Raw genomic sequence first — 57,671 nt, 5'->3', positions numbered from 1 at the left:
CAGGCCTGCTTGTCCTGCTCCTGATCTTCGGGTTCACACGCGACCGCGAGATCGTTCTCCAACCGGTCCTGCGCAGCCCGCTGACGGTATCGTCGAGCGGCGTCTCGAAGGAATATCTCGAGATGGTGACGCGCGACACCGCGCTCATTGCGCTCAACCGCAGCCCTGAGAATCTCAATTACTGGATGGAGACGATCCTCGAGATCGCCGCGCCCGAGGCCCACGGGGCACTGAAGCGCGACCTCATGAAGGTCGTAAAGGAGCAGGGCAATTCGAGCATCAGCCAGTACTTCACGATCGGTGCGATCCGCGTCGATCCCGATACCCTGACCTCCGAAGTATCCGGCACGCTCCATACAGTCGTCGGTTCGAAGGCTGTCACTGCCGAACACAAGCGCTTTCGCTTCACCTGGAAGTATTCCGGGTTGTCTCTGCAGTTGGTCGGTTTCGGCATGATCTCCAAGGCCGAAGGCCAAGAACAAGGGGAAGAGGCATGATCACGCCTTATGCAATCGGCCTCTTTGCAAGCGGGACGGCCCTTGCTGCCCGTCCGCTCTGCCTCAGCAGCCGAACGATTGGCGCAGGCCTTCTGGTCGCAGGGGCTCTCCTGATCGCTTCACCCGCTCTTGCAGACGAGACGCTGCTCGCGACCGACAACAGCGAGGTGGCCTGCACCGTATCGAAGTCTGGCCTGACGCGCGTCAGTCTCAAGGATGATCGCTTCGCGAGCGTGTCGAAGCTGACCACCGGCAATGAGACCGATGACTTCACCGTCGTGAACGAGCCGACCCGCGGCGACATCTACATCTCTGTGCCCGAGGGTTTCACGAAGGATGAAGTCTCGTTCTTCGGGACCACTGCTAAGGGTTTCGTCTACAAATTTGCCTGCCGTCTTGAGGGCGAGCGCGCTCATCAAGTGTTCGTCGAGAACCGCGATATCCTTGGCGAAGAGCCCGCCGAGCTCGCGCGTGCGATGTCGCCCGAGGAAACCTCGGCGTCGCTGATCCAGGCGATGTATCAGGGGCAGGGCATGGACGGGTTCGAGATCCGCCAGGGCTCGATGCGTCCGGTCATGGTGGGCCCGCTCAAGGTCCAGATGATCACTGAATATCGCGGCCTCACCCTCGTCGGCCGTGTCCTCAGGATCGAGAACACCGGCAAGGCGACTGCCGTTCTCAACGAGCAGACCATCGCGCCGAGCAGTGCCGTCGCGGTGAGCGTCGCCAGACACGAACTTGGCGCCGACGAGGTGACCACCGCTTACATCATCACGCCATCGGGCCAGATCGCGGCCAGCTCCGTGGGAGGACGTCCATGAACTTCACCAACCCCTTCAAGCGCAAGCCCAAGCAGCTCGATGCGGATGATACGGTCGACGTCGAGGAATTCGGCACGAATGACGCGGTCAGGAAGAAGCAGATGATGCTGATGACCGGCGCGGGTCTCGTCGCTTTGGTGGCTGGCTCAGCCTACATTTTTGGCGGCGATGCTGGCGAGGAAGCTGCGCAAGTCGCTAACGGTCAGGAGATCAAGGTTTCGACTGATGACATGGTCAACAGAAACCTCGGCCAGCAGGAATGGCAGGCGCAGTCCGAAGCGCAGATTCAAGGGATCGAGAACCAGCTGCGCGGCGTTGAGGGTCAGGACCAGCGGCTTGATGCACTGCAGGCCCAGATCGCGGCACTCCAAGCCGAGAACCAGGCAATGGCGACCGACGGTCAGCGGGTCGTCAGCGCCTATCAGACTGAGAATGACCAGCTGCGACAGCAACTCGCCCAGCGAGCGGCGGCGCCGATGCCGCCGCAAGGTATGTATGGTCCGAACGGCGCAGCAGCAGGGCGGGGCGCTCCACAGGGTGGAGCAGGTGCAGCAGCAGCTGCTGCCGTTGCCGGCTCACCTTACAGCCCACGTTCCATCAAGCTCGTCGCCTTCGAAGGCGGGCCATCGGGCACCGCGACACGGATCAGCGGCGGTTCCACGAGCTACACCGACAGCCCCAACTATCTTCCCCCCAACTCGATCGCCAAGGCGCGCGTCATCGTCGGGGTCGATGCTTCGGCGGGCGTCAATTCGCAGACCGATCCCTTGCCGGTCGTCCTTCGAATCACCGGGCCGGCACGGTCGGTCTACCGGGATGGCAAGCTGCTCACGACCAAGATCGAGGGCTGTCTGGTCAACGGCGCGGCGCGTGGTGATCTCTCGAGCGAAAAGGTTTATGTGAAGCTCCAGCGCATGACCTGCCCTCAGGCCAACGGTCGCTACGCTGTCTCTGACGTCAAGGGCTTCATCAGCTTTGGCGGCAAGACCGGCGTGCGGGGGAGGGTGGTCAGCCGCGAGGGTGGGCTGGCTACGCAAGCCTTTTTCGCGGGGCTCGTCAGTGGTGTTGGCAACGCCTTCCAGGGTGCCAATCAGATCCCGCGTATCGCACAGGATCCTGTGCTTCCGTCCGCTTCCGATGTCGGCATTCAGGCGATCGGCGGCGGCGCAGCGAACGCGGGTAACACCCTCTCGCAATATCTGATCGAGCGCGCTGAGCAATATCAGCCGGTCATCGAAATGCCGACCGGCATCGAGGTCGAGATCGTCTTCCTCGAAGGCGTCTTCATCCAGAACTGAGCACGCCCGCGCCGCGCGGAGAGAAGGAGTTTATTCATGTTCAATACCACCAATGTCGCGATCGCATCGATGTCGCTCCTGCTTGGCGCAAGCGCAGTGGGGAGCTCTCCTGATGTCGCATCGCTGCTCAAGACGCGGTTGCCCAAGACCGAGGTCACGGCCGTCGATTGCAGCCGAATTGCCGGGTTGTGCGAGGTGACCGCCAAGGACAATCTCTTCTACGTTGATGCCAGTGCCCGCTATCTTATCATTGGTCGGGTCTACGACATGGAGACCCGGCAGGATCTGACGGCCGCGCGCCTACTCGAACTCAATCCGGACATGCTGGTGGGCGGCGCGGCCAAGGCCAACGCGCTCGCCAATGCTGGCGACAGTGAAGCATCCGAAGGGCGGCGAGGATCACGCAGCGAGCGGACAATCTCGCAGACTGTCGCGCAAAAGGTGGATCTTTCATCGCTCTCTGACGCGGGTGCGATCGTATGGGGGAAGGGGGGCCAGAAGGTCACCGTCTTCTCGGATTTCCAGTGCGGCTACTGCCGCGCTCTGAGCGGCGAGCTCGAGCAGATGAACGTCACGGTGGTCGAGCGCCCAATCTCGGTGCTTGGCAGCCGCGACATCGCCGACCGCGTGCTGTGTGCGAGCGATCAACGCGAGGCGGTGCGCGCCGCCTATGCTCAGATGCCAGTCAAGGCGGCCACCTGCGACACCCGCGGACTCGACGAGAACGAGGCTTTCGCGCGCAAGCATGGCTTCACTGGCACGCCGGTGATCGTGCGGTCTGATGGGGCTGTTCTCGAAGGATATCGACCCAAGGCGGCCCTGATCGCCTGGCTGAAGGGAGCCTGACATGAAGCGCAAGTCTCTTCCCGACGTGATCTGCCTGCCCCATGGCTCTGCAGCAAACTGGCGGCCGCCACTGACGCGGCGGCGCATCGCAGCGATCGGTGGCGGGCTCCTATTCCTTGCCGGCTGCACGACGCTCGGAACGAACATCAACGGGAAGTTCAATTGCGGTCCGGCAGGGGAGGGGTCTTGCTCGCCGGCTACGGTTATCGACGACCGTGCTCTCGCAGAGATCACCGGCGATGCAAGCTATGTCCCTGCAGGGCCTTATCGTGCGCCCGTCCGCGAAATGCAGACCGGTACGGTGGCGCTCGCCGCCGGCCCGCAAACCGTGGTCGTGCCGGGACAGCAGAAGGTGTTGCGCATCGTGTTCCCGGCGCACGTCGACCGAGCAGGGCGCTATCATGAGACCAGCGTGGTCAACGCGGTGGTGGACAACGGTGCCTGGATGCAGGCCAGTGCTTCGCACGGTGCTGCGTTGGCGCAGACCGTCAACCTGACCGTCAACCCCGAAATCCTCTCCCAGCTCGACGATGAGGCTGCAGCCCGGGGCGAGGGCGGCAGGGGCACGGCGCCGCGTATTGGCATGAACGATACTGGCATGCCGTCTGCTGAGGCAGTCGCGGCTGCGCGCGCGCGCGGAGCTGCTAAGGCCCGGAGTGCGGCGGGCGGGGACTCAGCCCCGGTCGATGCTCCGGCGAACCGGCCGCAGTCTTTCAATCCGGTCGTGGAGGAATAGGCGATGCCCGCTGCGAATAAGAAAAGCTGGTTTGCGCGACTGTTCGGCGATGAGCATGCTCCCGACGAAGGGACACCCGGGCACGGCGCTCCGATGCTAGCGCAGTGGCTTCCCTATCGCAGCTTCGATCCGAAGACTGAGATTTTCCATCAGACCGATTCCATCGCCTTTGCAATCGAGGTCGCGCCGCTGGTAGGCGCTGATGAGCGCACCGGCGAGATCCTTGCACAGTTCCTGTCGGAGGCGATGCCATCGTCGTCGCGGCTGCAAATCCTGTCGTTCCAGAGCCCTCGGGTCGGTCAGACCATCGCTCGCTATGCGCTTCCGCGATACGCGGCAGGGGGCGTGCACAAGAAGATCGCTGAGCACCGTTCGCGCATGCTGGCGGGTGGTGCCTGGGTCTCTTTGGCGCAGGATGGTCCGTTTCATGTGCGTCAGCACCGCTGCATTCTTTCGGTATCCTTCAAGCTCGGCAAGGGCACTGTCGATGAGCTGATCATTGTACGCGACTCGATCACCGCGCTGCTTCAATCGATCAATGTCGACGTGGTCAGATTTTCTCCGGTCGCGCTGATTGCGCTGATCGATGACCTTACCGCGCCCGCCTTCGACGTATCCGATCATGTTGAGGACTATAGCGAGCTCGATCCGATCGCCGACCAATGCGTGCGGCGCGATGTCCAGACGGTTGTGCAGGCTGACCGAATTCTGGTGTCTTGCGAGCCGCTCCGCGCAGTGACGACACTAGGCGGGGACACCGAGTTCGAGGAGATCCGCCCCGACACCTTCGACTATCGCTTCTTCTCCGTGCGGAACCTCCCGACACGATGGGCGCCGTGGGATTGCCAGAAGGTCATCGGCGACATGTTCGCTGACAAGCTGCGCCCGGGATGCCCGACCATGACCAGCCTGTGTATCGTATACCAGGACGAGGAAGCGGCCAGCTCGAAGGCCGGCTACAAATTCATGCGGACCTCGAGCCTTGCCGATACGCCTTCAGCGAGGCTTCTTCCGCAGTTGAAGGACCAGAGCCGCGAGTGGGAGCATGTTCAGCAGGAGCTCCGTCTTGGGCGCAAGCTTGTGCAGGTCTACTACACGGTTGGCATCATGAGCCCGAAGGGGAAGGGCGATGCGAACGAGCGCACCATCAAGTCGATCTACAAGGCCGCCGGTTGGGACCTGCTCGACGAACGCTTCCTGCAGATCATGGCCTTCATGTCCTGCTTGCCGATGACGCTGGGCAACGGGCTGGATGTCGATTTGAAGCGCATGAAGCGGCTGCGCACCATGCTCACCACAACCGCTGCCAACCTCGCACCGCTGCAGGGTGAGTTCCTTGGCGGCGCCAAGCCTCACCTGATGTTCCTCGGACGCCGAGGGCAGCCCTTCTTCTGGTCACCCTTCGAGAACAGCGCTGGCAACCACAACGTGGCGGTGTTCGGCAAGTCGGGTTCCGGTAAGTCCGTTGCGCTCCAGGAGCTCTGTGCTGCCTTTGCAGGGATAGGAGCAAGGATCATCGTGATCGACGACGGTCGTTCGTTCGAACACATGGCCAAGATGCTGGGCGGGAAGTTCGTCGAGTTTCGCCTGCGTGACGGGTTCAGCCTCAACCCCTTCTCGATGATCGATGCCGCGCTCATCGAGAGCGATGAGGACTACCTTGTCGATGCTCTTGCCATGCTCAAGTCGATCATCGGGCAGATGGCACGGCATGTCGATCACCTCAGCGATACCGAGCGCGGCCTCATCGACAATGCGGTGGGGCATGCCTGGCATGCCAAGGGCAGGGAAGGCTCGATCGATGACGTGATCGAGGTTTTGGTGGCGCATGGAAGCCTTGCGGCTGAGGATCTGGCGACTGCCATGTTCCCGTTTTCCTCGAAGGGCACCTATGGCCGCTTCTTCATGGGGGAGGCGACGGTCGACATGTCGTCCGACTTCACCGTCTTCGAGCTCTCCGACCTGTCGAGCCGGGAAGAGCTGCGCTCGGTTGTTCTCACAGCGATCATGTTCCTGTCCTCGCAGAGCATGCGCAAGATCGATCGCGAGATCCCCAAGGCCCTGCTGATCGACGAGGCTTGGCAGATGTTGCGGGGCGGATCGATGGCTGACTTCGTCGAGACATACAGCCGCACCTGCCGCAAATATGGGGCTTCGCTTATCACCGCGACCCAGTCGCTCAACGACTACTACAAGTCGGAAGGCTCGCTGGCCGCGCTCGAGAATTCCGACTGGTCCGTGATCCTTCAGCAGAAGCCCGAGACTATCGCGGATTTCCAGAAGCATGGCCGTTTCGACATGGACCCCTACACGGAGGCGCTGCTCCGCTCATTGAAGCGCAGCGGCACCGATTACTCGGATGTGATGATCAAGGGGCCTGACACACTGGCGGTGGGCCGCCTTGTGCTCGATCCCTATTCGGCAACGCTCTACTCATCCTCGCCAGCAGTGTTCGGGCGCATCGAGCGCTTGATGGAGCAGGGCTACACTATGGAGGAGGCGATCGAGATGGTCGCGTTCCCCCATTCTGGGCGCGAGTTGATGCGGGAGGCGGCGGAATGAATGCGCTTCTTCCGGGTCGATTCCAGAAGGTCTCGCACGTCGGCGGCGCGGAGATTATTCCGCTGGCGGCCGAGCCCAAATCGCGGAAAGGTGGCGCAGCGGCTGCGTCGCTGTCACTTCGCGGGATCGCCGCAGACCTGTGCTATTTTGCGCTGCGCCTGTCGGGGTGGCTGGCGCTCACCCTGCTCGCGACTCTCGGCCTATATACGGTCTTCTTCATGGCGCTGGGGGCTTTCTCGGCCGAAGGCTTCTTCGCCCATCTGGCCAACCTCTCGGTGCGGTTCGGCGATGCCGATCCCGCCCGTCAGACGCTCTTTGTCCGCCAGCTCGCGGTCGCCACCCTCATCCTGTTCCTTGCTGTCAGCGCAGCCCGATACCGCTCGCTGGCAGCCGTATTCTCGGCCGCGTCGGCTGCGCGAAAGGATTGACCATGTCCGAACAGCTTACCCTTATTCCGCCCCCGGCCGATCCGGTGCATGCCCGAGCCGCAGCTTCTGCCCAGGAGCCAGATCTCGGTAGTCCGACCCGGCCCGGCAAGGCCGACGCGCCTTTGCCCTCATCTGTGCCGGTGCGTGCACCGCACCGCCGCAAGGGTCTGCCGCCGATCACATTCCTGTTTGGAGGCCTTGTGGTCGCAGCCCTTCTGTGGGGTGCCTGGGTCACCAAGAACATCCTCGATCCCGCCGTGGTCAAGGCGCCGATCGCCAGTGTCAGGCTCGAACAGATCATCGGGGAGTATGTCCAGGCACAGGCGCGAAGCAACACGCCGCCCGAGATCGTGACCCAGCAGACGCAGGCTTTCATGGCCGCGCTCGGCGAGGAGCTGAAGGCCAGGGGCGCCGATGGCACGACGGTGATGGTCGGAGAAGCGGTGCTCTCGCAGAACGTGCCCGATATCACGGCCGAGGTCCGCAACGCGATCTATGCGAAGGTGCCCCCGCCTGCGGCTCGGGCAGCTGCTGCGCCGCCGGCGTCCGCGCCGCCCCAACAAGCTCCCGCAGGCTCGGCTTTGTTGCCGGTGCCGGGCCAATAGAGCGGGAAGGGGAGGGCCGCCGTCATGCACAATTCGCCAACGTCACCCCTGTGTGGATCGGTGCTGGCGGCGGCCCTCTTCGGATACGCCTTTGGCGCTGCTCCGGCACCGAATGAAGGAGGCATACGATGAGCGCTTCGGTTTCATCGCGTCGGCCGTCGGTGATTGCCCGCTGGGTGATGGTCGGCGTTCTGGCGGCGGGCATCGTGTCGCATAATGCGATCGCGGCATGGCAGGAAAGCCATTCTTTCATGATCAATGCGAGCGACAGTCTGCCGAACTGGGCGTTCTTTGTGAGCGCGGGCAAACAGCCGGAGAAGGGCGACTATGTCTTCTTCGTTCCGCCGTCCGGCGAGCTCGTAAACCGGCACTTCGGGCCTGATCAGGGTCCATTCGGCAAGCAGGTCATCGGCATGCCCGGCGCGCTCATCGAACATCGGGATGGGATGGTCTATGTCGACGGCGTAAAGGTGGCGCGCATCAAGCCGCACACCCGTCTTGGCGAGCCGCTTCATCCCGGGCCGACCGGACGGGTGCCGCGCGACTGTTTCTACGTGGGCACGGACCATCCCGACGGCTTCGACAGCCGTTATGCCGAGATCGGCTTCGCCTGCCGCCGTGCCATTCTTGGCACCGGGACACCCATCCTGTGAGGGCGTGGCCGATGCTTGCGACGGGCTTCACGCTTCTGAGCCTGACGACGATCGCCCCGCTCGTCTCGATGGCGCTTGCGCGCGACCATGGCGTGATGGGTCAGACCTGGCCGATTTCCGAGCCCGACTTCCTGACCACGATCGATGCGAAGCTGAAGACGCTTGAAGGCAATGGTAGCATCGAGCGGATGCAGCGCGAGCTGGTCGCCAAGACCGAGCACCGCGTCCGCAATCCGCTGCCTGTCGCCGGCATTTCCGCTACGCAGAAGGACCGCAGCTGGATGTTCGATCCCTCGATCGTGGTCGAGAACGACATCCGCGATCAGAAGGGCAATGTGATTGCGGCGCGCGGCGCGCGGGTCAATCCGCTCGCTCTCATCGACATGACGACGGACCTCGTCTTCGTCGACGGACGTGATGCGGACCAGCTCGCTTGGGCCACGAAGAACTGGGCGAGCACCAAAGCCAAGATCATCTTTGTCTCGGGCTCCCCGTTCGACCGGATGGGTGAATACCAGCGCCGCTTTTTCTTCGACCAGCACGGCAAACTCACCTCGCATTTCGGGATCGCCCATGTGCCGGCTGTCGTCGCGCAAAAGGGCCAGCTGCTGGAAGTGCGCGAGATCGTCTTGCCAGCGAAGGGTGCCTCGTGATGCTGACCCTCCTCGATATCCTTCGCACGCCCATGGCCGCCCCTGAGACGCGTTCCCTCAAAGTAATGCGCATGACGATCCTTGCGATCTGTGGTGTGCTGGTTGTCTCGATTGCTGCCATCGACCCCCTGCGGGCAGTGATCGGGATCGGCGCGGGCGCGGTTGTGGCAGGGCTTCTCCTTGTCCTCGCCGCGCTCGTGCCCGTCTATCTCGTCATCAAGACCGGCGCCGACGACGCGCATCTGTCCGCCCTGATTGCGGAGACGGACAAATGATCCGCCGTCTGCTTATCACTCTGGTCGCTCTTTTCGCGCTTGGTCTTGCGCCTGTCAGTGCCTCAGCTCAGACCCCTCCGTCGAAATGCACGGGCAAGTTCGTCAATCCCGTGACCGATATTTGCTGGAGCTGCATCTTCCCGATCTCACTGGGTGGCGCAAAGCTCTGGAAAGGGCGCCCCGACACCAAGAATCCAGATCTGCCGATTTGCGCGTGCGGCACGCCGATCCCCCGGATCGGGCTCGCGGTCGGCTTCTGGGAGCCGGCTCGGATGGTCGATGTCACTACTAAGCCATGGTGCTTCCCCAACCTTGGCGGAATGAAGCTCGATCCCGGCTTCGACATCGGCCGCGGCCAGGTGACGCCGCCGCAGATGGGGGGAGGGCGCACCGCGAACACCGCCAACTACCAGGCGCACTACTACGTCTACCCGCTGCTCTACTGGATGGAGATCCTGACCGATTTTCTGTGCTTTGAATCGGCCAGTTTCGACATCGCCTACATGACGGAGATTGACCCGCTCTGGAACGACGACACGCTCACGACGCTCATCAACCCCGAGGTTGCGCTCTTCGCCAATCCTATCGCGGTTGCCGCCTGTGCCGGGGACTGCGCTGCTGCCACCTCGAATTTGCCGCTCGACGAGCTGTTCTGGTGCGATGGTTGCAACGGATCGATGTTCCCGATGAACGGCAACATCGCGGCGCATAATTCGCCGGTGCAGTCGTCGCGCCTCGCCGCCGAACGCATTCTCTTCAAAATGCATCGACAGGGGCTCGCTTGGGGCACTGCGGGTTCCAAGGCGCTGTGCGGCAAATACATCATGCCGATCCTCAAGAAGTCGCAATATCGCATCCAGATGACCAACCCGATCGCGACCGTGAGCGGCAAATATGCCTGCTCCCCGATCGGTGCCTCGACGATGCCGCCCGATGCCGGCCGCAGCTATCCGGTGGGTGGCGAGGACTTTGGCTATCTGCTGTGGCGCAAGCGCAATTGCTGCATGCTGTGAGGGAGACGAGATGACACGCAAATTCCTCATCACGCTCGCATTGATTGGTGGCTTTGCTGGCGTAGGGGCAGCGCTTGCCCAGACGGTCGATGGGCTCGACCTCGATGCGATCCGTGCCCGTGCCGCCGCCAAGAGCGAGGATGCTGCGGGGCTGTCCGCCGAGGTTGCACGGCGAATGGAAGAATACCGCCCCGATGCCCAGGCGCTCGATGCCGCCGCGCGCAAGAAGGTCGAAGCCCTCGATCCCGCAACGCTCCCCAAGGGACCTGTAGGCGCGTTCGATTTCGACGAGCTGATCGTCGCCGCATCCGGCAACCTCAAGGACAATCGCGGCACCGCGCCGCAGTTCATGGTTTTCGTCAGCCTCTCGATGCCCGAAGATGCGCTCAGGCAGATCATCGATCAGACCTCTGCTGCTGGCGGCTTCGTGGTGTTTCGGGGCTTTCCCAACAACTCGGCCAAGCAGTTCGTCGCCGGGATGAGCAAGGTCATCACCAATGACGATCAGTTTTCCTCGATCGGCGTCGATCCCCGGTTGTTCCGCGCGTTCAATGTTCAGGCGGTGCCGACCTATGTTGCGGTGGCGAGCGACTTCACGCCCTGTGATGGCCTCAGCTGCATCACCACCCCGCCGCCCTTCGACAGCATGAGCGGCAATGTCACCGTCCGCTACGCGCTCGAGACCTTCGCCGATGATAATGGGCCGGGCGCCCTCATCGCGCGTGCGGCGCTGGCCAACATGAGGGGAGGGGGATGAGCCGCTTCTTCGCCTCGATCGCGAGCATGATCGCTTGTCTCTGTTTGCTCCCGTCCCCGCCAGTTCTGGCGCAATCGGCGCAGCCTGCGCCGGGAGGCTTCTACGATTTCGACGATTACACCTACTTCCCGCGGCCGCAACCACAGCAGCGCCTCGAGCCGATCATCCCGACACTGCCCGACGATCCCATCACGCCGGTTGTCCCTGTCGTGCCACAACCTCCACAAACCCCGACGCCCACACCAAACCCTTCTCCCACACCCACTCCCGCGCCATCACCGGGTAATCCGCCGCCCGCTGGCGGCGGTGGCGGCGGGCAGGTGCCAGTGTCGCCTTATGTGCCAGGCGGCCCGCTTGTCTTTCCCAAGGGGGATGTCAACGCCGCCAAGGCCGATGGGAAGGATTTCGTCACAGGTGCGCGGTCGGCGAATCGCCAGATTACCACTTCGACCAACCTCACCGGCACCATCCCCGGTTATACGGGTCAGCGCCTGCCCGAGGAGGCGCTCGGAGATGATCCCGATCGCCTGACGTCGCAGGGAGCCTCCGGGGCGCTCAACAACGACGCATGGCGTCTGGTCACCAATCCCGACCGCACGGTCGTCACGCTCGATGCTGACGGCCTTTTGCGTGCGCAGGCGGTGGCTGAAGATCCCGATGCCTATTTGGCTGGTTCCAGTCTTGGCGCGGCGAACGGGCAGTGTGCGCCGCTGCCGCCGAGTGGGGCGGGAACCGAGTATTATGAGGCGATGTGCGAAGAGGGCGCGCAGCCGATCGAGGAGACTCGGACCTGCCGTGTGCCGCTCGTGATCCAGACGGAAGGATCGCAGCATTGGGAATACAGCTGCTATTCCGACGAGCCGCAGCCGGGGCATTCGGGTGTGTGCTGGAGCATTCAGAGCGCGCTGCAGGGTGGAAGTTGCACGCTGATCGATCGCGAAAGGGTAGGTTTCGCCTGTCTGCAATGGGTCTATCCCGAGCGGGGAGGGCGCCCGTGGTGTGCGGAACCTGGTGAGCCCCTCTATCGTGAGGTATGGTCCTGTCCCGCACAGCTTCCCGGAGTTCGGGGGGGATTCCTGCGGGATACTTCCCGCATCGTGAGCGAGACGCGCGATGAAGGGCAGTGCCAGGCCGCCACCGGAGAACTGACTTGCACCCAATCGGGTGAGGTGTGCACCGGTCAGCCAGAGACCCGCACCTTCAACGGTCTTGCTGTTACGCGGCCGTGCTGGGAGTGGGAGCGCACTTACCAGTGCTCGGGCACCACGCAGGCGACCGATTGCGGTGACATTGCAGGCAATCCTCAATGCACCTTTGTGCGCGACGAGTGTCTTGATGATCCGCAGGTCGGTGCCTGTCAGGTGACCACGAAGGTCTATCGCTGCCCGATCCCCGGCGGCGGGACCAATGATCCCGCGCAGTATATCTGCGGCGACGATGTCTATTGCATCGACGGCGAGTGCGAGCCGATCGAGCGCGAGGCTTCGACCGAGTTCAAGGATGCGCTTGTCGGTCTACATACGCTTGGTCAAGCGAACGCCGAGTTCAACGAGGCTGACCTCACGCTGTTCTCGGGAACACGCGAAACGTGCTCCAAGAAGGTGTTCGGGATCTCCAATTGCTGCTCCGGAAAGGGCGTCCCGCTGCTTACACCTTTCCTTTGCAATGCGGCTGAGCGCGAGCTCGACAAGAAGGACGACAAGGGGCTGTGCCACCGGGTCGGTTCCTATTGTTCGGACAGGGTGCTCGGCGTCTGTGTCACCCGCAAGGATGCCTACTGCTGCTTCGAATCCAAATTGAGCCGCATTCTTCAGCAGCAGGGCCGCAGCCAGATCAGCAAGCCTTGGGGTGCGCCCAAAAGCGAGACCTGCAAGGGCTTCACGCTTGAAGAGTTCTCACGCCTCGACCTTTCGGTGATGGATTTCTCTGAGGTCTACGCCGACTTCATGGACGCTGCCAAGCTCCCTGATGAGTTGGACACGTCGCGGCAAATCCAGCAACGCATAGAGGACTACTTGCAGCAGCATGGACCGAATTAATGGAAACGATAACACCGCTCTCAAGCGGACGTGCATTGCCCGACCTCAGCGTGGTCGAGTTTGCGATCATGGTCGCGTTGATGCGCCTTGGCCCGCAGCCGGCACCCTCGCTGCTGCCGACTTTATCGGATTGGTTCGGTTACGCTATTTCTTTGAGTGCCATTCGCCCATCAGTGCGACGTCTCGAGCACCTTGGCTATCTCACCACGCTGGAGGACGGCACACTTCGGACACGTCGCGCGTCGGCAGAGCCTGTGGCGATGTCATTCACCGCGCTCATTCGAATCGTCGGAAGCGAGTTTGGTCGTGCTCTCAAGAAGGCGGATCCGCCGCTTCTGGCGCACATCATGAAGAAATCGGTGGAGGACGAGGCGGTCGCGGCCGAGGAGGCGCTGCGGAAGCGCCAGGGCAAGCCGGGCCTTACGGATGCACAGCGCGAGGACATTCGCGAGGGTGCCCGCAAGGAAGCGCGCGAAGCCCGTCTCAAGTCCGCCGAGGCGGACGCCGGGGCCGGGAAGGGCAAACCGCCAAAGCGCAAAGCGAAGGGCAAGGGGCACGAAGCCTCGGACGACAGCAGCAAGGAGTGAGGCAATGACGCGGATATGGGGTGCTGTGCTGAGCGCAGCCATGCTGAGTGCGGCGCTCGCGCCGGGCATTGCGGCAGCGCAGCAGAGCGAGGAGGGCGATGATGGCCTGATCCGGGTTCAGCAGGGCGATGACTTCTATTGCCGCGAACGCAATCTTGGGCAGTGGTTCTACTGCGAAAAGCCCAAACCCGATCCGGAGAACGCCGCCGAGGCTCAGTCCAGCATTCCGGCTGCAGTTCGCCTGAAGGCTATCAGCCAGCAGCTGGAGGAGTTGAAGGCGAGGGCGATCCTCGAGCCGACAACGCAGAACGTGCAGGCCTATATTTCCTTCCAGCGCGAGCAGCTCGACCGGGCTTCTGATTTTGCCGACGTTTGGCGCCGCGCCATCTGGCAGAACCCCGAACTTGATTACACCCTCCAGCGGCCGATCAATGCGCTTGGCAAGAAGACCTGGACAACGCAGCGCACAGCCCAGCGCGATGCCGCGCTTGCCGCCATCAGCCAGCGCTACGGGGTATTCTATTTCTACTCCTCGGGCTGCGCGGCCTGCGAGGTGTTCTCTCCGATCATCAGGGGCGTCTCAGATCGCTTCGGGATGACTGTCATGGCCGTATCGATCGATGGCGGCCCCAATGCCGCCTTTCCCAACTACCTGATCGATACGGGCCAGTTCCAGGCGATGGGCATGGCCGGCAAGCAGGTGCCCGCGCTGGTGCTGTTCGATACCGTGACCAAGCAGCCGATGCCGATCGGGTACGGCGTGATGGCGGCCGACGATGTCATGGACCGCATTTTCACTCTGACCAACACCGAGCCGGGGAGTGACTTCTGATGAGCAAATCTCGCCAATCCTTCTGGGCCCGCGGCTTTCGTATCACCGGGAGCTCGCTCACCTGCCTTGCTGCCGTCAGCCTCGCGGCATCACCGGCTATGGCCAGCGTCGAGGGGGAGATGAACTCCTATTTCAATTCGTCCGGAGCGGCTGCCAATGTCACCGGCCCGTCTGCCTTTGACGGGCAGGCGGCAGGCTATTACTCAGGCGGCAGTCTGTGGACGCGGTTCCCGACGAAGCAGATCAACCCGGTCAATCTGCAGCTGCCCCGCGCGAGCGGCGGCTGCGGCGGGATCGATCTTTTCGGGGGCTCATTCAGCTTCATCAATACCGATGAGATCGTCGCGACCCTGAAGGCGACCGCCAACAATGCGATCGGCTTCGCCTTCCAGCTCGCGATCGATTCCATCTCCGCGCAGATCGGCGGTGTGATGAAGGACATGAGCCACAAGATCCAGCAGATGAACGAGTTCAATATGAACTCATGCCAGTTCGCGCAGGAGGCCGTCGGCGCGCTTTGGCCGAAGATGGACGGGGCGAGCCAGACCATCTGCCAGAATCTTGGTCGCAGCAACGGGCTGTTCTCGGATGAGGCCAAGGCGCGCCACTCGTGTCAGGACCAGAGCGCGCGCAACGCTGCCATCAATGGCAGCACCGATCCGCAAGCCGCCCTCGCGAAAAGCAAGAACTATACTTGGAACGCCCTGATGAGTAACTCGGCGACGAGGCCCGACGAGGATTATGCCGAATGGCTGATGACGATGGTCGGGACGGTTATCTACATCAAGCCCGAGACTGACAGCACTGACGGGCGGTTCCGTTTCATTGGTCCTGCGAGCTGGGACACATACACTGCGCTTCTCGACGGAACGTCGGTTGCGCCGGCCCAGATCTACCGCTGCAACGGTTCCCACGGCGCTGACCAATGTCTCGATCCGCAGCCAAGGCCGCTGACCATCGGCCCGAACTCGGCTTACAAGGCGCGTGTCAAGGCGATGATGGAGAGCATCGCCCAGAAGATCCGGATCAATGGCACGCTCTCCAACGACGAGGTCAATCTTCTCGGGATGTCGTCGATCCCGCTTTACAAGATCCTCGTGGTGAATGCCGCGTCGCAGTTCGGTCTCGGAGCCGGCGAGCTTGACTCCCTCGCCGAGATCGTCGCCGTCGAAGTCCTTCTGGGTAATATCGACCGCATGCTCGACGACGTCGCGCGCTCGCAGATCGGGTTCGACGCGCCCGAGCAGAAGAACTTCGATGACTGGCGTAGGCAGGTGCAGGAAGTTCGCATCAATCTGAATGCCAAGCGCGCTGAGATGTCGGGTAAGCTTGGTGATACCTATCAGATCATCCAGCGCACGCAGTTTCTCGAGGCATCGCTCAAGAATACCATGAGCCCGCAGATCTCGGCGTCGCTGCGGTTCGGCCGCGGGCTTTCGGCCCAAGGGATCAGGTAAAGCTCCGCGGGTGCGGGTCTGAGGGAAGGGCGGAGGCGATGCTTGAGGTCTTCACGGTTGGCGGCGGCGAGTACATCGTCAATGTCCTCAATGCTGTTGCGGCATGGTCGGGCGGAGGCGGGTTCCGTTCGATGCTGCAGGTCGTGTTCGTGATGGGCCTGATCTACTCGCTGCTGGTGCTCGCCTTCAATTTCGACTGGCGTGCATGGATGAACTGGTTCCTGCAGGCGACCGCCATCTACATGATGCTGCTCGTGCCCACGGTGACTATCAAGGTGACCGATCGCATCGATCCCGGCCTTGCGCCCGCCACGGTCGCCAATGTCCCGTTGGGGCTCGGGGTTATGGCATCCTTCACCAGCCAGTTCGGCGACTGGATGACGCGCACGGCCGAGACCGTGTTCGTCATGCCCGACGCGCTCAAGATGACCAACAATGGCATCATCTATGGCGCGCGCCTGCTGGAGAAGGCGCAGACATTCCAGATCACCGACCCCGTCTTCCGTGCCAATCTCGACGAACATTTCAAGCAATGCGTGTTCTACGATGTTCTGCTTGGTTTCACCCCGATGGAGACACTGACCAACAGCAGCAATCTCTGGCGCGATATCGGGCCCGGCAGTCCGGCGCGTGCCCAGAAATTCCTGACCCGAAGCGGCACCGGTGTGAGTTCGTCGATCATTCGTTGCAACGCGGCGTATACAGCGCTCGACGCGCAATGGACCGCCGAAATCGATGCCGATCTGCCGCTGTTCGCAAAGGGCGCTTATCCCGATCTGCTCGACACCATCGCCGCGCAGCGCCTGAGGAACGACCTCGGCATTATAGCCGGAAACATGCACGGAGCGGCCACCGATCCCTACGCCTATCTCCAGCAGGTCTCGGTCATGGATGCCTTCATGGCGGCGCGCGAGAGCTTCTCGGACGCGGGGTGGGACGCCTATGCGGCACAGCGCGCTGACGCTCAGGCGCGCAACACCTACACGTCGATCGCGCAGCAGGCCATGACCTGGGTGCCGCTGCTCGGCATTGTCCTTCACGTCGTCTTCTATGCCATGTTCCCCGTGATCTTCCCGCTCTTCCTCTTTCCGCGAACCGGCGTCACCACCCTTCGCGGTTATGGAATGGGCTTCTTCTATCTTGCGAGCTGGGGCCCGCTTTACGTAGTCCTTCACATGTTCGTGATGAACCGGGCCGCCAGTGCCTATGCTGCTGTCGCACCCACCGGGCCGACGCTGCTGGTCAGCAACGGCATCACCAATGTGAACAACGACATTGCGACGATCGCCGGGTTCATGATGATGAGCGTGCCTTTCATCGCGGCCGGCATGGCGCGCGGTGCGATGGCAATTGCCGGACAGGCCACGTCGCTGCTCGGCCCGGCCCAGGCGGCGGGGCAGGCGGCCGCCGCCGAGCGCACGTTGGGCAACTATGCCACTGGCAACATCTCGTTCCAGAACCTCTCCGGCAACAACAGCAGCCTTAACAAGCACGATGACACCTTCAGGTATGGCTCAGGGTTTGGGAGCAGTTCGTTCACCGGCAGCAATGGCGTTGTCACGAGCGGTTTTTCGGACGGGTCCAATGCTTTTGATGCGCGTCAGGCCATCTCGAACTTTGCGACCACGCCTACGCGGACGACCAGTCTCGAGCAGCGGATCAACCAGACCTATTCCGAGGGTCAGTCCAATGTCGACCGTCTGAGCCGCGAGGCATCCGAAAGCTGGTCTGCGGTGGCGAGCAGAGGCACTGACCTGATGAAGACGGCCGAGCGCCGCGCGTCGAGCGGCACGGAAAATGGGTCTGGCATCGCCACCAGCCTCAGCCGGATGAATACCGTCAGCGACAATCTGGCCTCAAAGCTCTCGACCACCTTCGGGTTCTCGGAGGCCGAGAGCCGGGAGATCGCGAATTCGTCTAACGTGACAGGTAGCGCGGATGCTGGCCTACATGCCGCTGGTACCTTGTGGCAAGACAAAGAGAATGGACATGCGCTTACTGCCAAGGGGGATATCAGCGCAAAAATCGCAAGCATAGTTCAAGAAACAACCGGCCGCCGCGTGACGGCCGATCAAGCCTATAATGAAGTGCGTGACTTCGTCAGAAACGAGATCAATTCGGAGGAAGCACGGTCCGCGCGCGACAGCTTCACCCGTGATACGAGTTCAATCACCAACTCTACCGGTGAAGCACTGACAGAGCGGCTTGGGGCTAGCATCAGTCATGCCAACGAGGTCTCCGCGCGCTCTAGCAGGGCCGAGGAGGCATTCGAGCGCTTCAGCAAGGACAACTCGATCTCTGCCGGGTCGGGTTACAACGTGTCTGCCAACGACTCTCAGGAGTTCGCTAATTTCGCGACCGAGCGCCTGCTTTCTGACAGCACCTTGCGGCAGTTTGGTTCGGTTCCGCAAATTCTGCACCCCCGAACGGCTGAGCAAGCTCAGGTTCGCGATGTGCTCCTTGGGGAGTTCGTCACACAGAAGCATGATGAGCTCAACCAGCTGCGCCGAGAGATGGGCCTCGACACCCCGGCACCACTGGGGCAAACGTTGGCGCCGCCGCCATTATCTTCCTCTGGACAGGTTCAGAGCTTTGGCGAGCGGAATCGAGCCGCAGTTCGCGGGGAAGCGCCCAATGTGAGCGTTCGCGGAAATTCGGCTGACGCCGCTCTTGCTGGCGAGGTCGAGGGACGCATTGCGAGCGGTGCGCAGCGCATCGAGGCCGGAAGGAGCATTCTCGCAAACGAGAACTCGGCAGCACAGGAACGGGCAGCGGACCTCGCAACCTCCGTGTCTGATCGCGAGGCTGGCGGTGTCCTGGGCAATATTCCCTATGTTTCGCCTTTGGTCGAAGGCACTTGGAATGGCGCAGGGAACGTAATTGGCTGGGCCGCGGACAAGATTGGGGTTGGCGGTGGCAAGAGCAGTGTCGCTCCGCTCGAACCGGGCGAACGCGCCGTCTTTCCTGTCAGTGGTCGGATTTCTTCGGACATGGGCATGCGCAGACATCCCATCACCGGTAAGGCAGCCATGCACGAGGGTATCGATATCGCGGCCAGTGAGGGCACGCCGATCTATGCCCGTGCGTCAGGCGAGGTCATTCGATCCGGCCATACGCCGACGCGCGGAAACTTCGTCGAGCTTCGGCATGATGACGGTTCGGAAACCCGCTATTTCCACATGCAGAGCAAACCCGAGCTTGTTCGTGGTGATACCGTCAGCCCCGGCGATACGCTCGGCAATGTCGGCAGCACTGGACGCGCCACGGGCCCGCATCTTCACTATGAGGTCTGGAAGGATGGGAAGGCACTTGATCCGCGCCGCTACTCGGTCAAGGATCGTGAGTGATCAGGAAGGAGTCCAGGTTCCCACGAGAATGAACCACCCCAACAAAGCTGCGAGCACGGCGATCCGCTTCCAACCCGTCATCACCCCTGAGGGGATCGGTACCTCTTCGAAAGACCTGTTGAGCTGCTCTTGCCCATAGGGCGTTGAAGGGTCGAGCGGGTTGTGGGGATTCATGTAATATCCTGGACTGAAGCTCTTCAGGACATCGTTGTCGTCATACATCGCCCGTTCCTTTCCCGATCATAATACGATAGGCGGGCGTCTCGCACAAGCGTTCTAAATTTGTTCCATTTTCTCTTCCTCGCAACCATCACTGCGGGATGGAACCGTGCAGCCGTGGCAGCTGAAACCCCTGCTCTTCGCGCGCATGCTTCACACCGGGCAGGGCGGTGATCTTGGGAAGAAGCCGCACAGGTCCGCGTCCACCCAGAACGCCAGTCCCCTTCATCACTCGCTCGACATCAATGCCGAGCGCCTCCAGCTTGAGCGCGACGCTGCCGATCGCGTCACGGTCGTGGACAGTCACGATGAAGCTGGTGAGCTCTTCAGCCTTGTTTTTCCGCTGTGTTACCGGTTTCGCCATAGCGTTAGAAAAAATCCATCAAGGAGCCGTAACCAAGCCCTTCCCGATATCATTGGCGCTTTGGCCTGCGAGCGGTGTAGCGCGACGATCAAGGTGAGGGTTCTGAGACGGAAGACGTCTTGCCTGAATTTATAGTAGAATCAGTTGCGTGCGTACCTGCCGCTTCGGCTCGGCTTGAAGCCCGGCACATTTCTTCGCCCTCTTGGCTTCAGAAGGCCGGAATGGCTCAGGAAGGAGGGCTCAATGGCCGAAAACGTCTCAATGGTCGGATACACCCGTGTATCAAAGGCCGATGGCAGTCAGGTCCATCACCTGCAGCACGATGCGCTCATCGCCGCAGGCGTCGATCCCAAGCGGATCTATAAGGACAGCATCTCGGGCACCCGGGATAGCAGGCCAGGGCTGGATGCATGCCTTTCCGCATTGGCCGCCGGGGACACGCTGGTGATCTGGAAACTCGACCGGCTTGGCCGCAAGTGTGTCTGGAGATGCAGGGAAAGGGGCGCCCGAATATCTAGGATGTCCTGACAGTCCCTCAGGCGTGAATTACCTGCGCCGCGCCACCGTCTATCATCGCCTGCGCTTCCGTCACCAGGTCCTCTCGGTTGGCCATTGCAGCGATCTCGCCGAACGAGATCAAGCTCAGGATACCGGTAAACTGAATGACTTCGAGCAAGGACCCGTCTTCAAATGCAGGCTCGATGAAATCGCCCACTAGCCTGCGGCTTACCTGATGGATACCGCCGTGCGTATAGCCGTTCATTGAGGTCCATGCGCTTTCCTTCACGTTCGACAGGAGCTTGTCCTCAAACGGTGGGTGCTGCTCTAACGCCTCAATCATCTGCCAAAGCTTGGGTTTGATCTCGTCCTTCTCGACGAATTGCGTGATCTCATCGTCGGTCGCGCGGTGATGAAGCCATGCACCTCGAACGAAGCATTCGAATTCGCATCGCACCAGCGCAAAGGCGCTAGCGTATCGGCACGTCTCTATGAGGTGAAAAATGCTCGCGGCATGTTCTAGCGCCAGATCGTAGAGCTGAGCCGGAATTCGATGGCGGTGGTCTCCCTTGATCGTCACGTCGGGAAGCTTTCTGTCGATCCAGTCGAGGGTGCCGCGAATTTTCGTCAGTCCTGCTTTCACGTCTTCAGACGGCCCTTGAGGTGCTATAACCATGCAAGTCTCCCACACTTTGATCGCACGCTAAGCGCATGTCGTCGAGCCGAACCAAAAGATGTGAGAAGTTCGAGCATCAAGCATTGATGTGCTCTGGCGATCATTTGCGTCGCCAGGTGTGATCGACCTTTTCTTCGATGGGGCGGTGTCTGTTTGAACGGATTTGGTCGAACGGCTCTGATCGTCTCCTATCGTCGAGATAGGGCACGGATGATGATTGGACGTGCCAGAGTCATGACTGCTGACAAAAGCCAAGATCCCTGTCTGCTTGGCCATGTGCCTCTGAAGCCAAAACAGTACGACAATTTAATGCAGTACGCGTCTGGATAGGATATGCTTCGAACGGGCACAATCGAGCATCGGGAGGAAAAGTGGGTAAGCTTGCGGACTGGAGTGCCAGCCAACCTGCTTGGGTCGCTGACGCGCTTATGCGTGCCGCAACCTCATTAGAGCTTGGTCAAGGTGACGTCGATGCTCTCGTGAACCGTATTGCGATTGCGCACAATCTGGCCGTTTCAGGTGAGCATCCTTGCCAAGCATTCACAGAGGCGAGTGTCCTTGCCGCAGACTCGTGTCCAGACGATGTAATCTTGTATTCCGTTGGGCCTGTCGAAGGTCTTGACCGTTTGGCACCCTCGCAGAAGTTAAGCTTCGCGCTTGATGGCATCACGGTGGTTTTTGGCGAAAACGGCTCAGGAAAGAGCGGCTACACTCGTGCGCTGCGAAGGCTTTGTAATGCCCGGGTCGAGCCCGCGCTACAAGGCAATGTCTTTGCCGAGGGCGCCGAACCTCCGATGGCGATAAGCTATACATATCGCCGAGGCGAGGACGCACCAGTCACGGAGACCTGGAGAGCCGGCGCACCAAGCCCGGAAGCGTTGGCTGGCGTAACCCTTCTCGACGCAGACAACCTGAAAGTCTACATTGAGAACAAAAATGAAGTCTTGTACCTGCCTCCAGAGGTCGCCTGTGTTCGACGGTTGGCCGACCTCTATAATCAGGCGGCGGAACGTTTTCGAGGCTGGATAGACCAGTTCACGCGCCAACACGGCGCGCCATTTGGGTCGCATTTCCCGAGTGGTACAACGGCCGCGCTGCTCAGCGAAAAGCTTCAGATTGCGACACCCCAGGATCAACTCCCGACGGAACACCAGCTGCGGATGGCTGGCACATGGAATGCGGAGCTGGAAGCAGAACTATCCAGACTAAATGTACAGCTCGTTGAAGGACCGGGGGCTGTAGCGGCCCGCAACGACCGCATATCTGCTGCCTGCCTTGCGGCTGCGGATGGTTTTTCGAAGAGCTATCCGTGCCTAGAGGATTCCGCGACGGAGCAAGACGGGCCGGCGCTCGCCCGCCGTGACCAAGCGCGTAAAACTGCAGAGGTCACTCGATCGGAACAAATCGGTGCGCAGCCCATAATGGCTACAGGCAATGAAACATGGCGGAACATGTTTCTGTGGGCACGTCAGTTCGCAGCCGAAGCCAATTTGAAAGCGTCCACCGAAGCCTTTGTTGGTGGGGACCTTTGCCCGCTTTGCCAGCAAGCGTTGAGCGACGATGCCGCCACCAGACTTGCATCCTTCGATGCTTATATCGAAGGGCGGGCGGCGCAGGAGGCAAATGCCGCAGATCAAGTGATATCAACCCGCATCGCCAGCCTTCGTGAACTGACGTTCTCGAGCGAGGAGGATCTGCTTGCACTATTGGGAGAGACAAGCGCTCATGGTCCTGATGCCGCGCTCCTCGTCCGACAGACGGTCGCCCTCAGCAAGCATCTGCAAACCCGGCGCGATGCACGAGTACAGCAGTTGGAAACGGGGGCGATCCAACCGCTATCGCCTATGCCGCCATCACCTGTCGAAGGTTTGCGCTCTCTTGCTCGCCAGCTGGCAGAGCAGTCGGCTCTGCTTCGTTCCAGCGACGATCAGACTGCCGTCGCAATTGCGCGGATCAACGAACTGACCGCGCAGAAGCAGCTTCACGCCCAAATGGAACAGATTGTCGAACGGCGTAACGCGCTAGATGCGATGCATTGCTACCGCAAGTGCGAGGCTGCATTAAATACAGGCCCGCTCTCTCGCCTGGTAACCTCCCTGCAGAAGGAACTTACCTCACCCGACCTCAAAGCCAGAATTCAGAACGAGATCGCAGTCTTCGGGCTCGAGCATGTGCCGCTGCGGTTCAGCGACGAGACCCAGAAAGGTGCCAGCTACTTCGAGGTGGAACTTGATACTGGCAAGAAAGCCAAGAAGGCACGCGTCATGAGCGAGGGCGAACAGCGCGCACTCAGCCTCGCGTGTTTCCTTGCCGAGACTCATGTGGCGGGAAAGCGCTCAGCGATTATCCTAGACGACCCTGTGAATAGCCTTGATCACGGGCGCACACGCCGGGTGGCGCGCCGCCTCGTGGAAGAGGCTGCTAAGGGCCGTCAGATTATCGTCTTCACGCATAATTTGGTCTTCTACCATGAGTTGATGTTGGCGTGCGTCGACCGCCCGACTGCTGTGAAGGCATTGCCGTGCCTGATCCAACAGGACGGGAGTGGTGCTTTCGGCCTAGTTTCCGTGGATACTGCGCCATGGGTGGCAAAGAAGGTCAAGGACCGGGAGCCGATCTTGAAGGCGATGATCGACGGCATCCCCGACGATCTCACGCCTGGCGATGATACTTATCGTTCAAAATGCACCAGTTTCTATGCTGCTCTCCGCGAAACGTGGGAACGGGCTGTTGAGGAGCTCGTCCTCAACGACGTTGTGCGACGGTTCGGGACGGACGTGGGCACATTGCGCTTAGGGGGCGTCGATGTGACCGACGAGGATTTTACCGTCATCTACAACAACATGAAGCGAGCTTCAGAGTTTTCGGGCCATGATCAAGCATCGGCGCGACAGATTGACATGCCAACTAAGCAGCAGATGCTAGCCGATCTGAACGAACTTCAGGCATTCCGGGCAATAAAGACCAAGCGCAATCGGGAGTCCGATGAACGTCGTAAAGCGCTCGCCTTAGCTCCTCCCAAGGCGGCCATTGGCTGACAGAACGGTCAGAGACCATCTACCGGTGACGGCGGCGGCAGATGCTTCATTGGCGGAAAATCGGTTTGGAAGGTGCCGAAATGAATCAGCAACCGTTGCAGGCTGCTGATTTCTCGCAGCCCCTCGGTGAGACCTAAATAGGTCCGAGCATCATTCTCGCATGCGACAGCTAAAGCCCGCAGTTCAGCAACACATTCCCCTTCGATCGCCGCTCTGGTCTCATCCCAATTCGCCAACTGCGCTTTATTGGGGGTGCTGTTTCTTCTAATGTCGCTCGCCAACCTGTCCCATCGCCGCATCCATTCCGCGTGGCTTGCACCAGCCTGTCCGATGCCAAAGACGATCTGAATGATGGAAACCAGCGCGACGATTGCGGCGGCAATTTGCGCTATTGCTGGCGGTCCGGAGCTCATTAGGCTGATAAAGGCTCCCGTCCCCGCCAACAAGACGGTCACGCTTAGCAGTTTATCCGTCACCTGGAGAAAAGATGCTCTCCTTCGGTGATAGCGAGCAGAATAATCTGAGCGAAAGGCAAGCGTATATCGCTGGTCTAAAATCTCATCATGTGATGTCATTTTTGGCGCGGCCTAGTCGGGGGCTTTTGCGTTGAGGTAATCTTTTGGGCTGCCCCTCCAGGGTTGGTTTTTCGACCATCATTAAGATATGTTCTGCTTTCCTTCGAACCTGGGCCGCTGCTGGGTTTCCGGTCTCCGTCCGACCGCGCCTTTTTGTCTGTCATGCCGTCATCCTCCGTGAACTACATCTGGAACATTTGATGACCAGACTACATTCTCGGGGTCATCTGCGTTTACAATCTGCCAAGCGCGAAAGCCAAGCTTTGGTTCAGGAACAGAACTGACAAAGAGACCATCATGCAACCCCATCAGAGCGCGACGATTATTTGTTTCGTCAATGACACAAAGATAGAGCCCGTCTCTGTTTGCGATGACCTTTGGCAATCCTACTTCGCAAGCTGACTTCAAATCTACATTGGCTAAATAATTGCCCAGTATGATGATGTTCCCGTTTAATCTTTCGATTTGAACGGCGCTGGGGATTCCTGGCTGAGTGCTAGGGCCACCTGTTTCCGTCAGGATTACCGCATGGATTGTACCATTACTCGAATGCTTCCACCGAGCGGCTACGCATAGCGCTCCTTCGCCTAGCGAGGGCAAATAGAACAGGGTGCCGGGCTCCAAATCCTCAAGGTTAGCGATGACGGGTGCGTCTACCATCATGGCAAGCTGTCTCCTGTTTCGCGGGCATTCTAAACCGCAAGCCGCTGTTTTTAAAGGAAGCCATCACATTGGTTGTGGGGAACTGAACGCCTTTACACTGGTCTAATATCAATTCTGCTGCCGTTCGCTCCCTTGTGTACGGTAAAGCCATTGGGAACAGCCTGTTGCACCAGAGGCACGTGTGAAATCAGGCCCACGGCACGCCGTTCGCCCACGATATCCTGAAGCACCTGCAGGACCTGATCGAGTGTGCCTGCGTCGTTCTCCGTGTCTAGGCTACCGAAGCCTTCATCGATGAAGATCGTGTCGAGCCTGATTGCACCGTTTGTCATCTCCACGATGTCGGACAGCCCGAGCGCCAGGGACAAGGCTGCGATGAAGGTCTCGCCGCCCGAAAGCGTGATGATCTCGCGAGCGCGGCCGGTCTCGATGTCATGGACGCGAACGTCCAGTCCTCTCTTGGATCGGCCACCAACGCTAACGGTGTCGCGCTCAAAGCGATACCGGCCACTGGTCATGGGATCGAGGCGCAGGTTCGCTGCTTCGAGAACCTGATCGAACATCGCACCGATGGCGAATGTCTCGAGACTGGTCCTCATCTCGTTCTGACCGTCGAAGGCTTCCGCAATTCCCCGCAGTGCCCCTGAGGACTGCTCAAGGGCATGAAGGTTTTCAAGCTGATCTGCCAGACTGGTCTGCAGCCCGAGAAGCGATTGGTGTTTCTGCTGAGCAGCAGCGCTCTGCTTCACTGCCTCGTCGGCGGCGGCCTGTGCTTGCGCGCAGCTCAGACGGTAGGGTTCGAGGCTTTGCCGCTGCGCGTTGCCGACCGCGTTTCTTGCCATCGTTTCCCGCGCGCGGGCTTCAACAAGGGCGGTGTCAAAACCCGCGATTGCTTGCTGCAGTGCAGGGATCTCGGCAATGTCGGGGATTGCCGCGCGATAGTCTGCCTCCGCGATCCCAAGATCGGTAAGGCGGGCTTCAAATGCTGATCGCTTTGCGGCGAGATCGATGCCGGTTTCACTGACCGCGGTCGAAGCGCTGTGCAGTGAGGCTGCTGCCTTGATGGCAATGGCATCAAGCTCGCGCTGCCTCGCGTCGGCATCGGCAAGGGCCTGCTTCCGGCTGCTCAAGTCTGCGGTGGCGGCATCGATTGCGGTCTGCAGAGTGTCTTGCTGGCGCAGGTTCTCGGGGACCGATGCAATCTTCTCGTCGTACGCCTGCCGGGCCAGTGCCTCTGCAGTCGTTGCCTTACCGAGCGCGTCTCGAGCCTGTTGGAGGGCCTCCGTCGCTGCCATCTTGCGCGTGCGCACGTCAGTCAGCTCCTCGGTGAGAAGGCCGATATCGACGTCCGGGCCCAGAGCGCTGATCTGGCCAAGGACGCGTTGCAGATCGTCATTGATGTCGCTCAATTCGCGCTTTGGCTCCGTGAGCCCATCCAGAACGGCACGTTTCGCGTCGAGCGTGGCACGGGCCGAGCTGGCGGCAGCCTGAGCCTCGCGGTCAGCCTTGGAAGCGGCAAGGGCGGCGCCCTGAGCATCGCGCCACGCCTTTTCGAGTGCGCCCGCATCGCCTGAATCATGGGCCGGTTCGGGGTGATCGCTGGCGCCGCAAACCGGGCAGGGGTGCCCGTCCTGCAATCTCTTAGCAAGGAAACTGGCCTGGGCTGAAAGGAAGGCGCGCTCGTGCGTCTCGGCGACAGCTATCGCTTCGGAATGACGTGCCTGCACGTCGCGGGCGATTGCCGATGCCTTCTCGCAGGCCTCTTGCGATAATTTCACATCTTGCGTCGCCTTTACGAAGGCCTGCGCAGCATCGAGCTCACTCTTCAAACCGTCGCGAGTTCCGTTCAGCTTCTGTCGCTCAAGACCATTCGCTTGGGCCGCCGCGAGCGCAGTCTCCTTCACTTCGCAGAGATCAACAGCCTTTGCCTCTGCGTCGGCGGCTTGAGAGTGAGCCTGTTTTGCTCGTGCCAGCCCCGCCTCGGCTGCTTCAAGGTCAGCCAGACGCTCGGCGGCATCCACCAGAACTTGCTTGTGGCGATTCAGCTGCTCGATCTTGCGCGCGATGTCCTCGATCTCATGATCGCGGAAGCGAAGATCGCGCAGTGTCGCATTCGCCGCCGAAAGAGCCTCGCTTGCCTTTCGTGCTTCGACTTCAGCGTTGGCGTGCGCATCAATCGCTGCGCGGTAGCGCCTCTGGGCATCGGCAACGCTGGCGTCGAGGTCCGATATGCGCCGCGCCAGCTCGGCCTGGGATCTGCGGGTTCGCATCGCCTCGAAAGTCTGGCCCTGTGCTTCGAGCTGCTTGAGTGCAGCGGACGCAGCCTCGACCTCGACAAAGCGCTTTTCTTGCTCTTCGGCGGCCGCATAGGCTTTGTTGGCAACAGCGAGCACGGCCGCTGTCTCCGAGACTGCCAGCTGGGCAAATTCGTACCGTTCAAGTGCCGAGGCGATGCCGTCGGCGAGCTCGTCCGAGCTGCTGTAGCCCTCGGTTTGAAGGCGGCTTGCGTGTAAGCGGTAGCCGTCTTCGATCTCGCGTCTGATGTTCGCGGCATCGGCTTTGAGCTTTTCGGTGAGCCGGCGGTACAGAGAGACGTCGAACAGCTCCCGCAGAATCTCGAGCCGGTCCTTGCTGTTCGACACTAGGAAACGCTCGAACCTCCCTTGCGGCAACAGGACAATCTGGCGGAACTGTTGTGCGCCATAGCCGAGAAGACCTTCGACGTGGCTGAGGACGGCACCGACCTTCTTTTCTGCGATCGGAACGCCCGAGTTATCCGGACCGACATCATCGATGGCGACGCCCGATACGTCGAACAGCCAGGCAGCGTGTGGCTGCATGGTGTGACCCTCGCCTCGCGCCTTCGGCCGTGCCTGGTCAGGTTGACGCCTGACATAATACCGCTTGGAGCCCAGTTCGAATTGCAGGCTCACTTCGGTCAGCAGATCCTCAGGCGCAAAGTCAGAGCGCATCGTACCGATGCCTTGCTCCTCTTTTGCCCCCTCGCCAAACAGGGCGAAAGAAATCGCGCTGAAGATCGACGACTTTCCTGATCCGGTTGGACCGTAAATCCCGAAAAGGCCGGCATCCGTCGCCTCGCGGAAATCAATCGTCTCCGCGCCGCCATAGGGACCGAAAGCGCTGAGGGTGAGCTTGATGGGCCTCATGCTTCTTCCTCCATCGTAGCGAAGGATTGCAGCGTGGAGGCCACAATCTGCCCTTCCGCCTCCGACAGGGGCTCACCACGGATAAACTCGAGGAATGCGGAGGAGAGCGTCTGCGGGTCATCAATGGCAGCGCGCTGCTCTTCGAGGCGCAGCTCTGCTGGTCGCTCGTTGCGCTCGTAGGAGAGCTGAACGGCATTGGGATAGAATGCCCTGATCCTTTTCATCGGGTCGATCTGCGGGGTGTCGTCCGTGAGAACGACGCGGACGATGTCGTTGGACACTTCCGTGGCTGCAAGCAGCTCGAGCAGCTTGCCTCGGATGGTTCTGACCTGACGCAGCGGCCGCAGCGGCACTTCGGCCACCGTAACAGTGCCGTCGGCCGCAAGGTCGATCAGGCTGACCGACTTCTGCTGACCTTCCTCATCGAACCCGAACGCCAAAGGGGCGCCGGAATAACGGATGTGATCCATTCCCACCGGTTGCGGACGGTGGAGGTGCCCAAGAGCCACATAGTGCGCCCCGTCGAAGGCGGTCGCCGATACCGTCTCGATCCCGCCCACCATGCGCGTGAGTGGACGCTCGCTCTCGCTGGTTGCGGCGCCGTCGACAAAGGCGTGGGCAACGACAACCCAACGCATTCCCTCAGCCACGTGCTTGCGAGCGCTGGCAAGCTGGGCCCGGATGACATCTGCCGGGCAGGCGATGGCGTCGTCTTCGAAGCACATGCGGGCGGCGTATTCGAAGGCAAAGGGCAGGGCGGAAATGGCCACGGGCCCATGCGCATCGGAAACCACGAGCGGTCGCTCATCTTCATCCAGTGGTCCGCGCACGATCGCGACGCCGCCATCTGCAAGAACGCCCATCGCCCCGATCTGCGCGGCGGAATCGTGATTGCCTGCGATCATGACGATCGCCGCATCGGACGCTGCACGCACGGTTGTGAGAAACTGCGAGAGGCGGGTTATCGCGCTCTGCGGCGGGTTCGCCCGGTCAAAAATGTCGCCGGCGATGATCACGACGTCGGGGCGTTCATCATCGATCACCGCGAGGATCTGGACGAGAATGTGGTCATGGTCTTCATCGAGGGACAGGCCATGGAATTGGCGGCCCAGATGCCAGTCGCTGGTGTGCAAGATGCGCATTAATCTGTCCTCGAATCCACGTGCATATAAAATTTATATAGACGTGCCGCAGCTCGTCAAGTAGGGTTCGGACATGGACGATCCTGCACTCAAGCCAGCAATGCTTGCCCGCCTGGTCTATCTCGACCGGTGCCTGACATGGCGCGGACAGGTGAATCGCAAGGACCTGATCGAGCGTTTCGGGATCTCGTCTCCGCAAGCGGCAATCGATCTGAGGGAATATCTCGACCGGGTTGCAGAGCCGAAGCCTCGCTACGACACGGTCCGAAAGTGTTATGTTGCCAACCCCCACCATCGCGGCCTGCCTTTTGTGGAGGATGCAGGCTCGCCGGATGAGTTTGTCGGCCATCCCACATCGAGCGGCCTTTCTGTTCTTCCATCACCGGCCCGGCAGTGCCCCCCATTTGTGATGCGTCGCCTATGGCAGGCGGTCGAGCAGCGGCAGAAGATCGAGATCGGCTATGTGTCGATGTCGAGTGGGCTGCGTCAGAACCAATGGATCGCACCGGCGCATTTTGCCTCCGACGGCGAGCGCCTGCACGTTCGGGCGTGGAGTTTCCACCACCGCGAATGGCGCGATTATGTTCCGGTTCGGGTCCATCCCGACAGCACCTTCGATGTGGCACCGGTCGGCGAAGACCTTCCGCGCGATGCTGACTGGGAAGAGTTCGTTGAAGTCCGGCTTCGGCCGCTGAGCAGCCTTACAGAAGAGCAGCAGGCCGCTGTCCGGTTGGAATATGGGCTCACGCAGGAAGTTCTGAGCTTCGCGGTACGCAAGTCGCTCGAATTCTATGTCGAGCGACGCTGGGGGCTCAAACAGGAGGGCGCGCGATTGGAGCGCTGTTAGCCCACCCGGGTGACGGGATTCTGCTGCCACAAGGAAAGGAAATGGCCATGGTTGGAAACACGACCGTCGATCCGCTGGCATGGGCATCGGCGGTGACAAGGCCCGAGATTGACGCTGTCAGGAACCCGAGAACTGGCCATGTGCTAAATGTCCGCCGGTTGATCCGGGCATTCCGGTATGAGCGCGCAATTCTGCTACGGCAGAGACTCAAGGCGCTCGTCAAACGGGACGACGCACGCCTGGTGTGCGCGACGTGCGGTGTCCCGGTCTATCTGGCTTGCAGCACGACGAAGCGGTTCTTCTTTCGGCACCGCCACGAAGATGGGTCGTGCCCCGCTGTCACGCGGATGCAGCTGAGCGAAGCCGATATCAGGGCCATGAAGTACCGCGGCGCCCAGGAGAGCGGGGCGCACAAGCGGGTCAAGGCACTTCTTTTGCGGAGCCTCTCGGCCGATCCACGGTTCAAGGATGTTGCTTCAGAAAGGACCTGGAAAGCAAGCGAAGGTCTCTGCGGTCTGCGCCGACCTGACGTTTCGGCACGGACGGACACCGACAGACTGGCCTTCGAGGTGCAGCTGAGCACAACCTTCATGGACGTCGTGCTGAGCCGGAAGGAGTTCTATCGTGCCGAAGGAGCGGCGCTCGTCTGGGTCTTGCCGTACTTCCATCCGACCTATCGTCGCATGACCGATGATGACATCCTGTTCGGCAACAACTCCAACGTTTTCGTCGTCGATGAACGAAGTGCTGCCGCGTCGGAAGCGGCAGGAAGCTTCATCATGACATGCTGGTACCGCAAGCCGATCATTCAGGGTGATGAGATCGTTGATGAGTGGGTCGAGCGCTTGGTCCGGTGGGATGAGATCACGGTCGATGTAGACCGCCAGACCATCATCGTCTTCGACTATGCCCAGGAGGTAGCAAGGCTCCGCGAAGAACTCAGAGCAGCCCACTTGGAAAGGATCGCAGCTGCCAAGGCCGCTGCAAGGCAGGCCCTGGAAGACCGGGAGAATGATCTGCGCGAGCAAGTGCTTCGGTTCGTCCTCGATGCCCCGCGCTATGACGATGACCTGCCTCGATACCAGGCATGGGCTCTCCTCAATGACCGCCTTCGTTCCATGGGATACGGTCTCGACGGTGAATACCCGGACTTGCTTACCGCTGCGCGCATGGTCCATCTCATCGAGAGCGCAAGGGCGGGAAAGCCGGTTGGCTTCGGCTACAAAAGCTTCACTGAGCTAGGCCATCATATCATCCACCAACACCCGGAGCTGCTTCTCGCTTTCGGCCACATGCTACGCAGGTTTGGAACAAAAGAGGCGCTGTATCGCGACGATCGAACAGGGAAGCTGAAGGCAAAGCTTGAGGCTGTGCGGGCCGACCTACTCCATGACCCGAAATACAGGATGGCAGAGGATGAGGAGCGTTTGTGCGCGTTTCTTTCCATGGGAGCATCTCGAAAGGCACGACCCGACAACGACAATCGCGACCAGCACGGACGCGAGGCGGCATAAGCTGACCACTGCCAACACAGGACACGACTAATGGGATTTCTTGCGCTCGTCTCAGCTGCAACCTTTGTCTGCACGCCCATTGCCGTCTGGGACGGAGATGGCCCGATCTGGTGCAAGGAGGGGCCGAGGATCCGGATCGCCGGCATCGCAGCCCGCGAAATGGATGGGACCTGTTCGCGGGGGCACCCATGCCCGTCGTCCTCTGCGGTGGCGGCAAGGGATGAATTGGTCCGGCTACTCGGCGGGCCGAAGGGCCAGCGCGACAGTGGTCACATCATCGTGCGGGCGCCAGCGATGCGATGTTCAGCGGATGGGCAGAGCTATGGCCGAGTCGTTGCCAGTTGCAGGCTTTCTGATGGCCGAGACCTCGCTCAAGCCATGCTGGCCACAAAGACAGTCTTAGCTTGGCGTTGAATTTCACAGAACGGATCATTTTGGGTACGATAGCACCACGAGGAGTGAGGAGTTGCCGGGATACAATCATCATCCCAATTGCACTTGTGGCTGGTGCTTAAAGTTTGGAGGTGCCCGCCGATTGGTTCCGCGCGAGCCAGCCCGGCAATCCGTCTATATTAACCATCAGTCGACCATTCCAAATGCCTACTGCCCTGTCTGCGGTGCGACCGTATTCTTCTACCAGAACAATCTCGGGAGCCGGGTGTTTTTTGATGAGCTCGGGCCACCATGGCCTAAGCACCCCTGCACGGACAATTCGACTTACTCGGGCAGGCAGTCGCAGATCCCGAAGCTCATTTTCGATCAGGGGTCGGCACCGGCAAAAGCAGGCCCTTTTGTGCAAGGGTGGATCGCACTTAAATTTTTGCGCCAAAAGCAGGAGGATGAGTGGACTGTCCTGTCTTTTCAAATAATTGAGACAGGCGAATATGTGAGGATCCTGACGCACTACCCGGCCGAGCTGCCGCAGAAGCTGCCAGTGTTCATGCGGCCATGGGATGCCCGAGGAATGACGGAGCTTGAATACTTGGTGCCCGAACTTGAAACTCATCGACTTTGGGGCTGGCGTTACGCCGATTGGTATGCTGCCAGTGCCATGGCGTGTGCTGAAAGACGTGCGGCGGAGAACTAAACCATCACGTTCGGTATGGGGGCCTCTAGCGAACTGCAAGCCTGTCCTAACTATTGAGTTGGTGGTTTATGTCCCTGTTAAGCTGAGGTATCCCGATCCCCGTGCAAATCATTGATAACATCAACGTGTTGCTCGGGGACGAGCTCAAGAAAGACATCAAGCGCGGTCAGCGGCTCCGCATTGCCGCGTCGAGCTTCTCCATTTTCGCGTTCGAGGCTCTGCGCAAGGAGCTTCAGCAGATCGAAGAGCTGCAATTTCTGTTCACCGAGCAGACGTTCACTGCCGAGCGTGCGACAGACGGAAAGACGCGTGAGCGCCGCGAGTTCTTCATTCCCAAATCCAAAAGGGTTGCCGGTCTCTCCGGGTCGGAGTTCGAGATCCAGCTCCGCAACCGGCTGACCCAGCGGGCGATCGCGCGCGAGTGCGCGGAATGGATCCGGAAGAAGGCGCGCTTCAAGTCCAATGCGTCCTCGGCCCCAATGCAGCAGTTCCTTGCGGTTGACGGTGCGCCGGCCAGCGTCGCCTACATGCCGCTGTCTGGCTTCACGGCAGTCGACTTGGGCTATGCTCAGGGCAACGCTGTTTCCAATTTCGTGAATCGCTTCGACGAGGCGATGCACACCCAGAGCTACATCCAGCTCTTCGACACCATCTGGTCCGACCCGTCGCGCGTGGAAGACGTCACCGACGCGATCTGCGACCACATCGCCTCGGTCTATCGGGAGAATTCCCCCGAACGCGTCTATTTCATCATGCTCTACAATATCTTCCATGCATTTCTGGAGGATATCGACGAGGATGTGCTGCCCAATGACCGGACGGGCTATCAGGAGAGCCTGGTCTGGCAGAAGCTGTTCAACTACCAGCGTGATGCGGCAACCGGAATCATCAACAAGCTCGAGACCTTCAACGGCTGCATCCTGGCGGACAGCGTCGGTTTGGGGAAGACGTTCACCGCCCTGGCGGTGATCAAGTACTACGAGCTGCGCAACCGCTCGGTCCTCGTGCTGTGTCCGAAGAAGCTGACCGATAACTGGCTGAACTATAACACCAACCTGAAAACCAATCCGTTCGCCCGGGATCGGTTCAATTATGACGTCCTGTGCCACACGGACTTGTCTCGCACCTCGGGCTCATCGAACGGCATTCCGCTCAACCGGGTGAACTGGGGCAACTACGATCTGGTGGTGATCGACGAGTCCCACAACTTCCGGAACAACGATGCCTTCAAGGAGAAGGAGACCCGCTACCAGAAGCTCATGAACCAGGTCATTCGGGCCGGCGTGAAGACGAAAGTGCTGATGCTGTCCGCGACACCCGTGAACAACCGGTTCAATGATCTGCGCAACCAGCTGGCCCTGGCCTACGAAGGCCACTCCGACACGCTGTCGGAGAAGCTGAACACCACCGCCAGCGTCGAGGAGATCTTCCGCCGGGCGCAGGCTGCCTTCAACCGCTGGTCCAAACTCCCGCCCGAGCAGAGGACCGCGGAGACGATTCTGACCGAGCTCGACTTCGACTTCTTCGAGTTGCTCGACAGCGTGACGATCGCCCGGTCGCGCAAGCATATCACCACTTTCTACGACATGACCGACATCGGCCATTTCCCGCAGCGCCTGAAGCCATTGTCCTTCAGGCCGCCGCTCACCGATGTTCCGGGCGCGATGGATCTCAACGAGATCGTTGCGCAGCTGACGCTGCTCAAGCTCTCGGTCTACGCGCCAACCAGCTACATCCTGCCGAGCCGCCTCGCCAAGTATGAGGCGCTCTACGACACGGACGTCTCGAGCGGTGGTGGGAAACTGCGGCAAGCCGACCGCGACAAGAGCCTGCAGGCCCTGATGACGGTCAACCTGCTGAAGCGCCTTGAAAGCTCAATCCACGCATTCCGGCTGACCTTGGGCTCATTGGCTGACAACATTCGCAAGACGCTGGAGGTGGTTGAGGACTACCGCTCTGGACGCGGCGCCAGTTCTATCGTCGACTATGCTGACGACATCGAAACACTCGAGGCCGAAGATGATGAGCTGGAGGGTTTCGGGGCCTACCGTGTCGGCGGCAAGGTCCGGATCGATCTTGCGGACATGGACGTGCCCGGCTTCGCACACGATCTTGAAGCAGACCTCGCCCTGATCGATGCCCTTCTGGGTGAGATGACCCGCATCACGCCTGAGCATGACAAGAAGCTTCAGCATCTGAAGAGTCTTATCGGCGAGAAGCTGGACCGGCCGATCAACCCAGGCAACCGCAAGGTGATCATCTTCACCGCCTTCGCTGACACAGCGCACTACCTCTATGACCAGATCGCGGCAGAGATGTTGTCGCAGCACCGCCTTCACACTGGGCGAGTGACAGGGTCGGACGCCCCGAAGTCCACGCTCGGGAAGGGGCATGACTTCCAGACGCTACTGACTCTGTTCTCGCCGCGCTCAAAGGAGAAGGCGGCAATCATGCCCGATGAGCCGGGTGAGATCGACATTCTGATCGCTACTGACTGCATCTCGGAAGGCCAGAACCTCCAGGACTGCGACTTCCTGGTGAATTACGACATTCACTGGAACCCCGTCCGGATCATTCAGCGGTTTGGGCGGATCGACCGCATTGGCTCTCCCAATGCGCAGATCCAGCTGGCGAACTATTGGCCGGACATCACCCTCGACGATTACATCAAGCTCAAGGAGCGCGTCGAAAACCGGATGATCATCGCCGACGTTACCGCGACCGGCGATGACAATGTGCTGACCGCCAAGGCCAGCGACACGGCCTATCGCCGCGAACAGCTGCGCCGGCTGCAGGAAGAGGTCATCGAGCTCGAGGATGTCCGCACCGGCATTTCGATCACGGATCTGGGGCTGAACGATTTCCGCATGGACCTGCTCAACTACGTGAAAGAGCACGGCGACCTCGCTTCGACACCCAGGGGGCTTCATGCGGTGGTGCCGGCTGAACCCACCAAGGGGCTCGAGCCGGGCATTATCTTTGCTTTGAAGGCCGTGGGCGGAGATGCTTCGGCAAACCGACAGAACCGCCTGCATCCCTACTATCTGATCTACATGGGCAATGATGGGAGCGTCGTCGCCGATCAGACCCAGGTGAAGCGCTTGCTCGATCTCGTGCGGACTGCGGCCAAAGGCGTGACAGCCCCGGTTCCGCCAGCATTCCGGCCCTTCAATGCCCGAACGGCCGACGGACAGGACATGAGCGGGCCGTCCCAGCTGCTCAACGCCGCAATCCGCGCCATGATTGACGCCAAGGAGGAGCGGGATCTCGACAGCCTGTTCTCGGCCGGTGCCACCACTGCGCTCTCCCACACCATCCGCGGTCTTGAGGACTTTGAACTGATCGCCTTCGTCGTTGTGGAGCAGGCAGAGGCCGGAGCTGCTGCGTGACCCTCTATGCGTGGCCGCCGCGAACGGCATTTGGCCGCGCGATCCCGAAGAGCCGGATATACAGCGCCGCGCAGGTTCCGCGCGCGATGCAGGCCAAATTCGTCGATCAGGTCGAGCGCATGGAGTGGACCCACGTGCTTCGTGCGGATCGGTTGAATCTACGACCGTCGGCAGACGTCGAGGAGATAGCCGTCATCGCGATCGACCTGCATACGCCGGACGTCGAACCGGCAGTTCTGGTGGCGATCGAGAAGGCCATTCCGCGGCCGTTGATCCTCGAGCTCAACAATGCCGGGCGCACTCGGATGGCAATGGCGTGGAAGCGCCCAAGCCAGGCGGAGGCGGGCAAGTGGGTTACCGCAACGCACGCCTTCACCGCTTGGGACGCGGGGGATGCACCGCGTCAGGCTCTGCCCACCGCGCTGGACATGGGCACGCTCTATGCGCGGCTGCTGGAGCCCCTGCTACCGCCAAAGCGAAGCGACGACGAGCCGATTGCAGCGCGTGTCGCCCGGGCGGAAGAGGCCGCACAGATTGAGCGTGAGATCACGCGGCTTGAAAATGCTCTGGCGAGGGAAAAGCAGTTCAACCGGAAGGTTGAGGTCAACGCGGCGCTTCGAGCAGCGAGAGCAAAGCTCGAGGCACTCCGGGCCTGACTGGCGTGGATAATTGTTCCGCTTTTTTGCAACTTGTGTATAAACAGATCTAACATTTTCCACTTCGGGGGTTGGAGTCGGTTCGAATCCGGCGGCTGCACTAGTCCTGATTGCCCTTCTTTCAATCTTTCGCTTCCTCGGAAGCAAGTTTTTTAAGGAGAAGGCTATGGGCAAAAAACTGAAGAATTCTATTTCGAAAGTCCGTGTAGTTAATCGTTGCTGTGCAAATCTGGTCAAGTTCGTCCCTCATTTCATCGAGACTGTGTGGGCGGTTGGGGCTGGTGTAGCCGCATCGGTGGTATCCACCTCCACCCATTGAGCGGGCAGCCCAACAGCTGCCCGCTCCTCATTTGCCCATCAAGTGCCGCTGTCTGTTCGACAAAAGCTGTCGTGGCCGCTAGGAATTCCGGCCATGGACAAGATGAAAATGCACAGCCCGGACCTGTCTCAGGACAACGTTGCCAAGATCCGCGCCCTTTTCCCTGATTGCGTGACAGAGGCCGCCGACGAGCAGGGCAACATCCGGCTCGCCGTTGACTTCGATCAGCTGCGCCAGACGCTTTCGGATCACATCGTGGAAGGCCCGCAGGAGCGTTATCGGCTCGACTGGCCTGGCAAGCGCGAGGCGCTTCTCACTGCCAATGCCCCCATCGCCAAGACCCTGCGGCCCTGCCGCGAGGAGAGCGTGGACTTCGACACCACCCAGAACCTCTTCATCGAAGGCGACAACCTCGATGCGCTGAAGCTCCTTCAGGAAAGCTATCTTGGTAAGGTAAAGCTGATCTACATCGATCCACCCTATAACACCGGCAAAGACTTCATTTATCGAGATAAGTTTTCGTCTTTGAAGGCCCAGTACGAGAATCTTACTGAGCAGCGCGACGCCGACGGCGGTCTGCTGGTAGCTAATCCTGAAACCAAGGGGCGGTACCATTCCGACTGGCTCACTATGATCTACTCTCGCCTGAAGGTTGCGAGAAACCTGCTAGCAGAGGACGGTCTGATCTTCATCAGTATCGACGATGTGGAACAGGCTGCCCTGAAGCAGCTCTGTGCAGAAATATTCGGTGAGAAGAACTTTATTGCCCAGCTGACTTGGGAAAAGGGCCGAAAGAACGACGCGAAATTCTTTTCACTCGGCCATGAGTACATGCTTGTGTATGCACGCAATCAGCTGGTGCTGCGTGAGCGAGGCGAAATTTGGCGCGAGGAAAAGCCTGGCGCTAAAGAAATTTGGGATGAATTCGTACGCCTGCGCAGCATATACGCTGACAATTTCGGTCAAATGGAAAAGGCCTTGTCGGAGTGGTACTCCGATTTACCGAAGTCTCACCCATCGAAAAAGTGGTCGCGGTATAAGCGCATCGACAAGAACGGACCTTGGCGAGACCGCGACATCTCGTGGCCGGGCGGTGATGGCCCTAAGTACGATGTGATCCACCCTGTCACAAAGCTGCCTTGTGCAGTTCCCGAGGCTGGATGGCGTTATGCTTCGCCCGATGAGATGCAGCGGCAGATCAAGCTTGGACTGGTAGAATTTCGCGCTGACCACACCGAGCCGCCCTTCCGCAAAGCCCATATTCGTCCGATCCCCGAGGAGTGTGACGACATCGACGAAGGCGATGAAGGTGAGGGCGGTGAAGAAGGGGAGTCTGAATTCGCCACTCAGGTCCGAGCGTCAGTGATTTATAAGCAGTCCCAAGTTGCGGTTAAATATTTGCGGAGTCTGATGGGTGGCAAAGTTTTTAGCAACCCAAAAGATCACGATGAACTTGCTAAGATTTTTGCTTACGCTACGCCGCGCAACCCGGACGCAATAATCATGGATTTCTTCGCGGGCTCAGGGAGCGCAGCCGAAGCAGTTTTTACCGCGAATGCGACCGCTGGTACCAATTACAAGTTCGTGGTGGTGCAGTTGCCTGAAGACCTTGATAAGGCCGCTGCGGCAACGTCGGGCACAGCCAAGAAGACGGTGCAAAACGCCATCAAATTGCTCGACAAGTTGGGTAGGCCGCACCTGCTTTCCGAAGTGACTAAAGAGCGCATTCGCCTCGCGGGCATGGAAGCCTTGAAGGGGGATGTCAGTGAGGGCTGGAACCGAGACGTCGGTTTTCGCGTGCTGAAGATCGACAGCTCTAACATGAGCGACGTCTACTACCGTCCCGATGAGGTGAGCCAAGACGAGCTCTTCGGGCAAGTCGACAGCGTGAAGCCGGACCGCACCGGCGAGGATTTGCTGTTTCAGGTGCTGATCGATTGGGGCGTGGAGCTGACCCTGCCGATCAACCGCGAAACCCTGCACGGCAAGACCGTCTACTCTGTCGATGGCAATGCGCTGATCGCCTGTTTCGACACCGGCGTCACCGATGAGTTGGTGAAGGAAATCGCCGCCCGCGCACCACTGCGCGCCGTGTTCCGCGACACCAGCTTTGCCCGCGATGCCGATCGCATCAACGCCGAGCAGCTCTTCCGCCAGCTCTCGCCGGGCACCGAACTGAAGGCCATCTGAGCGATGGATCAGGCCGTACTCACTTCTCTGCTCGCCCAGCTCATCGCCAATTGGGAGGATGAGGTGGTGGAGTTCAAGGAGGCTGGGAAGGACTACGACACCGATAAGATCGGGCGCTATTTCTCGGCGCTGTCAAATGAAGCCAATCTGCGCAACGCAGAGCGTGGATGGCTGGTTTTCGGTGTCAATGACAAGACCCGAAAGGTGGTCGGTACAGCCTATCGTCCCGAGATTGAGCGTCTCCTCAGTCTCAAGAACCAGATGCGCGACGGTACTGAGCCGAGTGTCACACTTCGAAACATTCATGTACTGATCGACGGGGATGGGCACCGGGTCATTCTTTTTGAGATCCCTGCCGCACCTCGTGGCATGCCCATCAGTTGGAGCGGGCACTATTATGCCCGAGCCGGCGAAAGCCTAATGCCCTTGGGGCTCGACAAACTCGATGAGATCCGCGGCCAGACCATTGCAACGGATTGGACGGCACAGGTTGTTGAGGGGGCAACGCTGGCCGACCTTGACCCAAAGGCGATTTCTGTTGCGCGAGAACGATTTGCAGAGAAGCATGCACGTCGGGTCTCGTCAGAAGAAGTGGCAGGCTGGAGTGACGCAACCTTCCTCGACAGAGCGAAAGTTACCCAGAATGGCGCGATAACCCGCGCAGCACTGCTGCTGCTTGGCAAGATGGAGGCGGCAGGGAAGCTAAGTCCGCACCCGGCCGAGATCACATGGAGCCTGCGCGGGGAAGAGCAGGCCTATGAGCATTTCTACCCGCCGTTTTTGCTCACATCCTCCGAGGTCTTTGCCCGCATCCGGAACGTGCAGATCCGCATCCTGCCACAGGACCAGCTGCTGGCGCATGAGGTGTCGAAATATGACCAAAGCGTGGTTCTTGAGGCCCTGCACAACTGCATCGCCCACCAGGACTACACCCGCAACGGCCGTATCGTCGTCACCGAATACCTCGATAGGCTGACTTTCGAGAGCGAGGGCGGTTTCGTGGATGGCGAGCCCACGGATTATGCCACTGGTGCCCGCTCGACACCGCGCCGCTATCGTAACAGCTGGCTGGTTCAGGCAATGGCCGAGCTCAATATGATCGACCAGATGGGGTATGGCATTCAGCGCATCTATGAGGCGCAGCGGAGGCGGTTCTTCCCGTTGCCCGATTATGATGTGAAGGATCCGACCGCGGTCAGCCTGACAATTCATGGCCGCGTTGTCGACCCCGCCTACAGCCGCTTGCTGATGCAGCAGACCGAGCTTGATCTGGTCGATGTCGTCAATCTCGACCGGGTGCAGAAAAAGCTGCCCATTACCGACGACGCCATCAAGCACCTGCGCCGCCGGAAGCTCATCGAGGGGCGCAAACCGAACTTCCATGTCTCAGCGACGGTGGCAGCGGCAACGGCCACTATGGCCGACTATGTCCGCACCCGCGCGCAGGATGATGAGTTCTATGCTAAGCTACTGACTGACTATCTCGCGGGCGCGGGCCGTGCCACACGCCGGGAGGTCGATCAGCTGTTGCTCGACAAGCTGAGCGACGCCCTCACGCCCGAACAGCGCACCAAGAAGATTGCCAACCTACTCACCAAGCTGCGTCGGCAGGGGGTGATCGTGAACATGGGTCCGCGGGCGGCGCCGCAATGGATGCTTGCAGAAAGAAAGCCGCGATGATTACGGCATTTTGCAGAAAGGTCGGGCGGATAAGTCCTAGGGATTCCGTCGTTTCCCTCTTTCTGCACAGTGGAAAATTCTCTCTCCAAAGTTATGAATGCAGAAAGGGCCTGCGTCGGCCATGAAGCTCAAATTCAAGGTTCAGCCCTACCAGACCATGGCCGTCGACGCGGTGGTCGATTGCTTTGCGGGCCAGCCCTTCAGCGTCGGTCCGGCCTACAGGATCGACCCGGGCAAGCGGAACCAGGCAGAGGCGTTTGACGATGAAGGGTTCCGCAACCCGGATATCGCGCTCACCGACGCGCAGTTGCTGACGAACATCAACGCGGTCCAGCGCCGACAAAATCTCCCACAATCGCCATCCCTGACCAGCTTTGTCACGCGGGACGCGAAGGGCAGGGCGGTGCCCGCTCCGGCTGCCTATCTCAAGAATATGGCCGCCGCCGCACCGCTTCATCTCGATGTCGAGATGGAAACGGGGACCGGCAAGACCTACTGCTACATCAAGACGATGTTCGAGCTGAACCGGCGCTATGGCTGGTCGAAGTTCATCATCATCGTCCCGAGCATCGCCATCCGCGAGGGTGTCGCCAAGTCGCTTTCGATCACAGCGGAGCACTTCACCGAGACCTACGGGAAGAAGGCCCGCTTCTTCATCTACAACTCGAAGCGCCTGCACGAGCTGGAGAGCTTCTCCTCCGATGCCGGACTGAACGTGATGGTCATGAACATCCAGGCCTTCAACGCCAGCGGCAAGGATAACCGCCGCATCTATGACGCCCTCGATGACTTCCAGTCACGCAAGCCGATCGATGTGATCGCCGCCAACCGGCCGATCCTGATCCTCGATGAGCCGCAGAAGATGGAAGGCAAGGCCACGGTCGAAGCGCTTCCCAAGTTCCGCCCCCTGTTCATCATGCGTTATTCGGCAACGCACCGGACCGAACACACCAAGATCCACCGGCTCGATGCGCTGGACGCCTACAACCAGAAGCTGGTGAAGAAGATCCAGGTCCGGGGTATTGCGCTGAAGGGACTGACCGGCACGACGGCCTATCTCTATCTTGAGGGGATTGAGACAGTCGGCCGCGGCAAGGGCGGCCCATTTGCCCGCTTAGAGATGGAGGTCAAGGACACCACTGGGACGATCAAGCGCCGGCTGAAACGCCTCAGGTTCCGCGATGACCTCTACGATCTGTCAGGCGGGCTCGACCAGTACCGTGACTTCGTCGTGTCGCAGATCGATGCCACCGCCGACACTGTCGAGTTTACCAATGGGATCACGCTTAAGGCAGGCGAGGCTTATGGCGACCTCTCGGAGCGGGACATCCGGCGGATTCAGATCCGCGAAACGATCCGCGCCCATCTTGAAAAAGAGCGTCAGCTCTTCGCCCAAGGGGTCAAGGTGTTGTCGCTGTTCTTCATCGACGAGGTAGCCAAGTACCGCGACTACAGCCGTGACGATCAGAACGGCGAGTATGCCCGCATGTTCGAGGAAGAATATGCCGAGGCTGTTGCGCTTGTGCTCGCGGAACTACCTCTCGAAGAAGCAGCTTGGCGGAAGCACCTCGAGGCGATCCCTGTAGCCAAGACACACGATGGCTATTTCTCGATCGACAAGAAGACCAAGCGGTTGAAGGATCCAGAATTCAGGGTCATCAAGGATGAGGAAACTGGAAAAAAGACCGAGAAGTCTGATGATAGCGACGCTTATGATCTGATCCTCAAAAACAAGGAACGGCTGCTCTCATTCGAAGAGCCGGTCCGTTTTTTGTTCTCGCATTCTGCGCTCCGGGAGGGTTGGGATAACCCGAACGTGTTCGTCATGTGCATGCTGAAGCAAAGTCTCAACATGACCTCCCGCCGGCAGGAAGTCGGCCGCGGTCTCCGACTGGCCGTAGACCGGTTTGGCGATCGGCTTGATCATCCCGCGACCGTCCACGACATCAATATTCTCTCGGTTATCGCGAGCGAAAGCTACACTGATTTCGTAGCGGGACTGCAAAAGGAGATCGCCGAAAGCCTCTCCGCCCGGCCGCGCAAGGCCAGCCAAGCCTTCTTCGTGGGTAAACAGCTGCACACGCCGGAAGGGCCCGTGACTGTCACCGACCAGATGGCGACGCAGATTCACCGTTACCTGATCAAGCATGACTATATCGACGACGCAGATCAGATCACGGACACCTATTATACTGCGAAGGCCGAGGGCACTTTGGCCGTGCTGCATGACGATCTGGTCCCGTACCAGGCTGAGGTCTTCAGCCTGATCGACAGCGTCTACAGTGATGCCGCTCTTCCCAAGTTCGAGGACGGACGGAAGCCCAAGCGCAACCCGCTGAACGACAATTTTCACAAGGGTGCCTTCCAGGAACTCTGGAGCCGGATCAACCGAAAGGCTGTCTACCGCGTGGAGTTCGACACGGCGGAGCTGGTCCAAAAATGTATCAGTGCCCTCAACAGCGAATTGCGCGTGACCAAGCTGCAATACACCGTGCAGACGGGGATCCAGTCGGACAAGGTCACCGATGAGCAATTGCGGGGTGGGACTGGTTTCAGCGTCACGCGCAACGAAACCGTCCAGGCCGCGTCGGCCCGCTCGGCGGTGAAGTACGATCTTTTGGGGAAAGTCTCAGACGCGACCGACCTCCTGCGGCAGACCGTGGCCCAGATCCTCACCGGCATCGAGCCTGCGATCTTCGACCAATATCGCGCCAATCCCGAGCACTTCATTTCTGAGGCGGCGCGGCTGATCAAGGAACAGAAGGCTGGGCACCTGATCGAGCAGCTCGTCTACGATCCGATCGATGAGCGCTATGACGCCGACATCTTCACTGCGGCGGAGATCGGCCAGGATTTTTCCCGGGCGACCGAGCGGCTAAAGAACCACGTCTTCGACTATTGCATCACAGATTCCGGGGTCGAGCGCGACTTCGTCGGGGAGCTGGATACAAGTGCGGAGGTCGAAGTCTATGCGAAGCTGCCTCGCGGCTTCCTGATCCCAACCCCTGTGGGCGACTACAATCCCGATTGGGCCATTGTGTTTCGCGCCGGTGCCGTGAAGCACATCTATTTCGTCGCCGAAACCAAGGGGTCGATGTCGTCACTTGCGCTTCGAGACCTCGAGCGGGCGAAAATCGACTGCGCCAAGAAGTTCTTCGCCAAGCTAGCGGAATCGAACCCGACGCCCAATGTCAGGTACGGGGTAGCTGATAGCTACAACAAGCTGATGGAGATCGTGACGACTTGATCACTGCCCCCGCGCCTCTCAGCTCGCCCGAATAAGGCGCGGTCAAAGTCCACCCCGTCGGATCGTCCGATACACGGTCGGCCGCGAGACCTTGAACAGCTTGCCGAGGTCGCTGATCGAGTATTCGCCGGTCGCGTGCATCTTGAGGAGCTCGCGCTGCTGCAGGTCGGACAGCTTCGGCGGCTTGCCGCGGAGCTTGCCCTTGTCGCGGGCGATCTTCATGCCTTCGCGGGTCCGCAGGCGGATGAGGTCGCTCTCGAATTCGGCGAAGGTCGCGAGGATGTTGAAGAACATCCGGCCCATCGGGTCGTTGGGGTCGTAGACCTGCTTGCCGAGCGCGAGGCTGACGCCGCGTTTCTCCAACTCATCTGCGATCGCCCGCGCGTCCGGCACCGACCGGGCGAGGCGATCGAGCTTCGGCACGACCAGCGTTTCGCCGGCACGCACTGCTGCCAGCGCCTGGGCGAGGCCGGGGCGGTCGCGGTTGCGGCCGGTCAGGCCGTGGTCGGTGTAGATGCGGTCCTCGGGGACGCCGAGTTCGATCAGCGCCCGACGCTGGGCGGTGAGGTCCTGCTTGTCGGTCGAGCAGCGGGCATATCCGATGAGGGTGTTGGTCATTTGTAACGGATGAGGCCCCTGTGTGAGAAAATAAAGCGTACCACCTTAATGAGAGAGCGGGCAAGTCGGATTTGCGGAGGGCAGGGGGGTCTGACCTCTGCCCCCTCAAAAGTGTCCGGTGAGCGATCGAAATCGGGCGAAGGATGTGGAAAGCTAGGGGTGATCAGCGGCCACTGTCACCCCAGACCCGGTCATTTACGATTACCAGAATGGATGTTTGGTTTTACCAGAAGCCACCAAGCTGATTTCCGCATCGCCATGGGTCCTCGCTTATTACTGAAAATGATTGGAAACCTACAGATCTGGATCCGCGCGCTGCCGCCGAGTCTCGGCTACAACACGCAGCAGTGTGAGCTCGCGCTCACGCGGGAAAGAAAATCTCGTGGGGAAGAATGCGTCGCGCGATTGGCATCGGGTCGAAGGTCCCACAGCAGGTCCCCAGAGCAGCTAGATCGCCTGGAATGTGGATGTCTTACATGAAGCCGTGACGGACGATCACGCGGTAGAAGCCCTCACCCTCTTCACGTACCTCGGCGCGGGTGGCGGGATCAACCTAGCACACAGCCTCGACCTTCACCGTCACGTTTAGCACCCGCGCATGCAGCACCTGATTGTGCTTGAGGTTGTGGAGCAGCGCGCTCGGCACCCCCCTTAGACGGGGCGGACAGGTAGACTGCGGTCTTGCGTACTCGGTGGACCGACTTGGCGACCGAGGCGATGAAGGCATTCAGCGTCAGATCACCCTCGGCCATACGCTCGCGGATGATACGGCGGCCCCTGGGCATTCGAGCTGTTCGGCCAGGTCAGGTCGCGGTGCCCGAGCAAGTTGGCTGGCGGCATTTTCTGATCGAGAAACGACTACTGGAGCTCGGCGGGGATGGATTTCGCTCTGCAATCAAGAACCGGCGAAGGTGTGGCATGAAGACGGAGCCGGCGTTTGCAGAGATCCTGAACCTCAGAGGCGATCCATATCAAGCTCTTCTAGACATCGAATCATGGTCGAACGATGCACTCACCCGCCTCTTGCCCGACACAGACGACCGTCATTCCACCGAGCTCTAGCTAGGTCGACCTCGCCACAGGGCCGACGTTGCGCCCACGCACCCTGCATGCAGTCGCCTAAGCTGCTGCTTCGACCGAGTGAGCGATCGCTCGCTGTGCATCGAGCGCCTCGATCCGCCGCGTGAGTGCACTTCGAATGCTGCCGAACGCCGATGCGCCCAGCGTCAAACGCAAGGGCGCCTCGTCCCGATCGACCATTTCAATCATCCGATCCACCACCTTGGCAGCATCCCCGGTGATCGCGAACGCCCCCGAGGTGATCCCGCGTCGTACCTCCCCGGCAGGTGTGCTGTCATAGACTCGCATCGGCGCAGGCCGGACCAGCCCTGCGGCGAAGCCCGTCCCCGTCGGCCCGGGCTGCACCAAGGTGAACTTGATGCCGAACGGGTCGACTTTCTGTGCGACCGCTTCGACGAAGCCTTCGATGCCCCACTTGGTCGCGTGGTAGAGGCTAAAGCCGGGATAGGCGATTTGCCCACCCTCCGACGAAAGCTGAAGGATACGCCCACCGCCCTGAGCTCGCATATGCGGTAGCGCTGCACGGATGAGCGCGATCGAGCCGACCAGGTTGGTATGGATTATGTCATGGACCTGCTCGTCACTTGCCTCTTCCGCGGCTCCAAGAACACCGTAACCGGCGTTGGAAACTACAACGTCAATCCGGTTTAGCGCGGCGAAAGCGCGATCGATTACATCGCGCACGGCCTTGGAGTCCGTGACGTCAAGCGTCCCGACCCACAAACGCTCCCCATACAAGGCGCTGAGGTGGTCGAGTGCCCTAGGGCGGCGGATCGTCGCCGCCACGCGGTCTCCGCGCTGGAGAAGCCGCTCTGTCAATATCCGACCAATGCCTGATGAGGCACCTGTGATAAGCCATGTGCGGGACACAATGTTCCTCCTTCAGTCTTGTAGCATCTAGAGCTTTTCCACCAGCCGGTGGGCGACAGTCGCCGACGAAGCCGGGTTCTGCCCCGTGATCAGGAGGCCGTCCTCGACAACATAGGGTTCCCAGTCGGGGCCATTCGACCACAGACCGCCCTTTGCCTTCAGCTCCTCCTCCACCAGGAACGGCACGACCTCAGTCAGGCCGACCGCTTCTTCCTCGCTGTTGGTGAAGCCGGTGACCTTCTTACCCCCGACGAGCGGCCGGCCATCGGGCGTCTGGACGTGGCGCAGCACGCCTGGAGCGTGGCAGACCAAGGCAACCGGTCTATTGGCGGCTAGGAAACTCTCGATCAGCGCGCGCGAGTCCGGGCTCTCAGCGAGATCCCACATCGGACCATGGCCACCCGGATAGAAGACCGTTTCGAAATCGCCGACCTTGATATTCGCGAGCTTCACGGTGTTCGCCAGCGCCTTAGCCGCTTCTGGATCGGCTTCGAACCGTCGCGTGTCTTCCGTCTGGAAAGCGGGCTCGTTGCTCTTGGGGTCGAGCGGTGGCCGACCACCCTTAGGGGACGCCAGGGTGATTTCGAACCCGGCATCCTTGAAGACATAATAGGGAGCGGCGAGCTCCTCGAGCCAGAAGCCCGTCTTCCGTCCAGTCTCGCCGAGCTGATCATGCGAAGTCAAGACCATCAGAATCTTCATGAGTTCATTCTCCAGGGTTGTTGAAGCGACGCCTGCATTCGCGCCGGTCGGGGTCGCGTCGGCAGCGTTGCTGCCGCGCTCGTTCGGCCATGATTTGCCCATCCTTGGCGATCTGGCTCAGCAGGCGAGATCGCTCCAAATCTTCGAGTTTCTTGAGGTCACGGCGGCGCTGCTGCGCGAGCATGCAGTCGGTGAACTCGACAGTGCCGAACCTCGCTCCGAACTCGTGGCAGATAGCTCGGTCTCGTTGAAGATCCCTGTCGCGTTGACCAGCGCTTGCCGCACTTTCCGGCAGTGGGAGTCCGAGCAGGGCGGCTAAGCATAGCCCCGTTATCGATGTCCGTGTCGCGATCGGAAGACTTGGCAACATATTGTCCACTTCGTGTAGCGAAAGGTAGTGAGCCGCTAAGCCCCACCGCGTGGGCTGAGGCTAGGCACCGAATGCGCCGTCGATCGTGTGCATCGCCCCAGTGACGAAGCCGGCCTCTGGCCCTGCGAGCCAGGCGACCATCCCGGCGACCTCCTCAGGCCGTCCGTGGCGCTTTATCGCCATGAAGCCGTGCATCAGGTCCCGGTTCGGACCGTTCTCGGGATTGGCGTCCGTATCAATGGGACCCGGTTGCACGACGTTGATTGTGATCCCGCCCGGCCCGAAATCACGGGCGAGGCCGCGCGCCATTCCCTGCAGGGCGGACTTGGTCAGAGCGTAAGCGGCCATGCCTGGAACGGGCATGCGATCGCCGTTCACCGAGCCGATCACGATTATTCGACCTCCCTCCGGCATCTGCCGCGCTGCCTCGACCGACGCGTGGAAGGGCGCATGAACATTAACCCTCAAAAGTCGGTCGACCTCGTCAGGATCATGCTCCCGCGCGTCACCGTAGATGGCATAGCCGGCATTCACCACGAGCACGTCAAGCGGTCCGCTATCGCGCACGCGGGCGATTACCGCGTCTCGGTCACCGCTGTCGGTCAGGACGGCGGTGCTGCCGGTTTCGGATGCCAGCCGCTGGGCGGCATCGCGCGAACCGAAGTAAGTGAAGGTGACGTTGGCGCCCTCGTTCGCGAACCGGCGAACGATCGCTGCGCCGATGCCACGGCTTCCACCAAGCACGAGAACGGATTTGCCTTGGAGCATAGACACGGTTTCATCCTTGATAATTTGTACTGCGCACTACATAAAATCGGCTCCGAAGGCGGTCAAGGTTTATTATAGTGATCGATATAAAAAAGGTACGCGGTCGGGGTCGCCCAAGGCGGTTCGACCCAGAGGAGGCCCTCGTGACGGCCCAGCACCTCTTCCATGTGCGCGGCTATGACGCTGTCAGCATCGCTGAGCTGACTGCGGCGCTGGGGATCAACCCGCCAAGCTTCTATGCCGCATTCGGCAGCAAGGCCGCGCTGTTCCATCGCGTGCTCGACCGTTGGGCTGGCTCGGGGGCGATCCCGCTCACCGACATGCTGCAACCGGACCGTCCGGCTGCTGAAGCGCTTTCGGCTCTGCTGGAGGCGGCTGCGCGCCGGTACGCGGCCGACCCCGCCGCCACCGGTTGTCTTGTCCTGGAAGGCACGCGCTGTGACGATCCCGAGGCGCGCCGAGCGGCGCTTTCGTTCAACCAGGCCGGTGAAGCCGTGATCCGCGAGTATATCAAAGCTCGTCATCCAGAAGAAGCTCAGCGGCTAGCCGATTTCGTGAGCACGACAATGTCCGGGCTGTCCGCCAAAGCTCGCCACGGGCACAGCCTGGAACAATTGCTCGCGACGGCTCGGCTTGCCGCATTGGCTATCGAGCAAGCTCTTTCGGATCAATTGCGGACTGTGACAAAAAGGAATCCTCAGCAGTAAGCTGAATGCGACGCGACCATCTCAGAGTAAATGTCTGAATGAGACCTATACGCGGTCATCTGCGAACGCCGCCGTGGGTGTCAGGTTCCGCCCCAGAGTCGGTCGTTCGCTCGCTGAAAAACGAATGGCCGCTCCTGCCGAAACCGGTTATCCGCGCGCTGCGAAGCCGTCTGGCGATCACGCTCTGCGATCCGACCGCTGCAGTGATATCCATTTTTTCTGAGGGGCGGGCGCATCGCTTGCGTATAGAACACTTGCAACACGGAGATTGCCTGTGTCCGAACTTGATTCATCCCTGCGACAACTCGCAAGCTTGCCCGTTCCTGCGGGCCTCGAGCTGATTGACGATGCAATTATCGCAGGGTTTGCCGCGCAACGCCGCGAAGCATCGTTTGGCAAGCGCGCGACATTCTTAGCTGGGGCCTTTGCTTTGTTGCTGGGCCTGACCACCGGTGGGCTTGTGACCGGGCCGCCTGCACAGGCGCAGGGGATCGCGCCGTTTGCCTCCGACAATCCTCTCGCACCCTCGAATCTTCTGGATGTTCATCCGTGACGAAACCTGCGTGGTTGGCTTTGCTCATCGTGGTCGCCTTCACTGCCGCGTTTGCGGGAACCTTTTTGGGTCAGAAGTTGCTCAACAATGGCAAGCAAAGCGAGACTGAGCTACATGCGTTGCTGCACGGCGACCTCGACCTGGACGCAGCGCAAGCGGCGAAGATCGAGGCAATCGAGCAGCGTTTTGCGACACGCCGCAAGGCGCTGGAGCTCGATATGAGGGCGGCCAATGCGCATTTGGCCGAAGCCATGGAGGCCGAGCACGGCTACGGCCCCGAAGTCACAGCAGCCGTCGATCACACGCACCACGTCATGGGCGAGATGCAGAAGGAAACGCTCGAACACCTCTTCGAAATGCGCTCCGTTTTAAGGCCCGATCAGGCCGCGGCATTTGACCGGGCTGTGACCAAGGCTCTCGCCCCCGATACTAAGTGAGCCTCCCGCTTGCCGAGGGGAGCGATGCCGAAGTGGTGGCACTGGCGCTCATCGGACGGCAGGATGCCTACCGGGAACTGCTCGCCCGCTACCGCGAGCCGATCTACCGCTTCATCCGTGCTTCGACCGGTGACGCGCAAGAGGCGCTCGATCTTACACAGGACACCTTCATTGCCGCATTTTCGGCACTCGAAGGCTACGATCGTTCACGGCCGCTTCTGACTTGGCTCAGGCGGATTGCGCTCAACAAATGCCGCGATTGGGGGCGCAGGCGCCGGCTGCGTACGATGCTGTGGCGCACAGATCCGATCGATGCGGCCCATGACATGCCCGACGATGCTATCGCGCCAGACGTGCAGACGGCCGACCGCGCCGAGCTCGCGCGGGTCAATGCAGCAATAGTGCGGCTGCCGGCACGTCTGCGCGAAACCTTGATCCTGCGAACCGTCGAGGGCCTTGGTCAGGCTGAGACAGCCGACGTGCTTGGTATCAGCGAAAAAGCGGTCGAGACGCGGCTCTATCGGGCGCGCAGCAAGCTCAGTGAGCTTCTGGCAAACGAGGGTGGGCGTCAGAAATTTTGAGGGGTGTGCCGCGCTTATGCGTAATGCTGGGTATGGACCATCTGACACTTTCACGCCGTCACCTGCTTTCAGGGCTGGGAACCGTCTCCGCTCTCGCCGCCGTGCCTGCCTGGGCGCAAGGGCATTCGATCCACCGCATGCGCGGCGGCTCGCCGATCCGTGTGGGCTTCGACGAGGTTTCAGGCGCAGTGATCGATCTCACTGTCGGCCACGGCCCTCGGACGGTGCAAGGGCGCAAGGGGCACGGGGTCGCAGTCAACGGCTCGGTGCCTGGGCCGCTGATCCGCCTGCGCGAGGGGCAGAATGTCCGACTCAATGTCACCAACACACTCGATACCGATACCTCGATCCACTGGCATGGGCTGCTCGTGCCATTCCACATGGACGGTGTTCCGGGCATCAGCTTTCCCGGAATCAGGCCGGGTCAGACCTTCCCCTATGAATTCCCGATCCGGCAGTCGGGCACATACTGGTATCACAGCCATTCGGGGCTTCAGGAACAGCAGGGGCAGTACGGCCCGCTGATTATCGACCCGGCGGGCGACGAGCCTGCCGCGTATGATCGCGATTACATCCTTCTTTTGAGCGAATTCACCCCGCTCGATCCGCATTTCATCATGGATCGGCTTCGCAAGGGCGAAGGCTACTTCAACTATCAGCAGACCAGCTGGGCCGACGATTACCCGCTGACCGCCGCCGACCGCCGGATGTGGGCGGAAATGCGGATGCCTGCGACCGATATCGCCGATGTGACGGGATCCACCTATACCTACCTCGCCAATGGACGCGGGCCGAAGGAAGGGTTGGAATACCTTTTCAAGCGGGGCGAGCGGGTGCGGCTTCGTGTCATCAACGGCGCGGCGCAAAGCTTCTTCAACCTGCGCATCCCCGGCCTTGCCATGACGGTCATCGCAGCCGACGGACAGAACGTGAAACCGGTCGAAGTTGACGAGCTCCAGATCGGCACCGCCGAGATTTACGATGTGATCGTCACCCCGCGCGACGCGGAGGCCTATACCATTATCGCCGAGAGCATGGACCGCTCCGGCATGGCGCTCGCAACGCTGGCGAGCCGCCCCGGCGCGCGCGCTGCCATCCCTCCGCCGAGAAAGCCGCCGCTGCTCGACATGGGCGACATGGGGATGAACCATGGTGATAGCGGTCACGGCGGCGGCGGCCATTCTATGGACGGCATGAAGATGCGCGACACGCTGCTGTTGCCGCCCGACGTGAAGGTGGGGCCAGGGATCGACATGGTCTCCATGGCTCCGGTGGACAAGATGGGCGATCCCGGTCTCGGTCTGCGCGATGTCGACCATCGCGTGCTCAATTACCGCATGTTGTCGGCATTGGAGCCCAACGCAGACACGCGTGAGCCCTCACGCCTGGTGGAACTACATCTCACCGGCAATATGGAACGCTACATGTGGTCATTCGACGGCGAGATGTATTCCGCAGTCAGCGATGTCCCGATCCGCTTTGCCTGGAACGAGCGGGTTCGGGTCAAGCTCATCAACAACACCATGATGGCGCATCCGATCCACCTTCACGGGATGTTCTTCGAGCTGGTCAATGGCGAGGATGCCGCCCATCAGCCCCGCAAAAACGTCGTCATTGTCCAGCCTGGAGCGAGCGCACAGTTCGACCTGACCGCCAATGAACCGGGCGACTGGGCGTTTCACTGCCACCTGCTCTACCACATGCATGGCGGGATGATGCAGACCGTAACGGTGATGGGTCCGGAGAGCGGACAATGAAACGCGCCCTCTCGATTGTCCTGCTGCTGAGCACCGCGCCGGCGCTCGCACAGCATCAGGGTCATGCTCTGCCCAAGCCGGCCGGGGCAGAGGTGAAGGCTGATCCACATGCCGGTCACGACATGGGCGATCAGCCCGCCCCCGAAACAGGCGACCCGCATGCCGGCCACGATACTGGCGAGCAGGCCGAAGCCGAAGCTGCTGATCCCCCCGCAGGCCATGGTATGGGCGCTCCATCGGACGGAAATGCCGAGCCGATGGACGGCATGGACCACAGCACTAGGGACCATGGCGCGGGCATGGCTGCACCAACCGCCTCACCAGGTCCGGACATGGAAACCCCGCCGCCGCCGGAGGCCGGGAGTGGACCGCCGCGCGCCGCCGATGCGATCTGGGGCGCTGAGACGATGGTAGCATCGCGCAACGACCTGCGCAGGACGCATGGTGACTTTCCGGTGTTCTGGTTCCAGGGCGACAGACTGGAGACGCAGGTGCGCGGCGGCGAGGACGCCTACTTGTGGGATATCCAGGGTTACTACGGCGGCCCCACCGAGCGCCTCTGGTTCAAGAGCGAGGGCGAAGGCGAATGGGGCTCCTCGCCTGAGGATGCCGAGGTTCAGGCGCTCTTCTCGAAGGCTTTCAAGCCGTTCTGGGATTTCCAGGCGGGGATCCGCCAGGACATCGGTGGGCCGGACACCACCCATGCCGTGATCGGCGTGCAGGGCTTGGCACCCTACATGTTCGAGGTCGATGCTGCGCTGTTCCTGTCGCACCGCGGCGATTTAACCGCACGGGTCGAGGCCGAGGTCGATCAGCGCATCACCCAGCGCCTGATCCTTCAGCCGCGGATCGAGGCCAACCTGTCAGCGCAGGACATTCCCCTGCTCGGCATTGGCGCGGGGCTCGACCAGATCGAGGTCGGCGCGCGGCTGCGGTACGAGATCCGTCGCGAATTTGCGCCCTATATCGGCATCGAGCAGTCCTGGCGGACCGGCCAAAGTGCTGACTTCGCGCGAGCACGCGGTGAAGACCTCTCCGCTACCAGCTTCATCGCCGGCATCCGTTTCTGGTTCTGATCAACACGAAGGATAAACTCACATGAAGATCGCATCACTATTTGCCGCCCTGACGATTGCGGCATCCCCGCTCGCTTTGCCCGCTACCGCGCTGGCGCATACCAAGGTGGTCGCCTCGACCCCGGCTGAGGGCGCGACGGTCGCAAGCGCGCGAACCGTCTCGTTGACCTTCAGCGAAGCCCTGCTGCCGCCCACTGCTGCAGCCAGCATCGTCATGACTGCGATGCCCGGCATGGCAAATCACGGCGAGATGGCGATCCGAAACTTCAAGACCGCATGGTCGAACGACAACAAGACCATGACTCTCAATCTGGCAAAGCCACTGCCTAAAGGCACCTATGAGGTTCGCTGGCAGGCAGCCGGGGCTGACGGTCACCGCATGAAGGGCACCGTCACGTTCATCATCGGCTGAACCGGTGGCAGAGGGGGATTTTCTCGGACTGGTCCTGCGGGTTGCGCAATATGCGCTGCTGCTGGGCCTGTTCGGATGGTCGGCTTTCTGGTTGTTTGGCCTGCGAAGCGTCGACTGGCTAAGGGTTGACCGCGCGCCAAACTTTGCTGTTCTGGCGGCTCTTGCCGCACCGGTTGTATCAGCGGCGCTGATGCTGATATCGATCGCTGCGATGATGGGCGTGCCGGTCGTCGAACTCGATCTGCCGATGATCGAAGCGATGATCTTGGGCACCGACATGGGGTTTGCCTTCCTTGTCCGCTCAGGGCTGCTCCTAACGGGGCTGGCCGCTATTCTTGCGCTCCGAAACCGCCAGGCAGCGCTGGCATTTGCGGCGGGCTGCTACGGTTGCGCCCTTGTGACTCTAGGTTGGAGTGGTCATGCTGCTGCAACCGAAGGCGGATTGGGGCTGTTCCATCGCCTTAACAACGGCATCCATCTGGTCAGCGCGAGCCTGTGGCTTGGAGCAATCGGTTGGTTCCTTGTTCTGACATTCCGATGCTACAAGGATCCTGACGAGGCAAAGGCGCATGCGGTGCGCAGGGCCATGCACGCCTTTGCACCTACGGGGATATCACTGGTTGCGCTTGTCGCGGTTACCGGAACAGTCAACTCTCACCTGATCTTCGGTTTACCGAACGTCGCGGCGACCTTTGCAACGCCATACGGCATCCTGCTGGCAATCAAGCTGGCCTTAGTGGCAGCTATGGTAGCCTTCGGCGCGCATCATGCGCGCGTGAGCAGGGGCGCTGCAAAAGCTGTGAGGGATGGCAATGTCTATCCCGCTCAAGCCTTGGGTGCGTTGCAGCGCACCCTTATTGCCGAATTCCTGCTCGGGCTCTTGGTCATTGGCTTGGTCGCGGTCTTCGGAACGATGTCGCCGACGATGATGTAAGCGGCCTTCGATCAGGATGGGGAGTATTCGTCAGGGATCCGAAACTTAGTTAGTGCCAATCGGATTGAACGCGGCGATGATGGGGCACGGCCCGACCTCTTCGGCTGCGCAGGCTTCCGCCAGACGGATGAGAGCACCGCGCATGGTCTGCAAGTTCGCGATCTTTTCATCAAGTGCAGCGATGCGGCTGTTTGCAAGCGCCTGCGCCGCCGGGCGGTCTGCCGTGTCCAGCGCCAGCAAGGTCGCTATCTCTTCGAGCGTGAAGCCCGCCGTCTGCGCGGCGCGAATTGACCGCAGGCGATCAAGGTCATCAATCCCGTACCGCCGCGGCCCTTGCGCGCGCGGCGGTTCGACCAAGAGCCCGCGCCGCTGATAATATCGGATTGTCTCAACGTTCACGCCGCCCGCGCGAGCGAATTCGCCGATCTTCATAAAGGCACTTGATCCCGTATCATGGTACGGAGTTTATAGCAGCCGCATTGCACGCGAATCAAAGGAAATCGCCAATGCCCCAATCTGCCAAAACAGCCGTGATTCACCGCATGGTCATGCCCAGCCATACCTGCCCATACGGCCTGAAATCGAGACACCTGCTTACGTCTCGCGGTTACGAGGTGGAGGACCATCACCTGACGACGCGGGAAGAAACCGACGCTTTCAAAGCCGAACATGGCGTCACTACAACGCCGCAGACCTTCATTGATGGGCAGCGGATCGGCGGCCACGATGACCTCCGTCGCTTTTTCGGCCTCAAGATCGCCGATCCCAGTGCGACCACCTATCGCCCGGTCATGGCGCTGTTTGCTATGACTGCATTCATGGCCGTGGCGGTTGGTATTGCCGCCGACGGCAACGCCATCAGTGTCCGCGTGGCCGAGTGGTTCATCGCTTTTTCGATGTGTGTCCTCGCGCTCCTCAAGCTGCAGGATGTCGACAAATTCGCGACAATGTTCCTCAATTATGACCTGCTGGCGCAGCGCTGGGTTCCATATGCGCGCATCTACCCCTTCGCAGAGGGTCTTGCCGGCGTCCTGATGGTAGCAGGCGTGCTGCACTGGGTCTCGATCCCGGTAGCACTGTTCATCGGCACGATCGGCGCGGTTTCCGTGTTCAAGGCGGTCTACATCGACCGGCGCGAGCTCAAGTGCGCATGCGTCGGGGGATCGAGCAACGTTCCGCTTGGTTTCGTTTCGCTGACCGAGAACCTGATGATGATCGCGATGGCGCTCTGGATGGCAGCGAAGATGGTTATCTGACGATCGCCGAGGAGAACGATTACGTTGAGGAGCAAGGCATGACACAGCTCACCGCCAACCAGCGGACAATGCACGCTATCGCTGCAGCACTTGCAGAAGAATATCGTATGGGGGAAGAGGCTTCGCGGCAGGGTGATGTCCCGCTGGCATGGCACCATCTTGGGCGTGCGCACATCCTCGCTCAGACGCGCCTTGGCGCGCATTGCGTATCGCTCCGGAGAATGCTCGCTTTTGCTGTTCAGCTCCGCGACTGGCCGGAAGCGGCAGGACAGCTCCTGCGGCTCGCACTTGTACCGCTCGGCAATCTGACGGGGCGCCTGCCAATCGGCAACACCGGACGCAGCACGGTGAGCGCCTTTACCGCGATGGATATTCCGTCTGACCTGCGTGCGATAATCGACCGCACGCCCGATTGACTCTTCACGGCGCGACCTTGCGCCACCGTTCCAACGAAAGACTTGATGTGATCCACCGCTTCCACGCTGCGCTGCTGCTTGGCATGGCTTGCGTCCTTGCTGCGCCTGTGCCTGCTTTTGCGCAGGCGCTTCCCGAAGAGTCGGCACACCGCCGCGAAGTCGCTGAACACGATCACGAGAGAGAGGAAGAACAAGAAGTCGAGATCATCGTTCAGGGCACGCGCCTCGGGAGGCGCTTGCAACATGAGCCGCTGCGGGTCGAGGTAACCGCGGGCGAGGAGATCGAGGAAAACGCGCTGATGCGCCCCGGCAATATCGCAATGCTGGTGAACGAAATCGGAGGGGGCCGCGTGCAGGTGACATCGCCCGCGCTCGGCGCTGCCAATGTCAGGATACAGGGGCTTGAGGGCCGCTACACCCAGTTGCGCCACTCATAGCCGGAAGTGAGTAGGAACCT

At 60.6% G+C, this 57,671-nt stretch carries 53 protein-coding genes and 1 pseudogene (1 of these 54 cut by a window edge); 41 read left to right on the top strand and 13 right to left on the bottom strand.

The annotated features are described in order from the left end of the window. The 18 genes from ACLBKT_RS16500 to ACLBKT_RS16415 all read left to right on the top strand — a co-directional run. Positions 1–497, top strand: the 3' portion of a protein-coding gene (locus ACLBKT_RS16500) for a type IV conjugative transfer system protein TraE (RefSeq protein WP_410184076.1). The gene continues 82 nt to the left of window position 1, outside the view; only the last 497 of its 579 coding nucleotides appear in the window; its start codon lies beyond the left edge, outside the window; its stop codon occupies positions 495–497. Beyond that, positions 494–1,318 (top strand): type-F conjugative transfer system secretin TraK, encoded by an 825-nt coding sequence (locus ACLBKT_RS16495; RefSeq protein ID WP_410184075.1) that lies wholly within the window; start codon positions 494–496, stop codon positions 1,316–1,318. Before ACLBKT_RS16500 ends, ACLBKT_RS16495 begins: the two co-directional genes overlap by 4 nt. Beyond that, entirely contained in the window at positions 1,315–2,616 is a 1,302-nt protein-coding gene (locus tag ACLBKT_RS16490; protein ID WP_410184074.1) for a TrbI/VirB10 family protein, read from the top strand. The genes ACLBKT_RS16495 and ACLBKT_RS16490 overlap by 4 nt, the downstream gene beginning before the upstream one ends. Positions 2,617–2,652: 36 nt before the next feature. Beyond that, positions 2,653–3,462, top strand: coding sequence for a DsbC family protein (locus tag ACLBKT_RS16485; RefSeq protein ID WP_410184073.1), 810 nt, complete (start codon positions 2,653–2,655; stop codon positions 3,460–3,462). Position 3,463: 1 nt separating this feature from the next. Then, on the top strand, positions 3,464–4,198 hold the full coding sequence (locus ACLBKT_RS16480) for a conjugal transfer protein (RefSeq protein WP_410184072.1): 735 nt from the start codon (positions 3,464–3,466) through the stop codon (positions 4,196–4,198). Between the two features lie 3 nt (positions 4,199–4,201). Next, positions 4,202–6,760: a type IV secretion system protein TraC gene (gene traC / locus ACLBKT_RS16475; protein WP_410184071.1), complete on the top strand. Its 2,559-nt coding sequence runs from the start codon at positions 4,202–4,204 to the stop codon at positions 6,758–6,760. Next, positions 6,757–7,188, top strand: coding sequence for a hypothetical protein (locus tag ACLBKT_RS16470; protein WP_410184070.1), 432 nt, complete (start codon positions 6,757–6,759; stop codon positions 7,186–7,188). Before traC ends, ACLBKT_RS16470 begins: the two co-directional genes overlap by 4 nt. A 2-nt stretch (positions 7,189–7,190) precedes the next feature. Then, positions 7,191–7,793 carry a TrbI F-type domain-containing protein gene (locus tag ACLBKT_RS16465; RefSeq protein ID WP_410184069.1) on the top strand — a complete coding sequence of 201 codons (603 nt, stop codon included), beginning with the start codon at positions 7,191–7,193 and terminating at the stop codon, positions 7,791–7,793. Between the two features lie 128 nt (positions 7,794–7,921). After that, complete coding sequence (locus ACLBKT_RS16460) at positions 7,922–8,446, top strand: S26 family signal peptidase (RefSeq protein ID WP_410184068.1); 525 nt, start codon at positions 7,922–7,924, stop codon at positions 8,444–8,446. Between the two features lie 11 nt (positions 8,447–8,457). Next, positions 8,458–9,099, top strand: coding sequence for a type-F conjugative transfer system protein TraW (gene traW, locus ACLBKT_RS16455; protein WP_410184067.1), 642 nt, complete (start codon positions 8,458–8,460; stop codon positions 9,097–9,099). Continuing rightward, positions 9,099–9,374, top strand: coding sequence for a hypothetical protein (locus tag ACLBKT_RS16450; RefSeq protein WP_410184066.1), 276 nt, complete (start codon positions 9,099–9,101; stop codon positions 9,372–9,374). Before traW ends, ACLBKT_RS16450 begins: the two co-directional genes overlap by 1 nt. Then, positions 9,371–10,387 (top strand): conjugal transfer pilus assembly protein TraU, encoded by a 1,017-nt coding sequence (gene traU, locus ACLBKT_RS16445; protein ID WP_410184065.1) that lies wholly within the window; start codon positions 9,371–9,373, stop codon positions 10,385–10,387. The genes ACLBKT_RS16450 and traU overlap by 4 nt, the downstream gene beginning before the upstream one ends. Positions 10,388–10,397: 10 nt before the next feature. Continuing rightward, entirely contained in the window at positions 10,398–11,144 is a 747-nt protein-coding gene (gene trbC, locus ACLBKT_RS16440; RefSeq protein ID WP_410184064.1) for a type-F conjugative transfer system pilin assembly protein TrbC, read from the top strand. Beyond that, positions 11,141–13,183, top strand: coding sequence for a conjugal transfer protein TraN (locus ACLBKT_RS16435; protein WP_410184063.1), 2,043 nt, complete (start codon positions 11,141–11,143; stop codon positions 13,181–13,183). The genes trbC and ACLBKT_RS16435 overlap by 4 nt, the downstream gene beginning before the upstream one ends. Then, positions 13,183–13,770 (top strand): hypothetical protein, encoded by a 588-nt coding sequence (locus tag ACLBKT_RS16430; protein ID WP_410184062.1) that lies wholly within the window; start codon positions 13,183–13,185, stop codon positions 13,768–13,770. The genes ACLBKT_RS16435 and ACLBKT_RS16430 overlap by 1 nt, the downstream gene beginning before the upstream one ends. A gap of 4 nt (positions 13,771–13,774) precedes the next feature. Further along, entirely contained in the window at positions 13,775–14,602 is an 828-nt protein-coding gene (locus tag ACLBKT_RS16425) for a conjugal transfer protein TraF (RefSeq protein WP_410184061.1), read from the top strand. After that, positions 14,602–16,059 carry a conjugal transfer protein TraH gene (locus ACLBKT_RS16420; RefSeq protein WP_410184060.1) on the top strand — a complete coding sequence of 486 codons (1,458 nt, stop codon included), beginning with the start codon at positions 14,602–14,604 and terminating at the stop codon, positions 16,057–16,059. The genes ACLBKT_RS16425 and ACLBKT_RS16420 overlap by 1 nt, the downstream gene beginning before the upstream one ends. Before the next feature lie 38 nt (positions 16,060–16,097). Beyond that, complete coding sequence (locus tag ACLBKT_RS16415; protein WP_410184059.1) at positions 16,098–19,406, top strand: conjugal transfer protein TraG N-terminal domain-containing protein; 3,309 nt, start codon at positions 16,098–16,100, stop codon at positions 19,404–19,406. Here ACLBKT_RS16415 and ACLBKT_RS16410 read toward each other — a convergent pair whose 3' ends face one another. Both ACLBKT_RS16410 and ACLBKT_RS16405 read right to left on the bottom strand, forming a co-directional pair. Continuing rightward, complete coding sequence (locus ACLBKT_RS16410; RefSeq protein ID WP_410184058.1) at positions 19,407–19,628, bottom strand: hypothetical protein; 222 nt, start codon at positions 19,626–19,628, stop codon at positions 19,407–19,409. 88 nt (positions 19,629–19,716) lie between these two features. Then, positions 19,717–19,989, bottom strand: coding sequence for a hypothetical protein (locus ACLBKT_RS16405; protein ID WP_410184057.1), 273 nt, complete (start codon positions 19,987–19,989; stop codon positions 19,717–19,719). Between the two features lie 261 nt (positions 19,990–20,250). Here ACLBKT_RS16405 and ACLBKT_RS16400 point away from each other — a divergent pair. Further along, positions 20,251–20,463, top strand: a pseudogene (locus ACLBKT_RS16400) (recombinase family protein); the annotation flags it as partial. 61 nt (positions 20,464–20,524) lie between these two features. On the opposite strand, the gene ACLBKT_RS16395 reads toward ACLBKT_RS16400, so the two are convergent. Continuing rightward, entirely contained in the window at positions 20,525–21,163 is a 639-nt protein-coding gene (locus ACLBKT_RS16395) for a DUF6988 family protein (protein ID WP_410184056.1), read from the bottom strand. A gap of 428 nt (positions 21,164–21,591) precedes the next feature. Between ACLBKT_RS16395 and ACLBKT_RS16390 the strand changes: the two genes are divergently transcribed. Then, a complete protein-coding gene (locus ACLBKT_RS16390) occupies positions 21,592–24,201 on the top strand; it encodes an AAA family ATPase (RefSeq protein WP_410184055.1) in 2,610 nt (869 codons plus the stop codon). Between the two features lie 8 nt (positions 24,202–24,209). Here the strand turns inward: ACLBKT_RS16390 and ACLBKT_RS16385 are convergent, their stop codons facing one another. The 4 genes from ACLBKT_RS16385 to ACLBKT_RS16370 all read right to left on the bottom strand — a co-directional run bounded on the left by ACLBKT_RS16385 (position 24,210) and on the right by ACLBKT_RS16370 (position 29,748). Beyond that, on the bottom strand, positions 24,210–24,776 hold the full coding sequence (locus ACLBKT_RS16385; RefSeq protein WP_410184054.1) for a hypothetical protein: 567 nt from the start codon (positions 24,774–24,776) through the stop codon (positions 24,210–24,212). Between the two features lie 168 nt (positions 24,777–24,944). Further along, the gene (locus ACLBKT_RS16380; protein WP_410184053.1) at positions 24,945–25,439 is read right to left on the bottom strand and encodes a hypothetical protein; all 495 of its coding nucleotides are present in this window, start codon (positions 25,437–25,439) and stop codon (positions 24,945–24,947) included. Between the two features lie 92 nt (positions 25,440–25,531). Beyond that, positions 25,532–28,606, bottom strand: a complete 3,075-nt coding sequence (locus tag ACLBKT_RS16375; RefSeq protein WP_410184052.1) for an AAA family ATPase — start codon at positions 28,604–28,606, stop codon at positions 25,532–25,534. Next, on the bottom strand, positions 28,603–29,748 hold the full coding sequence (locus ACLBKT_RS16370; protein ID WP_410184051.1) for an exonuclease SbcCD subunit D: 1,146 nt from the start codon (positions 29,746–29,748) through the stop codon (positions 28,603–28,605). Before ACLBKT_RS16370 ends, ACLBKT_RS16375 begins: the two co-directional genes overlap by 4 nt. Positions 29,749–29,821: 73 nt before the next feature. Here ACLBKT_RS16370 and ACLBKT_RS16365 point away from each other — a divergent pair, with 73 nt between their 5' ends. The 8 genes from ACLBKT_RS16365 (at position 29,822) to ACLBKT_RS16330 (ending at position 44,677) form a co-directional block, all read left to right on the top strand. After that, positions 29,822–30,595 carry a hypothetical protein gene (locus tag ACLBKT_RS16365; protein WP_410184050.1) on the top strand — a complete coding sequence of 258 codons (774 nt, stop codon included), beginning with the start codon at positions 29,822–29,824 and terminating at the stop codon, positions 30,593–30,595. A gap of 41 nt (positions 30,596–30,636) precedes the next feature. Continuing rightward, positions 30,637–32,109, top strand: coding sequence for a DUF6035 family protein (locus tag ACLBKT_RS16360; RefSeq protein WP_410184049.1), 1,473 nt, complete (start codon positions 30,637–30,639; stop codon positions 32,107–32,109). Between the two features lie 535 nt (positions 32,110–32,644). Further along, positions 32,645–33,196, top strand: a complete 552-nt coding sequence (locus ACLBKT_RS16355; protein ID WP_410184048.1) for a hypothetical protein — start codon at positions 32,645–32,647, stop codon at positions 33,194–33,196. A 101-nt stretch (positions 33,197–33,297) separates the two neighbouring features. Beyond that, entirely contained in the window at positions 33,298–36,585 is a 3,288-nt protein-coding gene (locus ACLBKT_RS16350) for a helicase-related protein (RefSeq protein ID WP_410184047.1), read from the top strand. After that, complete coding sequence (locus ACLBKT_RS16345) at positions 36,582–37,241, top strand: DUF4391 domain-containing protein (protein WP_410184046.1); 660 nt, start codon at positions 36,582–36,584, stop codon at positions 37,239–37,241. Before ACLBKT_RS16350 ends, ACLBKT_RS16345 begins: the two co-directional genes overlap by 4 nt. 412 nt (positions 37,242–37,653) lie before the next feature. Further along, the gene (locus ACLBKT_RS16340; protein ID WP_410184045.1) at positions 37,654–39,750 is read left to right on the top strand and encodes a site-specific DNA-methyltransferase; all 2,097 of its coding nucleotides are present in this window, start codon (positions 37,654–37,656) and stop codon (positions 39,748–39,750) included. A gap of 3 nt (positions 39,751–39,753) precedes the next feature. After that, positions 39,754–41,430, top strand: coding sequence for an RNA-binding domain-containing protein (locus tag ACLBKT_RS16335; RefSeq protein ID WP_410184044.1), 1,677 nt, complete (start codon positions 39,754–39,756; stop codon positions 41,428–41,430). 121 nt (positions 41,431–41,551) lie between these two features. After that, positions 41,552–44,677 carry a type III restriction-modification system endonuclease gene (locus ACLBKT_RS16330; RefSeq protein ID WP_410184043.1) on the top strand — a complete coding sequence of 1,042 codons (3,126 nt, stop codon included), beginning with the start codon at positions 41,552–41,554 and terminating at the stop codon, positions 44,675–44,677. 42 nt (positions 44,678–44,719) lie between these two features. On the opposite strand, the gene ACLBKT_RS16325 is transcribed toward ACLBKT_RS16330, so the two are convergent. Beyond that, positions 44,720–45,295: a recombinase family protein gene (locus ACLBKT_RS16325; RefSeq protein WP_039330781.1), complete on the bottom strand. Its 576-nt coding sequence runs from the start codon at positions 45,293–45,295 to the stop codon at positions 44,720–44,722. A gap of 553 nt (positions 45,296–45,848) precedes the next feature. Then, complete coding sequence (locus ACLBKT_RS16320; protein ID WP_410184042.1) at positions 45,849–46,022, bottom strand: KUP/HAK/KT family potassium transporter; 174 nt, start codon at positions 46,020–46,022, stop codon at positions 45,849–45,851. On the opposite strand from ACLBKT_RS16320, the gene ACLBKT_RS16315 reads away from it, so the two are divergent. Beyond that, positions 46,013–46,357, top strand: a complete 345-nt coding sequence (locus ACLBKT_RS16315; protein ID WP_410184041.1) for a DUF4269 domain-containing protein — start codon at positions 46,013–46,015, stop codon at positions 46,355–46,357. The genes ACLBKT_RS16320 and ACLBKT_RS16315 overlap by 10 nt on opposite strands. 57 nt (positions 46,358–46,414) lie before the next feature. On the opposite strand, the gene ACLBKT_RS16310 is transcribed toward ACLBKT_RS16315, so the two are convergent. Together ACLBKT_RS16310 and ACLBKT_RS16305 are read right to left on the bottom strand one after the other, a co-directional pair. After that, positions 46,415–47,245, bottom strand: a complete 831-nt coding sequence (locus ACLBKT_RS16310; protein WP_410184040.1) for an SDR family oxidoreductase — start codon at positions 47,243–47,245, stop codon at positions 46,415–46,417. Between the two features lie 27 nt (positions 47,246–47,272). After that, positions 47,273–47,947, bottom strand: a complete 675-nt coding sequence (locus ACLBKT_RS16305; RefSeq protein ID WP_410184039.1) for a type 1 glutamine amidotransferase domain-containing protein — start codon at positions 47,945–47,947, stop codon at positions 47,273–47,275. Between ACLBKT_RS16305 and ACLBKT_RS16300 the strand changes: the two genes are divergently transcribed. Then, complete coding sequence (locus tag ACLBKT_RS16300; protein ID WP_410184038.1) at positions 47,946–48,266, top strand: hypothetical protein; 321 nt, start codon at positions 47,946–47,948, stop codon at positions 48,264–48,266. The two genes, ACLBKT_RS16305 and ACLBKT_RS16300, sit on opposite strands and share 2 nt — an antisense overlap. A 111-nt stretch (positions 48,267–48,377) precedes the next feature. On the opposite strand, the gene bdcA is transcribed toward ACLBKT_RS16300, so the two are convergent. Continuing rightward, the gene (bdcA, locus tag ACLBKT_RS16295) at positions 48,378–49,091 is read right to left on the bottom strand and encodes an SDR family oxidoreductase (RefSeq protein ID WP_410184037.1); all 714 of its coding nucleotides are present in this window, start codon (positions 49,089–49,091) and stop codon (positions 48,378–48,380) included. A gap of 137 nt (positions 49,092–49,228) precedes the next feature. Between bdcA and ACLBKT_RS16290 the strand changes: the two genes are divergently transcribed. The 8 genes from ACLBKT_RS16290 (at position 49,229) to copD (ending at position 55,542) form a co-directional block, all read left to right on the top strand. Continuing rightward, positions 49,229–49,792 carry a TetR/AcrR family transcriptional regulator gene (locus ACLBKT_RS16290; protein ID WP_410184036.1) on the top strand — a complete coding sequence of 188 codons (564 nt, stop codon included), beginning with the start codon at positions 49,229–49,231 and terminating at the stop codon, positions 49,790–49,792. A gap of 274 nt (positions 49,793–50,066) precedes the next feature. Further along, positions 50,067–50,345: a hypothetical protein gene (locus ACLBKT_RS16285; RefSeq protein WP_068351486.1), complete on the top strand. Its 279-nt coding sequence runs from the start codon at positions 50,067–50,069 to the stop codon at positions 50,343–50,345. Then, complete coding sequence (locus ACLBKT_RS16280) at positions 50,342–50,782, top strand: Spy/CpxP family protein refolding chaperone (RefSeq protein WP_410184035.1); 441 nt, start codon at positions 50,342–50,344, stop codon at positions 50,780–50,782. Before ACLBKT_RS16285 ends, ACLBKT_RS16280 begins: the two co-directional genes overlap by 4 nt. A 35-nt stretch (positions 50,783–50,817) precedes the next feature. After that, a complete protein-coding gene (locus ACLBKT_RS16275) occupies positions 50,818–51,363 on the top strand; it encodes an RNA polymerase sigma factor (protein WP_410184034.1) in 546 nt (181 codons plus the stop codon). 23 nt (positions 51,364–51,386) lie between these two features. Continuing rightward, complete coding sequence (locus ACLBKT_RS16270) at positions 51,387–53,120, top strand: copper resistance system multicopper oxidase (RefSeq protein ID WP_410184033.1); 1,734 nt, start codon at positions 51,387–51,389, stop codon at positions 53,118–53,120. After that, complete coding sequence (locus tag ACLBKT_RS16265) at positions 53,117–54,196, top strand: copper resistance protein B (protein WP_410184032.1); 1,080 nt, start codon at positions 53,117–53,119, stop codon at positions 54,194–54,196. Before ACLBKT_RS16270 ends, ACLBKT_RS16265 begins: the two co-directional genes overlap by 4 nt. Positions 54,197–54,218: 22 nt before the next feature. Further along, complete coding sequence (gene copC, locus ACLBKT_RS16260) at positions 54,219–54,608, top strand: copper homeostasis periplasmic binding protein CopC (protein ID WP_410184031.1); 390 nt, start codon at positions 54,219–54,221, stop codon at positions 54,606–54,608. A gap of 4 nt (positions 54,609–54,612) precedes the next feature. Next, positions 54,613–55,542 carry a copper homeostasis membrane protein CopD gene (copD, locus tag ACLBKT_RS16255; RefSeq protein ID WP_410184030.1) on the top strand — a complete coding sequence of 310 codons (930 nt, stop codon included), beginning with the start codon at positions 54,613–54,615 and terminating at the stop codon, positions 55,540–55,542. A gap of 45 nt (positions 55,543–55,587) precedes the next feature. Here copD and ACLBKT_RS16250 read toward each other — a convergent pair whose 3' ends face one another. Then, a complete protein-coding gene (locus ACLBKT_RS16250; protein ID WP_410184029.1) occupies positions 55,588–55,974 on the bottom strand; it encodes a MerR family transcriptional regulator in 387 nt (128 codons plus the stop codon). A 74-nt stretch (positions 55,975–56,048) separates the two neighbouring features. Between ACLBKT_RS16250 and ACLBKT_RS16245 the strand changes: the two genes are divergently transcribed. The 3 genes from ACLBKT_RS16245 to ACLBKT_RS16235 are packed head-to-tail and all read left to right on the top strand — an operon-like array spanning position 56,049 to position 57,651. Next, entirely contained in the window at positions 56,049–56,798 is a 750-nt protein-coding gene (locus tag ACLBKT_RS16245) for a MauE/DoxX family redox-associated membrane protein (protein WP_410184028.1), read from the top strand. 38 nt (positions 56,799–56,836) lie between these two features. Then, the gene (locus ACLBKT_RS16240; protein ID WP_410184027.1) at positions 56,837–57,214 is read left to right on the top strand and encodes a DUF3703 domain-containing protein; all 378 of its coding nucleotides are present in this window, start codon (positions 56,837–56,839) and stop codon (positions 57,212–57,214) included. 17 nt (positions 57,215–57,231) lie between these two features. Beyond that, complete coding sequence (locus ACLBKT_RS16235; protein ID WP_410184026.1) at positions 57,232–57,651, top strand: hypothetical protein; 420 nt, start codon at positions 57,232–57,234, stop codon at positions 57,649–57,651. Positions 57,652–57,671 lie beyond the last annotated feature (20 nt).

Origin of the sequence: Erythrobacter sp. W302b (assembly GCF_046452395.1) — a bacterium.
Lineage (GTDB): Bacteria > Pseudomonadota > Alphaproteobacteria > Sphingomonadales > Sphingomonadaceae > Erythrobacter.
The sequence above is the reverse complement of the archived record's forward strand: the minus strand, read 5'-3'. Positions and strand labels throughout refer to the sequence as shown.

Coding starts and splice junctions, on each gene's coding strand:
- ACLBKT_RS16495 (WP_410184075.1), top strand. CDS start 494: ATGATCACGCCTTATGCAATCGGCCTCTTTGCAAGCGGGACGGCCCTT.
- ACLBKT_RS16490 (WP_410184074.1), top strand. CDS start 1,315: ATGAACTTCACCAACCCCTTCAAGCGCAAGCCCAAGCAGCTCGATGCG.
- ACLBKT_RS16485 (WP_410184073.1), top strand. CDS start 2,653: ATGTTCAATACCACCAATGTCGCGATCGCATCGATGTCGCTCCTGCTT.
- ACLBKT_RS16480 (WP_410184072.1), top strand. CDS start 3,464: ATGAAGCGCAAGTCTCTTCCCGACGTGATCTGCCTGCCCCATGGCTCT.
- traC (WP_410184071.1), top strand. CDS start 4,202: ATGCCCGCTGCGAATAAGAAAAGCTGGTTTGCGCGACTGTTCGGCGAT.
- ACLBKT_RS16470 (WP_410184070.1), top strand. CDS start 6,757: ATGAATGCGCTTCTTCCGGGTCGATTCCAGAAGGTCTCGCACGTCGGC.
- ACLBKT_RS16465 (WP_410184069.1), top strand. CDS start 7,191: ATGTCCGAACAGCTTACCCTTATTCCGCCCCCGGCCGATCCGGTGCAT.
- ACLBKT_RS16460 (WP_410184068.1), top strand. CDS start 7,922: ATGAGCGCTTCGGTTTCATCGCGTCGGCCGTCGGTGATTGCCCGCTGG.
- traW (WP_410184067.1), top strand. CDS start 8,458: ATGCTTGCGACGGGCTTCACGCTTCTGAGCCTGACGACGATCGCCCCG.
- ACLBKT_RS16450 (WP_410184066.1), top strand. CDS start 9,099: ATGCTGACCCTCCTCGATATCCTTCGCACGCCCATGGCCGCCCCTGAG.
- traU (WP_410184065.1), top strand. CDS start 9,371: ATGATCCGCCGTCTGCTTATCACTCTGGTCGCTCTTTTCGCGCTTGGT.
- trbC (WP_410184064.1), top strand. CDS start 10,398: ATGACACGCAAATTCCTCATCACGCTCGCATTGATTGGTGGCTTTGCT.
- ACLBKT_RS16435 (WP_410184063.1), top strand. CDS start 11,141: ATGAGCCGCTTCTTCGCCTCGATCGCGAGCATGATCGCTTGTCTCTGT.
- ACLBKT_RS16430 (WP_410184062.1), top strand. CDS start 13,183: ATGGAAACGATAACACCGCTCTCAAGCGGACGTGCATTGCCCGACCTC.
- ACLBKT_RS16425 (WP_410184061.1), top strand. CDS start 13,775: ATGACGCGGATATGGGGTGCTGTGCTGAGCGCAGCCATGCTGAGTGCG.
- ACLBKT_RS16420 (WP_410184060.1), top strand. CDS start 14,602: ATGAGCAAATCTCGCCAATCCTTCTGGGCCCGCGGCTTTCGTATCACC.
- ACLBKT_RS16415 (WP_410184059.1), top strand. CDS start 16,098: ATGCTTGAGGTCTTCACGGTTGGCGGCGGCGAGTACATCGTCAATGTC.
- ACLBKT_RS16410 (WP_410184058.1), bottom strand. CDS start 19,628: ATGTATGACGACAACGATGTCCTGAAGAGCTTCAGTCCAGGATATTAC.
- ACLBKT_RS16405 (WP_410184057.1), bottom strand. CDS start 19,989: ATGGCGAAACCGGTAACACAGCGGAAAAACAAGGCTGAAGAGCTCACC.
- ACLBKT_RS16395 (WP_410184056.1), bottom strand. CDS start 21,163: ATGGTTATAGCACCTCAAGGGCCGTCTGAAGACGTGAAAGCAGGACTG.
- ACLBKT_RS16390 (WP_410184055.1), top strand. CDS start 21,592: ATGCGTGCCGCAACCTCATTAGAGCTTGGTCAAGGTGACGTCGATGCT.
- ACLBKT_RS16385 (WP_410184054.1), bottom strand. CDS start 24,776: ATGACATCACATGATGAGATTTTAGACCAGCGATATACGCTTGCCTTT.
- ACLBKT_RS16380 (WP_410184053.1), bottom strand. CDS start 25,439: ATGATGGTAGACGCACCCGTCATCGCTAACCTTGAGGATTTGGAGCCC.
- ACLBKT_RS16375 (WP_410184052.1), bottom strand. CDS start 28,606: ATGAGGCCCATCAAGCTCACCCTCAGCGCTTTCGGTCCCTATGGCGGC.
- ACLBKT_RS16370 (WP_410184051.1), bottom strand. CDS start 29,748: ATGCGCATCTTGCACACCAGCGACTGGCATCTGGGCCGCCAATTCCAT.
- ACLBKT_RS16365 (WP_410184050.1), top strand. CDS start 29,822: ATGGACGATCCTGCACTCAAGCCAGCAATGCTTGCCCGCCTGGTCTAT.
- ACLBKT_RS16360 (WP_410184049.1), top strand. CDS start 30,637: ATGGCCATGGTTGGAAACACGACCGTCGATCCGCTGGCATGGGCATCG.
- ACLBKT_RS16340 (WP_410184045.1), top strand. CDS start 37,654: ATGGACAAGATGAAAATGCACAGCCCGGACCTGTCTCAGGACAACGTT.
- ACLBKT_RS16335 (WP_410184044.1), top strand. CDS start 39,754: ATGGATCAGGCCGTACTCACTTCTCTGCTCGCCCAGCTCATCGCCAAT.
- ACLBKT_RS16330 (WP_410184043.1), top strand. CDS start 41,552: ATGAAGCTCAAATTCAAGGTTCAGCCCTACCAGACCATGGCCGTCGAC.
- ACLBKT_RS16325 (WP_039330781.1), bottom strand. CDS start 45,295: ATGACCAACACCCTCATCGGATATGCCCGCTGCTCGACCGACAAGCAG.
- ACLBKT_RS16315 (WP_410184041.1), top strand. CDS start 46,013: ATGAAGGCATTCAGCGTCAGATCACCCTCGGCCATACGCTCGCGGATG.
- ACLBKT_RS16320 (WP_410184042.1), bottom strand. CDS start 46,022: ATGCCTTCATCGCCTCGGTCGCCAAGTCGGTCCACCGAGTACGCAAGA.
- ACLBKT_RS16300 (WP_410184038.1), top strand. CDS start 47,946: ATGAGTTCATTCTCCAGGGTTGTTGAAGCGACGCCTGCATTCGCGCCG.
- ACLBKT_RS16305 (WP_410184039.1), bottom strand. CDS start 47,947: ATGAAGATTCTGATGGTCTTGACTTCGCATGATCAGCTCGGCGAGACT.
- ACLBKT_RS16270 (WP_410184033.1), top strand. CDS start 51,387: ATGCTGGGTATGGACCATCTGACACTTTCACGCCGTCACCTGCTTTCA.
- ACLBKT_RS16265 (WP_410184032.1), top strand. CDS start 53,117: ATGAAACGCGCCCTCTCGATTGTCCTGCTGCTGAGCACCGCGCCGGCG.
- copC (WP_410184031.1), top strand. CDS start 54,219: ATGAAGATCGCATCACTATTTGCCGCCCTGACGATTGCGGCATCCCCG.
- ACLBKT_RS16250 (WP_410184029.1), bottom strand. CDS start 55,974: ATGAAGATCGGCGAATTCGCTCGCGCGGGCGGCGTGAACGTTGAGACA.
- ACLBKT_RS16245 (WP_410184028.1), top strand. CDS start 56,049: ATGCCCCAATCTGCCAAAACAGCCGTGATTCACCGCATGGTCATGCCC.
- ACLBKT_RS16240 (WP_410184027.1), top strand. CDS start 56,837: ATGACACAGCTCACCGCCAACCAGCGGACAATGCACGCTATCGCTGCA.